The sequence below is a fragment of the Blautia hansenii DSM 20583 genome, from assembly GCF_002222595.2.
Classification (GTDB): Bacteria; Bacillota; Clostridia; order Lachnospirales; family Lachnospiraceae; genus Blautia; species Blautia hansenii.
Genome location: NZ_CP022413.2, coordinates 2,605,858 through 2,663,528 on the forward strand (window position 1 = coordinate 2,605,858; position 57,671 = coordinate 2,663,528).

Annotated in this window: 53 protein-coding genes, 2 tRNA genes, 3 pseudogenes, 1 CRISPR repeat array and 1 riboswitch (2 of these 60 only partly in view); of the genes and pseudogenes, 10 read left to right on the top strand and 48 right to left on the bottom strand. The window is 36.4% G+C overall.

From position 1 onward, the window contains the following. Positions 1–357, top strand: the 3' end of a protein-coding gene (locus CGC63_RS13190; RefSeq protein ID WP_172620996.1) for a type 1 glutamine amidotransferase. It extends 366 nt beyond the left edge of the window; only the last 357 of its 723 coding nucleotides appear in the window; its start codon lies off the left edge, out of view; it ends in the stop codon at positions 355–357. Between the two features lie 81 nt (positions 358–438). Here CGC63_RS13190 and CGC63_RS13195 read toward each other — a convergent pair whose 3' ends face one another. After that, on the bottom strand, positions 439–1,563 hold the full coding sequence (locus CGC63_RS13195) for a glycerate kinase family protein (protein ID WP_172620981.1): 1,125 nt from the start codon (positions 1,561–1,563) through the stop codon (positions 439–441). Between the two features lie 134 nt (positions 1,564–1,697). Between CGC63_RS13195 and CGC63_RS13200 the strand changes: the two genes are divergently transcribed. The 3 genes from CGC63_RS13200 to CGC63_RS13210 all read left to right on the top strand — a co-directional run bounded on the left by CGC63_RS13200 (position 1,698) and on the right by CGC63_RS13210 (position 3,765). Next, on the top strand, positions 1,698–3,488 hold the full coding sequence (locus tag CGC63_RS13200; protein ID WP_003023022.1) for a sigma-54-dependent transcriptional regulator: 1,791 nt from the start codon (positions 1,698–1,700) through the stop codon (positions 3,486–3,488). A 130-nt stretch (positions 3,489–3,618) separates the two neighbouring features. Beyond that, positions 3,619–3,689: transfer RNA gene (locus CGC63_RS13205), tRNA-Gly, on the top strand. A 3-nt stretch (positions 3,690–3,692) separates the two neighbouring features. After that, a tRNA-Gly gene (locus CGC63_RS13210) sits at positions 3,693–3,765 on the top strand. Positions 3,766–3,893: 128 nt separating this feature from the next. On the opposite strand, the gene CGC63_RS13215 is transcribed toward CGC63_RS13210, so the two are convergent. From CGC63_RS13215 to CGC63_RS13250, 8 genes are all read right to left on the bottom strand, one after another. Next, on the bottom strand, positions 3,894–5,147 hold the full coding sequence (locus tag CGC63_RS13215) for a redoxin domain-containing protein (protein ID WP_003023023.1): 1,254 nt from the start codon (positions 5,145–5,147) through the stop codon (positions 3,894–3,896). A 67-nt stretch (positions 5,148–5,214) separates the two neighbouring features. Continuing rightward, positions 5,215–5,802: a thiamine phosphate synthase gene (locus CGC63_RS13220; RefSeq protein WP_003023024.1), complete on the bottom strand. Its 588-nt coding sequence runs from the start codon at positions 5,800–5,802 to the stop codon at positions 5,215–5,217. Then, a complete protein-coding gene (gene thiH, locus CGC63_RS13225) occupies positions 5,795–7,012 on the bottom strand; it encodes a 2-iminoacetate synthase ThiH (protein ID WP_003023025.1) in 1,218 nt (405 codons plus the stop codon). The genes CGC63_RS13220 and thiH overlap by 8 nt, the downstream gene beginning before the upstream one ends. Positions 7,013–7,022: 10 nt before the next feature. Continuing rightward, positions 7,023–7,799, bottom strand: coding sequence for a thiazole synthase (locus tag CGC63_RS13230; RefSeq protein WP_009246568.1), 777 nt, complete (start codon positions 7,797–7,799; stop codon positions 7,023–7,025). 1 nt (position 7,800) lies between these two features. Beyond that, entirely contained in the window at positions 7,801–8,430 is a 630-nt protein-coding gene (gene thiF / locus CGC63_RS13235) for a sulfur carrier protein ThiS adenylyltransferase ThiF (protein WP_009246569.1), read from the bottom strand. A 4-nt stretch (positions 8,431–8,434) separates the two neighbouring features. Beyond that, positions 8,435–8,632, bottom strand: a complete 198-nt coding sequence (gene thiS, locus CGC63_RS13240) for a sulfur carrier protein ThiS (protein ID WP_003023033.1) — start codon at positions 8,630–8,632, stop codon at positions 8,435–8,437. Positions 8,633–8,909: 277 nt separating this feature from the next. Continuing rightward, positions 8,910–9,011: riboswitch (TPP riboswitch) on the bottom strand. A 195-nt stretch (positions 9,012–9,206) separates the two neighbouring features. Continuing rightward, positions 9,207–10,073, bottom strand: a complete 867-nt coding sequence (locus CGC63_RS13245; protein ID WP_003023035.1) for an Rpn family recombination-promoting nuclease/putative transposase — start codon at positions 10,071–10,073, stop codon at positions 9,207–9,209. A 72-nt stretch (positions 10,074–10,145) separates the two neighbouring features. Continuing rightward, entirely contained in the window at positions 10,146–10,970 is an 825-nt protein-coding gene (locus CGC63_RS13250; RefSeq protein ID WP_003023038.1) for a MerR family transcriptional regulator, read from the bottom strand. Between the two features lie 79 nt (positions 10,971–11,049). On the opposite strand from CGC63_RS13250, the gene CGC63_RS13255 reads away from it, so the two are divergent. Next, positions 11,050–12,378 carry an MATE family efflux transporter gene (locus tag CGC63_RS13255; protein WP_009246572.1) on the top strand — a complete coding sequence of 443 codons (1,329 nt, stop codon included), beginning with the start codon at positions 11,050–11,052 and terminating at the stop codon, positions 12,376–12,378. A gap of 51 nt (positions 12,379–12,429) precedes the next feature. Here the strand turns inward: CGC63_RS13255 and CGC63_RS13260 are convergent, their stop codons facing one another. The 16 genes from CGC63_RS13260 to CGC63_RS13330 all read right to left on the bottom strand — a co-directional run bounded on the left by CGC63_RS13260 (position 12,430) and on the right by CGC63_RS13330 (position 28,208). Next, positions 12,430–13,299, bottom strand: coding sequence for an ABC transporter ATP-binding protein (locus tag CGC63_RS13260; protein ID WP_003023046.1), 870 nt, complete (start codon positions 13,297–13,299; stop codon positions 12,430–12,432). Between the two features lie 4 nt (positions 13,300–13,303). Continuing rightward, the gene (locus CGC63_RS13265) at positions 13,304–13,963 is read right to left on the bottom strand and encodes a hypothetical protein (protein ID WP_154965471.1); all 660 of its coding nucleotides are present in this window, start codon (positions 13,961–13,963) and stop codon (positions 13,304–13,306) included. Beyond that, entirely contained in the window at positions 13,960–15,021 is a 1,062-nt protein-coding gene (locus CGC63_RS13270; RefSeq protein ID WP_003023050.1) for an ABC transporter permease subunit, read from the bottom strand. The genes CGC63_RS13265 and CGC63_RS13270 overlap by 4 nt, the downstream gene beginning before the upstream one ends. Positions 15,022–15,088: 67 nt before the next feature. Then, complete coding sequence (locus tag CGC63_RS13275; protein WP_003023052.1) at positions 15,089–16,261, bottom strand: HAMP domain-containing sensor histidine kinase; 1,173 nt, start codon at positions 16,259–16,261, stop codon at positions 15,089–15,091. Further along, the gene (locus CGC63_RS13280; protein WP_003023055.1) at positions 16,249–16,923 is read right to left on the bottom strand and encodes a response regulator transcription factor; all 675 of its coding nucleotides are present in this window, start codon (positions 16,921–16,923) and stop codon (positions 16,249–16,251) included. The genes CGC63_RS13275 and CGC63_RS13280 overlap by 13 nt, the downstream gene beginning before the upstream one ends. Before the next feature lie 100 nt (positions 16,924–17,023). Then, positions 17,024–17,365 (bottom strand): hypothetical protein, encoded by a 342-nt coding sequence (locus CGC63_RS13285; protein ID WP_003023057.1) that lies wholly within the window; start codon positions 17,363–17,365, stop codon positions 17,024–17,026. 131 nt (positions 17,366–17,496) lie between these two features. Beyond that, positions 17,497–18,216, bottom strand: coding sequence for a response regulator (locus CGC63_RS13290; protein ID WP_003023060.1), 720 nt, complete (start codon positions 18,214–18,216; stop codon positions 17,497–17,499). Continuing rightward, complete coding sequence (locus CGC63_RS13295) at positions 18,213–19,682, bottom strand: DUF4118 domain-containing protein (RefSeq protein WP_003023062.1); 1,470 nt, start codon at positions 19,680–19,682, stop codon at positions 18,213–18,215. Before CGC63_RS13295 ends, CGC63_RS13290 begins: the two co-directional genes overlap by 4 nt. Further along, on the bottom strand, positions 19,679–21,706 hold the full coding sequence (locus tag CGC63_RS13300) for a sensor histidine kinase (protein WP_003023064.1): 2,028 nt from the start codon (positions 21,704–21,706) through the stop codon (positions 19,679–19,681). Before CGC63_RS13300 ends, CGC63_RS13295 begins: the two co-directional genes overlap by 4 nt. Before the next feature lie 3 nt (positions 21,707–21,709). Continuing rightward, entirely contained in the window at positions 21,710–22,342 is a 633-nt protein-coding gene (gene kdpC, locus CGC63_RS13305) for a potassium-transporting ATPase subunit KdpC (protein WP_003023065.1), read from the bottom strand. Positions 22,343–22,357: 15 nt separating this feature from the next. Continuing rightward, entirely contained in the window at positions 22,358–24,415 is a 2,058-nt protein-coding gene (gene kdpB, locus CGC63_RS13310; RefSeq protein WP_003023066.1) for a potassium-transporting ATPase subunit KdpB, read from the bottom strand. Between the two features lie 22 nt (positions 24,416–24,437). Continuing rightward, positions 24,438–26,147, bottom strand: a complete 1,710-nt coding sequence (gene kdpA / locus CGC63_RS13315) for a potassium-transporting ATPase subunit KdpA (protein WP_003023067.1) — start codon at positions 26,145–26,147, stop codon at positions 24,438–24,440. 30 nt (positions 26,148–26,177) lie between these two features. Then, a complete protein-coding gene (gene kdpF, locus CGC63_RS16090) occupies positions 26,178–26,255 on the bottom strand; it encodes a K(+)-transporting ATPase subunit F (protein WP_072446403.1) in 78 nt (25 codons plus the stop codon). Further along, complete coding sequence (locus CGC63_RS15830; RefSeq protein WP_003023068.1) at positions 26,252–26,374, bottom strand: hypothetical protein; 123 nt, start codon at positions 26,372–26,374, stop codon at positions 26,252–26,254. Before CGC63_RS15830 ends, kdpF begins: the two co-directional genes overlap by 4 nt. 166 nt (positions 26,375–26,540) lie before the next feature. After that, positions 26,541–27,827 (bottom strand): glycoside hydrolase family 125 protein, encoded by a 1,287-nt coding sequence (locus tag CGC63_RS13325; protein ID WP_003023069.1) that lies wholly within the window; start codon positions 27,825–27,827, stop codon positions 26,541–26,543. Positions 27,828–27,848: 21 nt separating this feature from the next. Continuing rightward, positions 27,849–28,208: a YccF domain-containing protein gene (locus CGC63_RS13330; RefSeq protein ID WP_003023070.1), complete on the bottom strand. Its 360-nt coding sequence runs from the start codon at positions 28,206–28,208 to the stop codon at positions 27,849–27,851. Between the two features lie 145 nt (positions 28,209–28,353). Between CGC63_RS13330 and CGC63_RS13335 the strand changes: the two genes are divergently transcribed. Beyond that, positions 28,354–29,100, top strand: a complete 747-nt coding sequence (locus CGC63_RS13335) for an SDR family NAD(P)-dependent oxidoreductase (protein WP_003023072.1) — start codon at positions 28,354–28,356, stop codon at positions 29,098–29,100. Positions 29,101–29,124: 24 nt separating this feature from the next. Here CGC63_RS13335 and CGC63_RS13340 read toward each other — a convergent pair whose 3' ends face one another. Next, positions 29,125–30,009 (bottom strand): LysR family transcriptional regulator, encoded by an 885-nt coding sequence (locus CGC63_RS13340; RefSeq protein WP_003023074.1) that lies wholly within the window; start codon positions 30,007–30,009, stop codon positions 29,125–29,127. A 129-nt stretch (positions 30,010–30,138) separates the two neighbouring features. Here CGC63_RS13340 and CGC63_RS13345 point away from each other — a divergent pair, with 129 nt between their 5' ends. Then, a complete protein-coding gene (locus tag CGC63_RS13345; RefSeq protein ID WP_003023076.1) occupies positions 30,139–31,569 on the top strand; it encodes a pyridoxal phosphate-dependent decarboxylase family protein in 1,431 nt (476 codons plus the stop codon). 49 nt (positions 31,570–31,618) lie between these two features. On the opposite strand, the gene CGC63_RS13350 is transcribed toward CGC63_RS13345, so the two are convergent. From CGC63_RS13350 to CGC63_RS13360, 3 genes are all read right to left on the bottom strand, one after another. Beyond that, a complete protein-coding gene (locus CGC63_RS13350; RefSeq protein WP_003023078.1) occupies positions 31,619–32,524 on the bottom strand; it encodes a hypothetical protein in 906 nt (301 codons plus the stop codon). Then, the gene (locus CGC63_RS13355) at positions 32,521–33,360 is read right to left on the bottom strand and encodes a toll/interleukin-1 receptor domain-containing protein (RefSeq protein WP_003023079.1); all 840 of its coding nucleotides are present in this window, start codon (positions 33,358–33,360) and stop codon (positions 32,521–32,523) included. The genes CGC63_RS13350 and CGC63_RS13355 overlap by 4 nt, the downstream gene beginning before the upstream one ends. A 154-nt stretch (positions 33,361–33,514) precedes the next feature. After that, positions 33,515–34,939, bottom strand: coding sequence for an SMEK domain-containing protein (locus tag CGC63_RS13360; RefSeq protein WP_003023080.1), 1,425 nt, complete (start codon positions 34,937–34,939; stop codon positions 33,515–33,517). A gap of 447 nt (positions 34,940–35,386) precedes the next feature. Between CGC63_RS13360 and CGC63_RS13365 the strand changes: the two genes are divergently transcribed. The 3 genes and pseudogenes from CGC63_RS13365 to tnpC all read left to right on the top strand — a co-directional run bounded on the left by CGC63_RS13365 (position 35,387) and on the right by tnpC (position 38,016). Continuing rightward, positions 35,387–35,752, top strand: a complete 366-nt coding sequence (locus CGC63_RS13365; RefSeq protein ID WP_096637045.1) for a hypothetical protein — start codon at positions 35,387–35,389, stop codon at positions 35,750–35,752. Next, on the top strand, positions 35,742–36,104 hold the full coding sequence (gene tnpB / locus CGC63_RS13370) for an IS66 family insertion sequence element accessory protein TnpB (RefSeq protein ID WP_003023090.1): 363 nt from the start codon (positions 35,742–35,744) through the stop codon (positions 36,102–36,104). Before CGC63_RS13365 ends, tnpB begins: the two co-directional genes overlap by 11 nt. Before the next feature lie 292 nt (positions 36,105–36,396). Further along, a pseudogene (gene tnpC / locus CGC63_RS15995) lies at positions 36,397–38,016 on the top strand (IS66 family transposase). Positions 38,017–38,220: 204 nt separating this feature from the next. On the opposite strand, the pseudogene CGC63_RS13380 reads toward tnpC, so the two are convergent. The 19 genes and pseudogenes from CGC63_RS13380 to CGC63_RS13460 all read right to left on the bottom strand — a co-directional run. Beyond that, positions 38,221–39,033 (bottom strand): annotated as a pseudogene (locus CGC63_RS13380) (IS256 family transposase); the annotation flags it as partial. 93 nt (positions 39,034–39,126) lie between these two features. After that, a CRISPR array of direct repeats spans positions 39,127–41,402; the repeat unit is 30 nt; unit sequence ATTTACATTCCAATATGTTTCTATTAATAC. Positions 41,403–41,567: 165 nt separating this feature from the next. After that, positions 41,568–41,888 carry a CRISPR-associated endonuclease Cas2 gene (gene cas2 / locus CGC63_RS13385; RefSeq protein ID WP_003019319.1) on the bottom strand — a complete coding sequence of 107 codons (321 nt, stop codon included), beginning with the start codon at positions 41,886–41,888 and terminating at the stop codon, positions 41,568–41,570. Continuing rightward, positions 41,848–42,840 carry a type I-B CRISPR-associated endonuclease Cas1b gene (gene cas1b, locus CGC63_RS13390; protein ID WP_003019321.1) on the bottom strand — a complete coding sequence of 331 codons (993 nt, stop codon included), beginning with the start codon at positions 42,838–42,840 and terminating at the stop codon, positions 41,848–41,850. Before cas1b ends, cas2 begins: the two co-directional genes overlap by 41 nt. Before the next feature lie 12 nt (positions 42,841–42,852). Then, positions 42,853–43,347 carry a CRISPR-associated protein Cas4 gene (cas4, locus tag CGC63_RS13395; RefSeq protein WP_003019322.1) on the bottom strand — a complete coding sequence of 165 codons (495 nt, stop codon included), beginning with the start codon at positions 43,345–43,347 and terminating at the stop codon, positions 42,853–42,855. Between the two features lie 18 nt (positions 43,348–43,365). Next, positions 43,366–45,747 carry a CRISPR-associated helicase/endonuclease Cas3 gene (locus CGC63_RS13400; protein ID WP_003019324.1) on the bottom strand — a complete coding sequence of 794 codons (2,382 nt, stop codon included), beginning with the start codon at positions 45,745–45,747 and terminating at the stop codon, positions 43,366–43,368. A 45-nt stretch (positions 45,748–45,792) separates the two neighbouring features. After that, entirely contained in the window at positions 45,793–46,518 is a 726-nt protein-coding gene (gene cas5 / locus CGC63_RS13405; RefSeq protein ID WP_003019326.1) for a CRISPR-associated protein Cas5, read from the bottom strand. Further along, the gene (gene cas7i, locus CGC63_RS13410) at positions 46,502–47,377 is read right to left on the bottom strand and encodes a type I-B CRISPR-associated protein Cas7/Cst2/DevR (protein ID WP_003019328.1); all 876 of its coding nucleotides are present in this window, start codon (positions 47,375–47,377) and stop codon (positions 46,502–46,504) included. Before cas7i ends, cas5 begins: the two co-directional genes overlap by 17 nt. Positions 47,378–47,379: 2 nt before the next feature. Next, positions 47,380–49,065, bottom strand: a complete 1,686-nt coding sequence (locus tag CGC63_RS13415) for a Cas8a1 family CRISPR/Cas system-associated protein (protein WP_003019330.1) — start codon at positions 49,063–49,065, stop codon at positions 47,380–47,382. Positions 49,066–49,077: 12 nt separating this feature from the next. After that, positions 49,078–49,800 (bottom strand): CRISPR-associated endoribonuclease Cas6, encoded by a 723-nt coding sequence (gene cas6 / locus CGC63_RS13420; protein WP_003019332.1) that lies wholly within the window; start codon positions 49,798–49,800, stop codon positions 49,078–49,080. Positions 49,801–50,633: 833 nt separating this feature from the next. Beyond that, positions 50,634–50,834: pseudogene (locus tag CGC63_RS16000) on the bottom strand (transposase); the annotation flags it as partial. Positions 50,835–50,963: 129 nt separating this feature from the next. Then, positions 50,964–52,613: a sigma-70 family RNA polymerase sigma factor gene (locus CGC63_RS13425; protein WP_003019333.1), complete on the bottom strand. Its 1,650-nt coding sequence runs from the start codon at positions 52,611–52,613 to the stop codon at positions 50,964–50,966. A gap of 371 nt (positions 52,614–52,984) precedes the next feature. Beyond that, the gene (locus CGC63_RS13430) at positions 52,985–53,347 is read right to left on the bottom strand and encodes a helix-turn-helix domain-containing protein (protein ID WP_003019336.1); all 363 of its coding nucleotides are present in this window, start codon (positions 53,345–53,347) and stop codon (positions 52,985–52,987) included. Positions 53,348–53,716: 369 nt separating this feature from the next. Further along, positions 53,717–54,037, bottom strand: coding sequence for a TfoX/Sxy family protein (locus CGC63_RS13435; protein WP_003019339.1), 321 nt, complete (start codon positions 54,035–54,037; stop codon positions 53,717–53,719). Between the two features lie 35 nt (positions 54,038–54,072). After that, complete coding sequence (locus tag CGC63_RS15485) at positions 54,073–54,216, bottom strand: hypothetical protein (RefSeq protein ID WP_003019342.1); 144 nt, start codon at positions 54,214–54,216, stop codon at positions 54,073–54,075. Between the two features lie 26 nt (positions 54,217–54,242). Beyond that, a complete protein-coding gene (locus CGC63_RS13440; protein WP_008976818.1) occupies positions 54,243–54,611 on the bottom strand; it encodes a DUF2500 domain-containing protein in 369 nt (122 codons plus the stop codon). 83 nt (positions 54,612–54,694) lie between these two features. Beyond that, entirely contained in the window at positions 54,695–55,207 is a 513-nt protein-coding gene (locus CGC63_RS13445; RefSeq protein WP_003019346.1) for a hypothetical protein, read from the bottom strand. A 298-nt stretch (positions 55,208–55,505) separates the two neighbouring features. Beyond that, positions 55,506–56,750 carry a plasmid recombination protein gene (locus tag CGC63_RS13450; RefSeq protein WP_096637046.1) on the bottom strand — a complete coding sequence of 415 codons (1,245 nt, stop codon included), beginning with the start codon at positions 56,748–56,750 and terminating at the stop codon, positions 55,506–55,508. 258 nt (positions 56,751–57,008) lie between these two features. Further along, a complete protein-coding gene (locus CGC63_RS13455; RefSeq protein ID WP_003019356.1) occupies positions 57,009–57,242 on the bottom strand; it encodes a hypothetical protein in 234 nt (77 codons plus the stop codon). 72 nt (positions 57,243–57,314) lie between these two features. Further along, positions 57,315–57,671, bottom strand: partial view of an AAA family ATPase gene (locus tag CGC63_RS13460; RefSeq protein WP_004223578.1) — the end only. The gene runs 645 nt beyond the window's last position; the window shows 357 of its 1,002 coding nt (coding positions 646–1,002); its start codon lies off the right edge, out of view — the gene reads right to left on this strand; its stop codon occupies positions 57,315–57,317.

A 57,671-nucleotide genomic window follows, 5' to 3' on the forward strand; every position in this document is an offset into this window, starting at 1 on the left:
GGTGAACCTCGTCTTATTGACAACATTGTACTGGAAAATGAAATATTCCCTCTCCCGATTGTAGGCTTCGAAAACCATGGCGGCAGAACCTATATCGGAGATAACAAACCATTCGGAAAGGTTTTATACGGACACGGAAACAACGGAGAAGACCACACAGAAGGCGTTCTTTATAAAAATGTAATCGGCACTTATCTGCACGGACCACTTCTTCCGAAAAATCCTCATATATGTGACTATCTTCTCTCCAATGCTTTGGAAAGAAAATATGGAAAAGGAGATTTAACTCCCTTAGATGATAATTTAGAAGTGAAAGCAAATCAATATATCTACAACCGTTTTGTAAAACAAGCTTAAACAACAACGAGAGAATATTTATACATTTTCATAAGCTAAAACTGAAATGTATAAATATTCTCAGCTTAATTTCTTACTGTTCTATTTCAGCAATCGCAAAATATTATCCACAGTACAACTTAAATTTTCAACACTGTACTGTCTGCTGACTGAAAAATCCTGCGGAAGCCTGTTAATAGGAAATACTGCTGTGACGCCCATGCAATACGCTTCTTTTATATTCTTATCTTCTGCTCCTCCTACAACGGCAATCACTTTTTTCTCCTGCTCCTGCGCTCTTTTGGCAATCCCCATAACAACCTTGCCTCTCAGACTCTGAGAGTCCAGCTTTCCCTCTCCTGTAAAAATATAGTCCGCATCGGCAATTTTCTCATCAAATTTAACGGTATCCAGCACTGTCTGTATTCCCATCTGAAGCTTCGCATTGAAAAAGGCTACCATACCTGCCCCCATTGCACCCGCTGCACCGGTTCCCGGCATTTCACCGATATCTTTTCCGATAGTTCTTGTGATAACTCTGCTTAAATTTTTCATTCCTTCATCCAACTCCTCTACACATTCTGCATCTGCCCCTTTTTGCGGAGCAAAAACATAAGAAGCGCCAAAAGGTCCATACATAGGATTGTCAATATCACACATGGCTATCAGCTCAATATTTTTAAAGACCTCATTCATTCCCGATAAATCAATACGCTCTATGTCAATAACCGTTCCGCCTGTGGGAATAAATTCCTTTCCTTCTTTGTTATAAAACTTTACGCCTGCTGCTGCGGCTGCTCCGCATCCTCCGTCATTGGTAGCAGAGCCCCCTAAGCCTACAATAATTTTCTCGACTCCTCTTTTTGCAGCTTCCACCATTAACTGTCCTACTCCGTAGGTTGTAGCCAGCTTAGGATTTTTTCGCTTTTCTACCAATGGCAGCCCTGCGCAGGACGCCATTTCCACGACTGCCGTTTTCCCTTCGTCAAGCAATCCAAAATAGCTGTCCATATCTTCAAAATATGGATTTTTCACCTTTACATTTACCTTCTCTCCTCCTAAAGCGAAAAGAAATGCGTCTACCGAGCCTTCTCCTCCGTCTGCCACAGGAATTTCCGTAATTTCACTGTCAGGAAAATGCTCTCTTATTTTTTCAGCGGTAATTTTACAAATCTGAACAGAGCTTAATGTTCCTTTAAAAGAATCCGGAATTAATACAAACTTCATGATTTTTCCTCCTCCACTTTCTCCCAATGTTCCTTTTTGAAACATCTTTTCTCTTATTTTATCGGATTTTCCATTTTATTTTCAACTATTCTCTTTTATAATATGTTTATATTTGAAACAATAGGAGGAGAAATATGAGCAAAAAAATCAGGATTTTAGGAATTGCACCTTATGAAGGTTTAAAACAATTAATGGAAGAATATGCTTGTCAACGAAAAGATTTGGATTTTGTTTCTCTCCTTGGAAGCATGGAAGAAGGCGCTGCTCTTGCCAAAGAATATTATTCCGATTTTGATATTATTATATCTCGGGCAAATACTGCCGACTTAATCAAAAAAAGCGTTCCCATCCCAGTCATCGACCTTGGTATTGGCTACTATGATATTCTGCGTTGCTTAAAAACAGCAGAGGCTACCCACACAAAATTTGCTTTGCTGGGGCATCCCTCTCTTACAAAAGCCGCTCAGACTCTGCGTTCTCTTTTAAAAGCAGAATTTCCTGTTTTTTCAATATCTGACACTGCAACGGCGCTTCATACTCTGCATACGCTTTCTGCTCAGAATTATCAAACCGTCATTTGCGATACGGTTGCTTATGAGGCTGCGCGAAAAGCAGGCTTGACTCCTATACTCCTGACATCCAGTGCAGAAAGTCTGGAAACAGCTGTTAATCACGCTCTTTACCTTTGGGAAATCAGCCAAAAGTCTGTCGTTACTTTATCTATGCTGAAGGAAACTTTAAAAACCGGCTTTGGCGATTATCTTCTTCTGAATGAAAACGGCACACTTTTATATTCTACCTTACAGGGAAATTTTCTCCAAGCAATACAAACACAGCTGCAAAAAGAAGTTCCTTCCTGCCTTTCAAAAGAAAGACGTTCTTTCTTTATTACTGCAGCAAATAAGCTGTATGCTGTGTCTTCCCGTTTTGTTGACACTGCCCCTGAGTCTTATCTGATTTTTTGCCTGACTCCTTCCAAGCTTCCTGTAAACCATTCTAAGTACGGCATTAGCATTCTGAATAGAGAAGATACACAGAACACTCTTACAACAAGTATCTGCAATACCGGAAGTCATGCCAAAAAACTGCGAAAAGACGCAAAATCCATGAAAAAATTTTCTCCCAATCTTATGCTGACCGGAGAATACGGTACAGAAGAGGATTGCCTTGCTTATCTCTATTATATAGACAGCAAGCTCCACAATCATCCTCTTTATAAAATCAACTGTGATTTGCTCAATGAAAAAAACTGGAATTTTCTCATCAACAGCTTTCATTCACCTTTCACAGATAATGACAATACTATTTATATTTCCAATTTGCAAAAATTATCAGCAGAGAAACAAAAGTGGTTACTCTCTGTCATTTTAGATACAAATGCTCATGTACGAAACCGTTTCATTTTTTCCTGCTGTAAGGAATACAAAAAGCCGGCTCCCGCTGTTGCCCTAGAGTATGCCAACGCCCTAGATTGTATTGTCATTCCTGTCGCACCTTTGCGTGAGCAAAAGACAGACCTTCCTTCTATGTGTGCCTTATACATAAATACACTAAATGAAGCTTTCGGAAAACAGCTGATTGCTCTGGATGATGATGCGATATGCGCATTAACAGAATATGATTATCCCGGAAATCATGCCCAGCTTAAACGAATTTTAAAGCAAGCCGTGATAAAGACAAATTCTCTTTATTTGTCAAATTCTGTAATACAAGATATTCTGGTACAGGAAAGACAGCTTTTCCCTGCCCGTATTGATACTGCATCTTCATCCTGTATACAACTGGATTGTAATCTGTCGTTAGATGAAATAAATCGCTGTGTTATCCAACAGGTATTAAAAAATTGCAACGGAAATCAGTCTGTGGCAGCCCGCAAGTTAGGCATCAGCAGAACTACCCTGTGGCGCAGTCTAAATCGTGGTTGATTTCCCGTATGAAATGTATTTATTGTAGCAAAAATTTATTTTTTTAATTTTTTTCAAAAAAGTGTTGACATATCTAATTATCTATTGTATTATAGGTATTGTCCTTGAGGGACACAGATAAACAACACTTGCGGGTGTAGTTCAGTGGTAGAACACCAGCCTTCCAAGCTGGATATGTGGGTTCGATTCCCATCACCCGCTTATGCGCGAGTGGCTCAGTTGGTGGAGCGCGACCTTGCCAAGGTCGAGGCCGCGGGTTCGAGTCCCGTCTCGCGCTTTTATTTTTTTGAAGCTTGAAATTCAAGCTTCTTTTTTATGCTTATACACAAGAAGAATATTTACATATCTTCCTGCTCTTTCAAAGCAATGCAAATATATAAATATTCTTCTTATTATTTATTATGCCTATTCTCTCTTTCCGGACATGGTCTGCTCTACAATGCTTTTCATAGTTGCTTCATTTAACTGTCCGCTGGCATATCCGAATACTTCGCCTTCTCTTGTAATCATAAAAGTAGTCGGAAAGGCATTCACACCATAAGACATAAACACTTCGCCTGTGGTATCCATAAGCACAGGATACGTGTATCCGTTTTCCTCAAGAAACGCTTTAATTTCTTCTTCGGACTTCTCGTTCCCCAGATTAGGCGCTGCAACACCTAAGACAACTAAAGCATCCTCGCCTTCCGTTTCCGCAGACTCATACAGCTTTTGAATATCCGGCATCTCTGCCCTGCAAGGAGAACACCAAGTCGCCCAGAAGTTCAAAAAGACCGTTTTCCCTTTATAATCAGACAGCTTATGTGTATTTCCGTATTGGTCTGTTAAAATAAAATCAATCGCCGGCGTCAATCCGCTTTCCGTTTCCTGCTTTTCTTCTGCGTCAGCTGTTTCTTCATTTTCTTTTTGTTCTTCAACTGTTACAGGTGCACCGCTGGATAAATATCCGGTCACTGCATTCATCTTTCCTGTAAACATCAAAATTCCCATAAAAATCATTAAAACTCCGCCGATTTTCGCCGTATATCTTACAACCTTTACATGAGCTTTAAAGAATTCAAGCAGCTTTGTGGTAAAGAGTCCCACAGCTAAAAAAGGCAGCACAAATCCAATCGTATATACACCGATAAGCAAAAATCCCCATAGCTTTGTGCTGGCTGACGCTGCCATAAGCAGTACACTGGTAAGAGCAGGTCCTACACAAGGCGTCCATGCAAAGCTAAAGGTAAATCCCATAATTAACGCTGTAATCGGTGACATGGCAAGAACATCTAATTTAAAAGGCAAACGTCTTTCCTGCCCCAAAATGCGGCTGGTTCCCAAAACTCCCAGCTGATACAGCCCAAAAAGGACTACCAGTATACCGCCAATTCTGGCAAATAAAAGCTGATTACTTTGAAAGAAGGTTCCAATTGCCGATACGCCCAATCCTAGCAGGAAAAAAGCAAAACTAATTCCGATTACAAAGCAAAGCGTATTCAGCATTACTTTACGTCTTTTAAAATATATTTTTCCATCTTTTCCTACTGTCTGTGTTCCTCCTGACAAATAGCTGATATACAAAGGTATCAGCGGCAGTACACAAGGTGAGAAAAAACTCAATAGTCCCTGCAAAAACACAGTCAACACCGGAACACTTACGTCCAATGAAAATCCCATATTTTCTACTCCTTTATTTTATTTTTCCTCATTGTATACGAAAATAGTCCTGTATGTAAAGAAGAATTTAAGAAATCTTCATAAGCTCCGACATAATACAGGCCCCTCTTGCTCCTGCCTTCTGAATTTCAGCAATCTGCTGTTTCTCCAGCCGTATTCCTCCAATAGCATAAACAGGTATATCCACAACCTGACACACCTCTTTTAAAAAGTTCAGGCCTCTGGGCGGTAAATCCGGCTTACAGCCTGTCTCATAAATATGCCCTGCCGTAAGATAGGTTGCGCCCAGCTTTTCTGCTTTTTTCGCCTCTTCCACCGAATGTATGGATGCTCCGATAAGGTCAAAGTCTCTTTGTCCATCCTCTTCATTCAGCTCTTCTAATTTCCACAAGGGCAAATGAATATTTCTGACTCCTGCCTTTTTAGCTTCCTCATAAAAGGTATGATAAATACAAGTTACCTGATATTTTTTGCAGATTTCTTTTACCTCTTGTCCTAATTTTCCATATTCACTTTCATTTAAATCTTTTTCCCGTAAAATCAATGATTGCGGTCTATGTCTGCATACAATTTCTATCTGCTCCGGAAAAGGGCGAGTACACAGCTTTCGATTTGACACTGCAATTACATTCTGAAATATTTCTTCTCTACACATACACATAATCCGCCATAACCGGCTGCAAATTCAATTTTTCCAAATCCTCATATACCTGCTCCACAGAACGAGTATCGGAAATCTCAAATTGCTCGTCACCCTTATCTGCCATTTCTTCTACATGCTCTCCAATTCCTGTGCTGACGCCGGCAGAAATCTTATTGGCTGCAATCTTCATCAAGTTATCTCTTACACGTTCACATTCCCTTGTAGACACGGTAATACTTGCAAAAGGCATAAACAAACGATATGCACATACCACCTGTAAAAGCTGTTTTTCATGAACGTCCATAGGATTAATTTTATCATTGTTGATAATCGGACGCAGTCTGGGGCAGGAAAAAGCGATTTCTCCATGAGGATATTTTTTCTGCAAAAGCCATCCGTGCATTCCTGTGGCAAAGGCATCTTTTCTAAAGTCGTCCAGCCCTAAAAGCGCCCCAAAGCCCACACCTCTCATGCCGCCCTTCAAAGCTCTTTCCTGAGCGTAAAAACGATAAGGGAATATCCTTTTATGCCCTGCAAGATGAAGTGTTTCGTATTTATCAGAGTTATAGGTCTCCTGAAAAACAGTCACATAATCAGCTCCGCACTTATGCAGATAAGCATACTCATCTGCGTTTACAGGATAGATTTCAAGACCAATCACTCGGAAATATTTTCTGGCAATTTTACATGCTTCTCCTATGTATTCTACGGTGGATTTACTCCTGCTTTCTCCTGTCAGAATTAAAATTTCCTGCAAACCGCTTTTGGCAATCGCAGCCATTTCCTGCTCAATTTCCTCCGTATTTAACTGTGCTCTTTTTATCTTATTATGGCAGTTAAATCCGCAGTATATACAGTAATTTTCACAGTAATTTGCGATATAAAGAGGGGTAAACATAGCCACGGAATTACCAAAATATCTTTCCTTTTCCACCTTCGCACACTGAGCAATTTCTTCCAGCAAAGGCAGTGCCGCCGGTGACAATAGCGCTGCAAAATCCTCCGGTGTTTTTCTTTCGTGAGACAATGCTCTCTTTACATCTGCTTCTGTATAAGTTTCATAATTGTAATTCTCTACATAATTTAAAACCTTATCTAAAATATCAGACTCCAACACCTCCATATCCGGCATATACTTCATGTGGTCAATCCTGTTTTTCTTCTGATGCTCCTTGATTTCATCACTTAAAATGCTTTCATTTATATGATTTTCCGTACTCATTTTCTCTCTCCTAATCTTCTAAATATCCAGTAAGCGGTGAAGATGCACTGCCGCCTTTTTCTTTTACTCTGCCAAGTCCTGACAAGTACGCACTTCGTCCTGCTTCCACTGCATTTTTAAATGCCTCTGCCATAAGAGGAACGTCTCCGGCTGTTGCAATGGCTGTATTTGCCATAATTGCTGTTGCTCCCATTTCCATTGCTTCACATGCCTGAGAAGGTCTTCCGATGCCTGCATCGACAATAATCGGAAGTTCAATTTCGTCAATTAAAATCTGAATAAATTCTTTGGTACACAGCCCTTTATTAGAGCCGATAGGTGCTCCAAGAGGCATAATGCAGGCAGCTCCTGCACTCACCATATCTCTGGCTGCGTTTAAATCAGGATACATATAAGGCATTACAATGAACCCTTCCTTAGCCAGAATTTCTGTTGCTTTTGCTGTTTCATAATTGTCAGGAAGCAGATATTTGCTATCTCTCATAATCTCGATTTTCACAAATTCGCTTTGACAGATTTCTCTGGAAAGACGGGCAATACGAACAGCTTCCTCTGCATTTCGTGCCCCTGATGTATTGGGCAAAAGCGTTACATTCTTTGGAATATAATCTAAAATATTGGCAAGTCCTCCCTCATTTGCACGGCGAAGCGCCATGGTAACAATCTCTGCTTTTGCCTGCTCCACCGCTGCCTGAATTAATTCCAGAGAATACTTCCCTGAGCCCAAAATAAATCGTGATTGAAATTCGTGATTTCCTAATTTCCATGTATCTTTTCTTGTTTCCATTTTATATATCCTCACTTTCAATAATTAACTTTGTAATCAAATTTGCCTGATGTGCTGCACAAAGAGCAACACGAGGCGCCATAAGCCCCCTACCCGGCACGGACTGGGAAACTCCGTCTCCACAAATATAAAAGTTTTTTCCCACCTTGCGTGTCTGTATCTCATTACTTTTTCCATATCCTGCCATGCCGTTGCCTGCCACCAGCACTTTATCGGGAAAATATTCCCGAATTCCGTTTACTAGCATTGCTTTCTGTTCTGCGCGGTCGAAAGCTTCACAAATATATTTATCTTTCTGAAATAGCCGAGGAATATCCTCCCCTTTTACTTTTCTGCAATCTGTCTGAATGTCCAAATACGGATTAATATCCAGCAAAATTTCTTTCAAAGCCTCTGTTTTTTTCATACCAATATGTCTGAGAAAATAATACTGTCGGTTTAAATTCGTCAAATCCACCTCATCAAAATCCAGCAGATGCAGATGTCCAACACCAATTCTGGCAAGAGATACGGCTATATTAGAGCCTAATCCCCCAAGTCCTGCCACCGCAACCTGTGCTCTCCATAATTTTTCCTGCACAGCAGTTGAATGACGGCTGCAAAGAGCTTCCCAGATTTCTCTTTCTTCCACTTTATCAGCCCCCTCCCACAAAGCTCACAATTTCAAGTTTATCTTTACTGCGAAGAATTGTATCCTTATATTGCTGTTTGGGCACAATTTCTCCATTTAATTCTGCCGCAATATAATCCAAACAATATTGGCGTTCCCTTACAAGTTCTGCAAGAGAAATCCCCTCCGGAATATCTTCCGGTTTTCCATTTAAATAAATCATCCTTTTCCTCCTTTTTATAAGAAAGATTGCGCAATAGCGCAATCTCCGCGCGCGAGCGGTTCACAAAATGATAATTTCACTTCCGCGAGCTGCGCATCCTTGCGGAGCATTTTTTATTACATAGGACGCAATTTCCTATGTAATAAAAAAGAGTTCACGAAAAAATACACCCGCGGTGGTGCACCCCTTCATGAACTCTCATTCACTCTCAACTTCTTCGGTAAACAACATTTTCCTATAAAAAATAGAAAAGGAAATCGAAGAACCCGATTTCCTAAATTTACCACTTCTGTATCCCTACGTTGGCATTATCCACATCAGGTTTATGGGTCGAAGTTCGCAACTTCCTCTCAGCCTGTATACAAGCTCCCCTGTTTTCTTATTGATGTAACTATAAAACTTTTCTTTAAAATTGTCAACCGATTTTTCCGTGTTACAAAATTAAAAATAGAATTCCTCTGCTTTTTTGAAATTTTGCCGAAACGGCATTGAAATGTTTTTATTTGCCTGCAAATCTTAATTTATAAGACTTGCAGGTTTATTTGATTTGATTTTGAATTAGTATTTTTAAATATTACATTTTAGAAATGAAATCATCCAGTGATTGAGATTTTAAAGCTATCTGCATCCAATTTCTAATCACTTCTATATCCTGCTGTTGATGTAAAGTTTTCAGAAGATTTTCCGGCAATTCTCCAAATCTGTTTAATGCCATCTGGAGCATTCCTTGCGCTTCCTCTAATTGTCCGGTTTTCCTGCCTTCTTCTCTACCTTCTCTGCGTTCATCTTTTAACAATAATTCCAAAAGCATAAATCTCTCCTCCATTTCCCTACTTTCCCTGATATGGGTGACCGATTTCTGCACTTGTCTTACATAATCATCCTGAAAGTCCTTTTGACTTTCTTTTAAGTCTGCATGCACGAATTTCAGAAAAGAAACCAATTCTTTCGGCACTTCTTCTGCATTTTCTCCACGAGTATTCAAAAACATAATACAGCGCCCATCTTTTAGAGAAGCTTTTTCTGTTTCCTCACAAGCTGTCCAAAAAGTATAACGATACTTTCCTTTCCCGAAAGGGTCGAAGTCACATAGGAAAATCACATAACTGTCGGGCAGTTCTGCATATTCGCAACCCTTTAACAAAAGCTCCATATCCATCTGACTTTGATAATAACGACTTCTGCGTCCCAATGCAGGCTGTTTTAACACCTGCATTTCTATATTATAGCGGGTATTATTTTCATCTTTCGCATAGACGTCTAATCGCACCCCTTTATATTCCGGATGATAGACAATATTTTTCTCTGTACTGATTTCTACATGGTCCACTTTCATGGAAAGAGCACGTTCTAAAAAGCCTTTGCAGTTTTCTTCATCTGACATCACTGCTGCAAACATAAAATTGTTTTTGATTGTAAGATTTTTTAATAAGGTATTCATATTTTTTCCTCCACTTTACAGAGGAATTCTATGAAATATAGTATAGCAGATACAGAAAAAAGTTGCCAGCCTCTATTTCATTTTCTCTACCTGACAGCTTATCCTGCACACATAATCTTTTTCTTCCTGCACAGTCAAGCTGTCCAATACACCGTCCTCGTAAAAATATCCACCTAATATCAATTCATGTTCCTTAGCATATTGCAACATTCTGGAGTATGTCTCCCCAACATTTTTCCAACTTCCTTTATGATAAGCACACAAATAATTCCCGGCTTCTCGAATGCTATACCCTATCTTCTTTGGCTTTGTATCCAGCATTTGATAAAAAACATGGTAATTATCAAAAACGCCCTGCTCGATATCTTCTTTTTCCTGACGATAACCTATGGGATAAGCACTTTTTATCCCATGCTCCATACAATAATCCCATAGCTTACCAATGGCTTTTGCCCATGCTCTGTCATCATTTTCCTTAACACTTCTCTCTACTAAATAACGCTGTGGTTCTTGACGGATGGTAATTTCATCTAAATCTTTCTGTAAATTTTGGTGTATCAGTTTACTCTTTTCTGTAATCCAGTTTTTTACTGATTTTAAATGTTTGATGCGGTCACTGATTATCTGCTCTTCATGCCGGAAAAGCTGTAAAAACTGTTCCGGTGTGCGGTTCTGCATATACTCCTGAATTTCTTCCAGTGTCATATCCAGCTCACGTAATACATAAATCACGTCCAAAACCTCTAACTGCGCTGCTGAATAATAACGATAACCATTTTCTCTATTCTTAATTTCAGGAGAAAACAATCCAATTTCATCGTAATAAAACAGCGTGTGCTTAGATACTCCTGCCAGCTTGGCAAATTCTCCTGTACTGAAATACATTTTCTTATTCATAACAAAACACCTCTTGACTATCGTGTTACTCTATACTTTATTATATCTTTTAGATAAAATTTTACAAGGAGTTATTTGTATGTCAAATTCAATTGCAAAAGATTTTAAATTCTTTTCTCTGCTGCGCTTTGCCTTACCTACTATGGTGATGATGATTTTTATGTCTTTATATTCCATTGTAGACGGCATTTTTATTTCAAGATTGTTAGGAACTAATGCCCTGTCTGCTGCCAATATTGTATATCCCGTTATCAGTATTGTCTTCGCCGTAGGCATCATGCTCTCTACGGGAGGCAGCGCCTTAATTGCAAAAAAATTAGGGGAAGGAAAAGAAAGGGAAGCACGGGAAGACTTTTCTTTCTTAACTCTTGTAAGCTTTCTTTTTGGTATTGCCATCCTGCTTATTGGTAACATTTTTATCGAGCCCATTGTTCGAGCTTTAGGTTCAACAGATGCTCTACTTCCTTATTGTGTAGATTATTTAAGTGTTTCCCTGCTTCTTGCACCTGCTGCCATGCTCCAGATGATGTTTCAGACCTTTTTTGTCACTGCCGGAAAGCCACTTATCGGGCTGATGCTTACCATAAGCGGTGGTGTGGCAAATATGATTTTGGATTATCTCTTTATGGGACCTTTCAATATGGGAATTTCCGGAGCTGCTCTTGCTACGGGAATTGGAGAACTGATACCTGCTGTAATCGGACTTTTTTACTTCCTTTTTACCCGCCATTCGCTCTATCTTACTAAGCCGGTAGTTCGTTTTCAGGTACTAAAAGAAAGCTGTTTTAATGGTTCTTCCGAGATGGTTACAAACCTGTCTACGGCTGTGGTCACTTATCTTTTTAATATCACTATGCTGAAATTTCTGGGCGAGCCAGGGGTTGCGGCAATTACCATTGTGCTGTACGGGCAGTTCCTGTTTAACGCTCTCTACATGGGATTTTCCATGGGAGTTGCACCTGTAATCAGCTATAATCATGGAAGCCAAAATCTGCCTCTTTTAAAACGGATATTTAAAATCTGTATTGGCTTTATCAGTATCTCTTCTATTCTTATTACAATTATGGCGCTTGTGTCCTCACCTGTAATTGTAGAAATTTTTACACCGATTGGTAGTGCCACTTATGATATTGCCAAAACAGGATTTTTCCTTTTCTCTATCAACTACATATTTGCAGGAATAAATATTTACTCATCCTCTATGTTTACTGCATTTTCAGACGGAAAGGTATCTGCGCTGATTTCTTTTGTTCGTACTTTTGTTTTAATTGTACTCAATATTCTGCTTCTCCCATATCTTATTGGAGTAAACGGAGTATGGCTTGCAGTACCGGCAGCAGAATTTATGACTCTGTTTCTTTCTGTTTATTTGTTTTACAAGAAAAGAGATGTTTACCATTATCTCTAAAAAACACCCGCAGGTTTCATTAGATAAAACTTGCGGGTAATCAAAAAATTTCTATTTATTCATCAAATATATATACGCATCTTCCAATGTAACTTCCCCCTGTGTACATTGCACCTCCGGTTTTTCCTCACTGATAACCCTTATCATATATCCGCCGTTTACATACTGTTTGGTTGAAACACGATAATTTTTTTCGATTTCCCGTGCCTGTATATCGCTTTTGGCAAAACAATTCCACACGCATCCATCTGCCGTAGAAAGCATCTCTTTCATGTCTCCACTGTAAAGAATATTTCCCTTTTTCATAACTGCAAGCTTACTGCAAGTTGCTGCCAAATCTTCTACTACATGCGTGGAAAATAAAATTGTGCGGTTCTCTGAAAAATCCACCAATAAGTTTCGAATACGAATACGTTCTTCCGGATCAAGCCCTGTGGTAGGCTCATCTACAATCAAAAAATCAGGTTCATTTAAAAGTGCCTGTACCAGTCCTACTCTCCTTTTCATACCTCCGGATAACTGTCTCATTTTCTTTTTTCTGTGTTCTGTAAGGCTTGTTTTCTCCAGATAATATTTTATTCTTTTCTTGCATTCCTGCTGTGGTATACCGGACAATTCCCCCATATATTCCAGACATTCCTGTACGCTTAAATTGGGATACAAATCGATTTCCTGCGGCAGATAACCGATTTTCTGCTGTATTTTTTCATAATTCCCTTCACTGTATAAAATACCATCTAAGGATACCGTTCCGCCGGTGGGTTTTAATACTGTGGTAAGCACACGCATCAACGTAGTTTTTCCTGCTCCGTTTTCACCTAAAAGTCCGTAAATCCCATTGGATATTTCCAAATTTATATGGTTTACTGCCGTTACTTGGTTTTTAAAAGTAACGGTCAAATCAGCAATTTTAATACTCATATTCCTATCCCCTTTTCTCTAAAATTTTCTTTTGCAAAAGTAATAAAAGCATTGCACATACAGCTGTTATTATTTTTCCTGCTGCCCATTTCCACTCTGTCAGCTCTGAAAATTCGCAAAATTCATAAGAAAACGGATTCCACACTCCCAGCAATTCTCCTCCTGCTTTCGACACCAAAAACAGCCATACAAGAAACAGCATTCCCATTCCGCCCCATATACTTTGCAAAAGATTACATACAGTTACAGACAACACACTCCAAAAAAATATAGTAATAAAAACAACTGTGCAATATAGCAAAAACAGAAAAATTTCCGACCTTTTCTCATCCAAAATCACTGGTCTTTGCCAATAAAACATCCCATAAGTCAAAATAGAAATCGCTGTCAGATATCCTATCTGAGCCATAATTCTTCTAAGAATTGCGTGATATTGGTTCTTTATAGAATAAAGGCGAAACACCTCTCTGCGCCTGCATTGCTTCTCTATGAGATAGGTATCTGCACAAAATACAAGCGTTAAAACTGCCATCTTTCCGTCAATTGCCGGTCCGATTTCATTGACGTAAACAACAGAATGAACACAGCTTAAAATCACAATAAATGCCAAAGAATATCCTATTTTATACACGGGAAGACTGATTTTTAAATCTTGTTTCATCATATTCGCCTCCTCTTCCATAAATATACCGTAATACAAAATAAGAATACTGACGCTATCAGCAAAAATGTCTGATTTAGCAATACCATTGGAGGCGGTGTAGTGTCAAAAAAGTTTCCGGGAAAACGTACCATAATTGCCAGTGGTCTACCTATATAACTGCCGTTTTCTCCTATTCTTAACATATTAGAATAAAGCATATAGAGTATCAACATAGGAACCGCCGGTATTGGATTTCGGAACAGCAAGGACACAAGCCCGTAAACACTGCAAATCATAACCATATTGGGTAAAATATAGAACACCGTGGACTTTAAAAAGTCTAAGGGATGAGCCGAAAATCCTGCTTGATAACCAGCAATTTTGCACAAAACAAAAAATCCTACGTTCAATAAAATCAGCACAAAAAGCATCAACAAAAACCCACTGACCGTCTTTCCAAAAATATATTTCCAACCTTTTATAGGCTTTGTATGCAGAAGCTCATAAGTGTTCTTTCTCATATCCTGCATGAATAAAAATGCCAGAAAAACCGTTGCAAAAAATCCCATATAAAGTCCTACATAATCTGCAAATTTTCTGGAAAAATAATAAGAAAAATCATGTTCATCCAGTCTTTCCCGGATATATTGATTGATTTCCTCCCTGCTGCCTGCATGGTATTGAAAATCCTCGTAAGCATACTCTGCTCCGTAATACTTGTAGTTATCCTCCAAGTATTGACACGCTTTGTCAATCTCCATGTCTTGTATTTCCTGTATCACCAAAGTCGCCTCAGCTTCTGACATTTCAAAATCCTTCATAAGCGAATTGAAAATAGAATTTTCCCAGAGTTTCCGCTGTTTTTCAGGTGTTGACGGAACATATCCATCCATGATATCTCCCTCCCAATCCCAAATTTTTCCCTCTTCTGTGGCAAGTTTCTCATCTTTTTCCACATAATGAATGGTTAAATAGGGAACCAACAACCGATAAACTCCTATAAAAACTACAAGAATTCCCACCCAAAATACCGGGTTTTTTAAATAACTTTTTATTTGTCTTTTGATAATTGCTTTCATGGTTTTCACCTCATTTCTTTTTCTTTAAAGAAATCATAAACCAGAAAACACAACAAAATAACAATAGTTATCCTTCTTTAAAAACTGCCTTTACCTTTGCCCCTTCTCCTCTATTCTGCTCTATATACAATCCCCCTCCATGGCGCTCACAAAAAACTCTGCTGATATACATTCCCATGCCAAAATGTTTCAAATCATCCTTAGGATTAGAGTGATAAAATGCCTGTGTCACTTTATCGGTATCTTCCTGAAATCCGGTTCCGTCATCTTCCACCGTAATCACAAGCCTTGAAAGCTCTGCTGAAATAATTACTTCCACGCTTGTTTTTGCATACCGAAAAGCATTGGATAATAAGTTTTGAACAACTTCTCTTACCATTTCCTCATCTACAAAAGCTGTTTTTATTTCTCCTTTTATCATAATTTTGCACTGCTTTTCTGTTTCTTTTTCGAGAATTTTTATTTCCTTTTCCAGATTTTTTCCTAAGCTTTCAAGCTCTACTTTCTGATATATCGGCTCTCGTTCCTCCAATCTTGTCATTTTTCGCATGGTCTCAATGAATCGGTTCAACCGCTCTATCTGCTTCATTCCTTCGAGAAGGATTTCCTCTGTTTCTTCTTTTTCCATTTCTCCTGTTAGTAAAAATTCCAGCAGCATTTCCTGATACCCCTTTAAGACAGCCAAAGGAGAACGTATGTCATGAGCAATGGCAGCTCTTAATGCCTTTTCGTCTTCAATCATTCGCCAAAGAACTTTATTATTCTCCTCCAACTGACTTCGCATTTTCTCGAACTCCTGACACAGCATCCCCATTTCGTCCTGATTTTCGTATGTAATATGAAATTCTAATTCATCTTTTGCAATCAGCTTGGATGCTTCCTTTAATTCTTCGATAGGCTTTTTCAGTTTGTTTTTATAAAATATTCCTACTGCCACAATGCTTCCCGCAATACTCCAAAGCAAAATACCGTATGTTTGTAAAAAATCACAAGTTTCTGATATGTGCCAGTCCATTTTACTCATTTCTTCTCTGCTTGGTCTTGCTATCAAGGTTTCATAGCTTTCATTTCGCAAACCTTTAAAATATTCTTCTTGGTCTGTATATTTCCACCAGATATTATTTTGTATCTCTGCCGCTATATTCACTGTAAATACAGATAAAAAAAATGTCACGATAAAGCTCATTGTCACATAAAAAACAATCGCTTTTTTCAGAGAAAAATTTCTTATTTTTTCCATTTATATCCCATTCCCCACACTGTTTCTATATACTCTGTATCACTGTAATTTCCTATCTTCTTTCGTATTCTCCGTATCAGCTCCGTAATCACTCTGCTGTCCCCTTCTGCGTCATATCCACAGGTTATTTCATAAATACGCTCTTTGTCAAAAACCTGTCCCGGATGTGTAGACAACAGCTCTATAATCTCATATTCCAACTTCGTAAATTCTATTATTTCTTCATTTATCTGTACGTTTTTCTGACCATAATCAATACATAGTTCCCCATGAAAACGGAACTCTGTGTTTTGTGAATGCCGTTGTTCTCTTTTTAAATGTGCTGTAATTCTGGCATCCAATTCTTTCAGGCTAAAAGGCTTTAAAATATAATCGTCTCCTCCTGACAGCAATCCGTTTACCCTGTCTTCTTCCTCTACTCTGGCAGTCAAAAATAAAATCGGACAGGAAATTTTATCCCGAATTTTTCTGCAAACCTCCAGACCATCCATCTGGGGCATATTAATATCCAGCAAAATAATGTCAGGGGCTGTCTGTAATTTTTCTATGGCTTCCTTCCCGTTTTGTGCTGTAATTACTCTATATTTTTTTCTTTCAAAATATTTTGAAAGCATCTTTACAAGCTCTGTATCGTCATCTACAAGAAGTATTTTATATCCCATTTTTCATCACCTCATAACTATAATATATCGTAAATAACAACAAAAGGACAATAAAAAATCCGGACACTTTCCAATAACGTACTCATGTCCGGAGTATCTTTTAATATATTGCCCATTCATCTCCGTATTGGCATCTTCTACCTGTCACCCGAAGCTGTCCATACTGTTCCAGATTATAATTGGCAGGTCGATAGGAAGGGTTTAAAGCCAATGCCGCCCGAAAATGCCGCATTGCTGCTGTATGCTGTCCTGTTTTTTCCAACAAAACACCGTATAGATTATGAGGCTGGGCTGCGTCGGGATATTGTCCCATAGCGTTCATAACCATTTTTTCACCGGTGATATAGTCATGTTTCCTGCAACATCTTTTCACTTTTATACACAGTTCCCTTAAATTTTTTTCTGTCTCGTCTTCCTCTATTCTATTAATTTCTTCTCTCATTTTCTATCCCTTCTTTAATAAAACATCCTTTTTTGTAACTATATTCTTCTTATTTACAGGTCTTATTCTAGCAATAATTTTATTAAATAGGGTTTAAACTACTGCTTATAGAAATTAACATCACATTAAAATTAAGAAATATCTTCTGCACTGACCATACGATAGCCCACTCCGATATGCGTCTGAATATAGGCGGAATGTTCTTTATCTTTTTCCAGCTTTTTACGCAAAGAAGCCATATATACACGCAAAGAGGAAATGTCGCTGGTAATGCCGTTTTGCCATACCTTTTCCAGAATAAAACGATAAGTCAGCACCTTTCCGATATTCTGTGCCAGCAGACAAAGAAGACTGTATTCCAAAGGCATTAAATGTACTTCCTCTCCTGAAACCTTTACAACTCCTGCGCTGTAATCAATTTCCAAATTACCGTTTTTAAATACGCTTTCATTTGTATTATCTGCGTGCATAATGTACTGTATACGGCGAGTAGTAGCTCTTAATCTGGCAGAAAGCTCTGTAACGCTAAAAGGTTTGGTAAGATAATCATCTGCCCCTACATCTAAAGCAGCTACCTTGTCTTTTTCGTCACTTCTGGCGCTGATTACAATAATGGGCGCTACCGACCATGTTCTGATTTTCCTGATTACTTCTATTCCGTCAATATCCGGCAGCCCCAAATCCATAAGAATAATATCAGGATTGTTCGCTGCTGCCAGCATAATCGCCTGATTTCCATTTTCTGCAGTATCAAATTTATACTTTTCCATCTCCAAAGTCGTAGTAATCAGATTTCGAATTGGCACATCGTCCTCCACCACTAAAACAGATGGTTTATTTCCTTTCATCATAGCAAAATCTCCTCCTTCGAAAGGGCAAATTGAAAAACAGTTCCCTTAGGTGTATTATCACAGACTTCTAATCTGCTTCCATGTGCCTTTACAATCGCCTGACACAGAGGAAGTCCAAGTCCCATTCCCCTCCTTGCATCCCCAATTCCTCTGTTTACCGTATAGTACATATCAAATACTTTTTCTTTTTGTTCCGGGGTAAGCCCTGTTCCGTTATCCCGGACTGACAGGATAACTTTCTCCCCCTCTGCCTCTGCTTTTATCAGAATTTCTGCATTCTTTGGTGTATATTTTACTGCATTATCCACCAGATTGATAATTACCTGAAGCATCAGCTTCAAATCCATTTTTGCCATAAGAATTTCATCACATTCTATTCGCACGCTCTGGTCTTTCCCCCTAAAATTCACATGCTTTAACGCTTCTTCAATGACCTCCTCCACTATTTCGCCCTGCATATCCAGCTTCATATTTCCGTTTTCAATTCTGGTTATGGAAAGAAGATTTTCCACCAGATTAATCAACCATTTCGAGTCATCATAAATATCCCGATAGATTTCTCTGCGCCTTCCTGCCGGAAGCTTTTCCTCATTCGCCAAAAGGTTTTCTGCATTGCCGGAAATACTGGTAAGAGGACTTCTTAAATCATGGGAAATGGACCTTAAAAGATTGGCTCGAAGCTGTTCCTTTTCCAGACGCATTTCAGCTTCTCTCTGCTTATTCAGCAATTCTTCTTTTTCTAAGGCAAAGACACATTCATGAATAATCGTTCCTACAATTCCTCTTTCAAACGTTCCGATAGCTTCTTTTTTCGTATCTACCACAATCACGGCAAAGGTCTTCTGTTTTCCCTTCACTGCCAGAAACATATACGGAGACTCTCTTAAAACATCCGTAGAAAATCCGGCATCTTCTCCATGCTGATAACACCAAAGAGCCGTTGCCCTATCCTCTTTTAACAGTTCTTTCGGCATTTTCCAGTTTTCCGGTTTTCCCATAAGACAGTATATCTTTTTTTCCAGAAGCTTTCCCAGCTGTTTTACTGTTTTTTGTAAGATTTCCTGCGAAGTGGACGCCTCCTGTAAGCTGCGGCTTGCCTGAAGCAGAAGCTCTGAACGATAGGATTTTCTCGCATTTTCCGCCGCATAATTCTTCACTCGTTTCGTTAAGACAGAGCAGGTAATCGAAGTTGCAAACATAACCACAAAGGTAATTAAATAGTCCGGATTATACACAGAAAAAGTAAAAATAGGCTCTGCAAAAAAGAAATTAAAGGTCAATACACCTAAAATACTGGAGATTATTCCCCACACATATCCCCCTGTTAAAAGGGCTACCATCAGCACACCCAGTATATAAATCATAATCAGATTGGCATCGCTAAAGCCAAGCGCCGAAAACACAAATGCCACTGCCGTAGACAGAGCAAGACTGACGATGCACCATAATATATCCCTCTTTTTCATGGTTTTTCCTTCCTTCCGTAAATCAATCTTGCGAAAACCAAAGCTGCTTCATTTAACATTGCCGTTAAAAGTCCATACTCAAAAGGCGGAATTTCTCTTTTTTCTTCCAGTACAATTCCCATAACTCCATAAATTTCGTCACTGGTTTTAATGGGAAGATATATAGCGTTTGCCTCAGGAAGCGTATGCGTACAGCAGCCGGCACGTTTTCTATTTGTCATTACCCAGTCTACAACTGCTTTTTCTTTGGTGTCAACTGTTTTTCCCAATTCTGCCTTAGAAATTCCCGGTTTTGGAAACAGCCATGGTCCTGTAAGCTTCCCTTCCTTTTGCACGTAAAAAACAACAGATAAATTCATCAGCTTTAATACTTTATCGCTTAATTCTGTCAAAAGCTCCTTCACTGACTCTACACGCCTCATTCTCCGACTGTTATCCAGCAAAAGCTCTGTGCGGTACATCATTTTTGCGCTTTCCTTTGCCTGATGCTTTTCTGTGGAAATAATCGCAGAAATAATAATAGAAAATAAAAGCATAATGCCAAAGGTCGCACTGTATTTTCCACTGTAAAAATTAAAACTATAAAAAGGCTCTACAAAAAACCAGTCAAACAAAAGAACACTGAAAACTGCCGAAGATACTGCGATATAACGCCTTGCCGTATACAGCGACAACAGCAAAATTCCCAATAAGTACACCATAATAATATCTGCGTTTAAAAATCCCAGTTTTTGAAACAAAAGCCCAACAGCAGTGGCAATCCCAAGCATAAAGGCTTCTTTTAGAATATCTGCTCCCAATTTTTCTGTTTTTTTCCTTTTTTCCGAATTTGTTGGAGAAAATAAAAAATACTTTTTCTTACCTGTATGTCCCATATCGGGAATAATAAAAATATCCAGATTGGGGCTATACTCGCTGATTTCATCTGTAATATTTCCCTTCTTCTGTCCAAATAAAATTTTGTGATTGGTTCTTCCCAGTACCAGCTTTGTCACACCGCTGACTCTGGCATATTCTGCAATCTGGAAAGCCACATCATCACCAAATACGGTTACAATCTTTGCACCCAGCATTTCTGCCAGATGCAGGTTGTCATCTCTGATTTTCTTTACAGACGCATCTGCGTTTTGAAGCCTTGTAGTCTCCACATACAAAGCCGTAAACCTTGCGTGAAAGGCATAAGCCATTCTGGAAGCGCTTCGTATAACTCTTTCACAGGATGGAGCTGTGGAAATACAGGTAAGTATATGTTCTCCCTGATACCCTTCTCCTTCCTCCTGCTTCTCGCTCAAAAGCCGCTCCTGCTGCGCTATCTGATTGACCTTATCTGCCATTCTGCGAAGGGCAATCTCTCTTAACGCAATCAGCTTTTCTTTTGCAAAAAAGTTTTGCAACGCCCGTTCTGCCTGAACTGTTTTGTAAATTTTTCCTTCTTTTAAACGTGTAATCAATAAATCCGGTTCAATATCAATGAGCTTTACCTGCTCTGCCTCATCGAAAACCCCATCCGGTATTCTTTCTTTTACATGAATTTTTGTAATATTTTCCACAATGTCGTTTAGGCTTTCCAAGTGCTGAATATTCACTGTTGTATAAACATCAATTCCTGCATCTAACAACTCCTCAATGTCCTCATAACGTTTTTTATGTCGCAGACCATTGGCATTCGTATGCGCCAGCTCATCTACAAGGAGTATCTGTGGTTTTCTTTTTAATGCTGCGTCCAGATTAAATTCTCTAAGCTCAATTCCCTTATAAGGCACCATAAGCGGCGGGATTTTTTCAAGCCCTTTTTCACGCATACTGGTTTCCCAGCGTGCGTGAGGCTCAATATATCCCGCCACTACATCAATTCCTTTTTTCTTTAATTCCTGAGCAGTATCCAACATGGCGCAGGTCTTTCCCACACCTGCTGCATACCCGAGAAAAATATATAATTTTCCTCTTTTCTCATTTTCTTTTTGTTTTTCTTCTGCCTGAATACGTTTTAAAATTTCCTCCGGAGTGCTTCTGTCACTGCTCATTTTTTATTCACCCATTGCTTCTGCAATATCAATATTACATTCTAATACATTTACTTCTTCTTCACCGAAGATGCCGAATACCTTTTTTTCTGTATTATTATCTACGATATTCTGAACTTCTTCTTCAGAGAGTCCACTTGCTGCCGCAACAATAGGGAGCTGTACCTTAGCAGCCTCCGGACTAATATGTGGATCCAAGCCGGAGCCTGAAGCAGTCAGCATATCTGCCGGTATCTCTCCTTTAAATTCTTCGCCTGTTACTTCTTTATAACGTTCCTTGAAAGCTTTTACATCTTCCTCTACACGTTTCTCAAGGTCTTTGCTGCTTGGAGCATAATTAAAGCTTCCTGATGAAACTCCTTCATATTCTCCACTTTCTTTTTCTTCTTTTGTATAGGTATTATAATTTACAGAGGAAATTCTTCCGTGAAAATATTGGTCACCTTCAAACTCCTGCCCTACGATTTCTGAACCTGCCGCCTTACCATTTACTTTGACAATACTTCCATTTGCCTGTTTAGGAAAAATAGCCTGTCCCGCTGCTGTTAAAAGCAGGGGATAGACAACTCCGCATAAAACCAGCAGTACAAGAGTAACTGCCAATGCTCTTTTTAAATATCTTCCAAAATTCTTCATATCTTCACCTCAAAATTATAATCCAAGCAAAGCCAGTAAAGGCGTTACCAGAATATCAATTAATTTAATTCCGATAAATGGAACAATTACACCGCCAAGTCCGTAAATGCTCATATTTTTTAACAGCATTTTTTCAGAACGCATTGGTTTATATTTTACACCACGCATAGCAATGGGGATTAAGCATGGAATAATAATTGCATTAAAAATCAATGCTGACAAAATAGCGCTAAACGGTGTAGACAAGCTCATAATATTTAAAATGTTCATCTGCGGAATTACCAGAGTAAACATAGCAGGAATAATTGCAAAATATTTGGCTACATCGTTTGCAATACTGAAGGTTGTTAAAGAGCCTCGTGTAATCAAAAGCTGTTTTCCGATTTCTACAACCTCCAGAACCTTTGTAGGGTCAGAGTCCAAATCTACCATATTTGCAGCTTCTTTGGCTGCTGTTGTACCACTGTTCATTGCCAGTCCAACATCTGCCTGAGCAAGTGCCGGTGCGTCATTTGTACCATCACCTGTCATTGCTACGATTTTTCCCTCTGCCTGCTCTTTTTTAATGGCTTCGATTTTATCTTCCGGTTTACATTCTGCAATAAATCCGTCTACACCTGCTTCCTTAGCAATCGTTGCTGCTGTAAGCGGGTTATCACCGGTACACATAATTGTTTTAATCCCGATTTCACGCAGACGTTCAAATCGTTCTACCAATCCCGGTTTTACCGTATCCTTCAGATAAATAACACCATAAATCACATATCCGGCGCATACAACCAAGGGTGTTCCTCCTAAGCTTGATATTTCTGTTACAATACTGTCTAAATCTTCCGGAATAACACCGTTGTTTTCCTGCACATAAGCTTTAATGGCCTCACTGGCGCCTTTTCTTATCTGTGTACCGTCTTTTAGATTTACTCCGCTCATTTTTGTCTGTGCAGTAAATTCTACAAATTCCATCTGGTCTTTGGCATCTTCTTTAATATTTGTACCCAAAGTTCTTGCCAGCTCCACAACAGATTTTCCTTCCGGTGTGGCATCACACAGAGAAGTCATAACACTGTAATCAATTAAATCCTCTTTCTTTTTACCTTTTACAGGACGAAAATCTGCTGCCAGACGATTACCGAAAGTGATTGTACCTGTTTTGTCTAAAATCATAGTATCTACATCGCCGCATGCTTCTACTGCTTTTCCTGACATTGCAATTACGTTAAATCTTGTTACTCTGTCCATACCGGCAATACCGATTGCAGATAACAAACCACCGATTGTCGTTGGAATGAGACACACCAGCAAAGCAATCATGGTTGCCATTGGAATTTTTGCCCCTGCATAATCAGAAAAGCAATATAATGTAACAACTACAATAAGGAAAATGATTGTCAAACTTACCAACAAAGTATTCAGCGCTATTTCATTTGGTGTTTTCTGTCTGGAAGCACCCTCTACCAAAGAAATCATTTTATCCAGAAATGATTTTCCCGGTTCTGAAGTAATTCTGATTTTCAACCAGTCGCTCACTACTGTTGTACCACCTGTAACAGAGGAGAAGTCGCCGCCTGCCTCTCTTGTAACAGGAGCACTTTCTCCTGTAATGGCAGACTCATCTACGGATGCAACACCTTCGATTACTTCACCGTCATTAGGAATAACTTCGTTCATTCTTACCATAACGATGTCTCCCTTTTTCAGTTCAGAAGCATTTACAACCTTTTCTGTTCCATCTTTCAGTACCAAATTTGCAACAGTATCTTTTTTTGTTTTCTTTAAGGAGTCTGCCTGAGCTTTTCCTCTTCCTTCTGCCACAGACTCTGCAAAGTTTGCAAATAAAATTGTCACAAAAAGAATTACTGATACAATACCATTGTAAACTCTCAGACCACTGTCATCTCCGAAAATGGTTGGGAAGAAGGTCATTACAAGCGTAATGAAAAATCCAACTTCTACTACAAACATAACGGGATTTTTTATCATATATCTGGGACTCAGTTTCTTGAAAGCTCCTATAACAGAGCTTTTCAATATATCCTTTGTAATAAATTTTGTCTTCTTATCTTGTTTTCCCATTTTAATTACAATCCTTTCTGTTTTACGGCATCCATAAAGTCAAATGCTCTGCAATAGGGCCAAGCGCCAATGCAGGGAAGAATGTCAATGCGGCAAAGATATAAACTACTGCTACTAAAATCGCTATAAAAATCACATTGTCCGTTCTTAATGTACCAACTGTTTCATTAACTTTGCGTTTTGCAAGCATACTTCCTGCAATGGCAAGCTGTGCAACGATTGCTATGTAACGTCCAAAGAACATTGCAAGTCCTGTTGTAATATTCCAGAAGTAGCTGTTATCTGCAAGTCCTTCAAATCCGGAACCATTATTTGCAGCAGAAGAAGTGTATTCATAAAGAACCTGTGATAATCCATGAAATCCTTCATTGGTAATACCTGCCTGCCCTGCCCCTGTCATAACTGCCAGAGCAGAAAATCCTAAGATTAAAAGAGGATGAACAATCAATACCAGCGCTACCAGCTTCATTTCTTTTCCTTCGATCTTTTTGCCCAGATATTCAGGCGTACGTCCTATCATCAAGCCGCACAGGAATACGGCAAGTATAACGTACATAATCATATTCATCAAACCAACGCCTTTACCGCCAAACACGCAGTTTAACATCATGTGCAGCATAGGCACCATACCACCAAGAGGGGTTAATGTATCGTGCATATTATTGACAGTACCTGTGGTAAAGGAAGTTGTTGTGGTAGTAAACAGAGTCGATTGTGCAATTCCAAAGCGGACTTCCTTTCCTTCCATACTTCCCATGTCCTGATTTAATCCTGCCTGTTCCAGTGCAGGATTTCCTGCCATTTCAGATGTAAAGCAAATGGTAAGACCTACGATAAACAGAATAGACATTGCGGCAAAAATAGTTCTTCCCTGATTTCCAAAGAGAACTTTTTTATTCTCCTGTTTTTTCCGTTTCATTGTCATTTTTCCAAAGGTAATCACACATGCTCCCGGCAAAATCATCATGGAAAATAATTCTATCAAATTAGAAATAATGGTTGGATTTTCAAATGGTGTTGTAGAGTTTGCACCGAAAAATCCACCGCCGTTTGTTCCCAGATGCTTAATGCTTTCCAAGGAAGCTACCGGTCCCATTGCCAAATCCTGAAACTGTCCTTCAATGGTCTGTACTGTCTGATTTGCTTCCAGTGTCTGCGGAACGCCCTGCCATATAAGTAACAAGCCTGCGATAAAAGATACAGGGATTAAAATACGTGTGGTAATTCTTACCATGTCTTCATAGAAGTTACCCACATCTTTTTGTTTTCCTGCCAGTCCTCTGCAAAACGCCATACATGCTGCATATCCGCTTGCTGCTGATACAAACATCATAAAGATAATAACCAGCATCTGGCTTAAATAGGAAAGTCCTGACTCACCGGAATAATGCTGCAGGTTTGTATTTGTCATAAAACTGATAATGGTATTAAAGGAAAGCGTTGGCTCCATTGCTTCAATCCCATTAGGGTTTGCAAATAAAATTCCTTGCAGTCTTAATACCAGATATCCGATAAATACCATAACCGCATTTGTTGTTAATAAATGCAGCGCATACTGTTTCCAGTTCATTCCCTCTCTGCCGATATGACAAATTTTGTAAATGGTATTGTCTAGCGGATTAAAAATCTTATCGGCGAAGGTCTTTTGTTTTGTAGCAATATGATACATATAAGTTCCCATTGGAATTACCAGTATCATGAATATTGCAAGTGTAAGTACAATCTGTAACATTCCTTTTCTCCTCCAAGCTTCCTTTATGTCTTACAGTTTCTCCGGATAAATCAAAGCATAAAACAAATATCCGGCAAGCAATAAAATAATCATACCTAATAAAATCATTTGCGCTCCTCCTTAGAAACGGTAATTCCTACCTGTTTTTCACACCAGTCAGCCAAAAGCTTCATACTGCCAAAGCATATTGCCAGAATTAAAATCATCAATAAATCCATATTCTTCATCTCTCTTTCTTCCTTTATGGCAGAACCTAGTGTAGCATAGGTAATTTTAAATTCGTGTTATAATACAGAGGCGAGGTATTAAAATGGTATTAAAACAGCATAAAAAGGAGGCTGTATAAAACAGCCTCCCCTTTCAAAAGTTCTTCTCTATTCTAAAAATTTTTCTTTATTTTTCTAAACGATATCCCATGCAGTCTAAGAACAATTCTGCATACATGGCATTTGCCCATGAAAACCATTCTCTTGTAAAGCGAGTATCGTCTTCACAACAAAATCCTTCGTGCATAACACCTTTGCCGCCGGTTGTAGCAGCCATTGTTTTTAAAATTTCCATTTTCTTTTCCTGTTCAGTTTCTGTAAGTCCCTGAATTGCCATAGCAATATGCCAAACATAGTTGGAAGGTGTATGAGGGCTTCCAATTCCTGCTGCCTTTTCTCCCTTGAAATAGAATGGATTAGCTTCGCTAAGGAGCAGTCTTCTTGTATTTCCTGCAATTTCCCTATCAGAAGGATATCCCAAATAATCCATGGAAAGAAGACTTGGTACATTGGCATCGTCCATTAAGTTGTACATACCAAAACCATCTGTTTCATAGGCATATACCATACCGAATTCTTCTGTGAAAGTCTTACCGATTGTTTCAATCGCCTGATAAACCTCATCTTTTAATTCTTTTGCTGCCTTGGCAAGCTCCTGATTATGATAAATCTCTGTTTCAATTTCTTCCAGATATCCTAAAACAACTACTGCAAACATATTGGAAGGAATTAAATATCCATAAGTACAAGCATCATCACTTGGACGGAAACCGGACCAGATTAAACCTGTTCCTGATTTTACTAATGCTCCCTTACCATCTCTGGAAAGTGTATCACGATAATATCCATTGTTTCTGTTAAAACGATAAGAAGATTTTTCTTCATGATACTGCTCTGTGTGGAATACTTCCAGAATTTTTTCTACACCTTTCTGGAAATCTTCATTAAACTGTGTTACACAATCTGCATTTTTCCATAATAAATATGCCAACTGAATTGGGTAGCATAAAGAGTCAATCTCAAATTTTCTTTCCCATACCCATGGGCTCTGATTTGGATCATCCTTTTCCCAGCAGTCACCGCTTGCAGAATGGTTGAAAGCATTTGCATACTCATCAATATTGATATACATAAACTGTCTTCTCACAAGTCCTGCAATTAACTCACGAATTTCCTCATCTTCCTTTGCAAGGAAGATATATGGACGAAGCTGCGCAGCGGAGTCTCTCAGCCACATAGCCGGAATATCACCTGTAATTACATGTGTGGTGTTGTTTTCCATTCTCTTTACTGTGGTATCCAATGTGTTTGTATAGCAGGTTACAAATAAATCCATCAGTTCTGGATAGTCTTTTGCTTTTCCTCTTAATTCTTCTAAAAATTTGTCCATTGTTTTCTGCATTTGTTCACTCATTTTTCATAATCCTTTCTTTTCTTATACAATTTCTGCGCCAAAGGGCATAAGCGCCAGCTTTGCAAGCTTAAACTGCTGCAAACCAAAAGGAATGCCTATCACAGTAATACATAAAGCCACCCCAAAAACCAAATGTTCCAGCGCAAGTGGCAGTCCTGATACCACCAGCCAGATAATATTTAAAATCAAAGAGCCTGCCCCTCCGCCATAAGAAACTTCTTTTCCAAAAGGAAAAAAGCTTAAAGATGCAAACTTAAAGCACTGCAGTCCCACAGGAATTCCGATAATCGTAATACACCACAGACATCCTGCCAGACACCAGCTAAGACCGGAAATGCAGCCTCCAAAAATAAACCATAACAAGTTCCCTAAACAGCCCATCTTCTACCTCCTGTTTATTTCTTCCTATCATACCATTCTCAAATATCCTGTGCAAGTATTTGTTTTTTCCTTTTGTGATTTGGTCACAGATATTCTTCTGTTAAATGCGTATACTAAACATATCAATTTTACGAGGTGAATATTTATGAGATTAAAAGATAAAGTAGCAATTATAACCGGAGGAAGCAGAGGTATTGGATATGCCACTGCCGATGCATTTTTAAGAGAAGGCGCAACTGTAATCTTAACTGCCAGTTCTATGCAGTCTGCCCAAAAAGCAGTTGCACAGTTAAAAGAAAAATACCCTGACTCCACAGTAGTAGGAATTAGCCCTGATTTAAGTGATTTAAAAGCTGTAAGAGCCGAATTTAAAAGCGTCACTTCACAATACGGATGTGTAGACATTCTTGTCAACAATGCCGGAGTTTCGGAAAGCACACTTTTTACTGATTATACAGAAGAAATGTTTGATAAAGTTATGGACTTAAATGTAAAAGGCGTATTCAATGCTACCAAAGCAGCATCTGAATGTATGGTAGCACGCAAGAAAGGTGTTATTTTAAGTACCTCTTCTATGGTAAGTATTTACGGACAGCCAAGCGGTATTGCCTATCCTACTTCCAAATTTGCGGTAAATGGTCTTACGGTATCTCTTGCACGAGAACTGGGGCCAAAAGGGATTCGTGTAAATGCAGTAGCCCCCGGAATTACAGAAACAGACATGATGAAGGCAGTTCCAAAGGAAGTCATCGAACCGATGATTGCTCAAATTCCTTTACGCCGTCTGGGACAACCGGAGGACATTGCTAATGCTTTTGTATTTCTAGCTTCTGATGAGGCTTCTTATATTACAGGCGTAGTGCTGAGTGTGGATGGGCTTGCCCGCACATAATCCCAAAAGGAGAGCGCTCAATATTTAATGAGTCTGCTCTCCTTTTACCATGTCTATAAACACTTGCATCTGAGGTGTAATCCACTTATTTTTATAGTGCAATAATTGGCTGTACATTTTTACACCGGGTAAATCTGTATCAAGCTGCCTGAGTTTTCCTCTTTTTAATTCCTTTCTCACCGTAAATTCCGGCAAAAAAGAAACACCCATTCCCCTTTTCAATAAATTGATAATTGTCTCTGTATTCCCAATCTCCAACACAGGTGAAATTCTTAAATCACGTTCTGATAAAAGTCGCTCTAATTCATAATGATAGGCTGCTCCCCTCTCTGTAAGAAGAAAAGGTTCCTGTACCAATTCCTGTATCTGTATTTTTCTCTTTTCCTGTCTTTCTTTTCCCAATGTAACAAAAATAATTTCTTCTGTTCTTTGCATTGCACAAGGCCACTCCGGATTACAAATTTTCTGGTCCAAAGTAAAAATCAAATCCAAATCATTTCCCTTGGCCATATCAAGTAAATCTGCGGTTTTTCCGGATTTAATTACAATTTCAATCTCAGGACAAAGCTTATGAAGCTTTAATATTAAATCAGGCAGCAATGCCGTACAAATCGACTCTACACCCCCTATTCTCAACGTCCCCTTCGGTACACTGTTTTTCTTCGAAAAATCAAGGGCACGATTCGTCACCCTCATAATTTCGTTTGCATAAAAAACAAATTCCTGCCCTTTCTCTGTTAAATAAACTCTTTTCCCTATTCTTTCAAAAAGCTGTGTATCTAATTCTTTTTCTAACTGTTGTATCTGTACCGTAACTGCTGATTGTGAATAGCCCAACTGCTCTGCTGCTTTCGAAAAGTTTTGTGTCCCTGCTACCTTTAAAAAAGTAGCGATATTTCTAATTTCCATATCTTCCTCTTATTATTTTTTTTCATATATATTATAAAATTTATCAATTTAACAAATAAATAGTTTTAGTGTAAACTACTATATTAAAGGCGTCAAGATAACAATGAAACTTTAGGAGTTGATAATATTATGATAAACAGTGAAAATATTTTAAACAGCGCTCAGTTAGAAAAAGAAATCAAAAATTTTGTTCATGATTTTTGTTTGGAAAAGCATGATATTCATACACAGCAGGTCATCTGGAATGCACCGGATGGACAAGCTGAAAAAATAAAACAGTTGGGAATTCCCAAAGACGGGCGTCCTGCCAATGAGGTAGTTCAGAAAATGATGAACGAAGTATACCAGTATCGAGGAGACTCCAATCATCCACGTTTCTTTGGCTTTGTACCTGGTCCTGCTTCTTCTATTTCTTGGCTTGGTGATATTATGACATCTGCCTATAATATCCATGCAGGTGGGAGCAAACTGGCTCCCATGGTAAACTGTATTGAGCAGGAAGTGTTAAAATGGCTCTGCACTCAGGCAGGATTTGGTGAAAAATCCGGAGGTGTTTTTGTAAGCGGAGGTTCCATGGCAAATATCACAGCACTTACAGCTGCTCGAGACAACAAGCTTACAGATGAAACCTTACATCTGGGTGTTGCATATATTTCCGACCAAACACACAGCTCTGTTGCAAAAGGTCTTCGCATTATCGGTATTCCCAACAAAAGAATTCGTAAAATTCCTACTACACCGGATTTTAAAATAAATACTGAAATTTTGGAAAAAACGATTTTAGATGACAAAAAAGCCGGACTTATCCCATTTGTAGTTATCGGAACTGCCGGAACTACAAATACCGGAAGTATTGATCCATTCAAAGCTATCGCAGCTATCTGCCAGAAACACAACCTTTGGTTTCATATTGATGGCGCTTACGGCGCTTCTGTCCTGTTAAGTCCTAAATATCGCCACCTTTTAGACGGAACAGAATTGGCTGACAGTTTAAGTTGGGATGCCCATAAATGGCTATTTCAAACTTATGGATGTGCTATGGTTTTGGTAAAAGATATTCAACATTTGTTCCACAGTTTTCACGTAAATCCAGAATATTTAAAAGATGTGCAGGGAGACAGAGAACATATTAATACATGGGATATCGGTATGGAACTCACCAGACCTGCCAGAGGATTAAAACTGTGGCTCACCTTACAGATTTTAGGAACAGATTTAATCGGCAGTGCTATTGAACACGGTTTTCAGCTTGCATATTGGGCAGAAGATATTTTAAAAGAGCTTCCTGATTGGGAAATTATATCTCCAGCACAGCTTGCCATGATAAATTTCCGCTATGCCCCAAAAGGATTATCCAACGAGCAAACCGATCTTTTAAATGAACAAATTTCCGAAAAAATATTGGAAAGCGGATATGCTGCTGTGTTTACTACTGTCCTTCATGGAAAAACAGTCCTTCGCATCTGCGCCCTTCATCCTGAAACAGAAAAAGAAGACATGGAAAAAACAATCCATTTATTAGATACTTATGGGAAGGAACTTTATAAAGATATGAAATAAATTTTAAGCCCGCAAATCTCCATTTCTGAGACTTGCGGGCGGTTTGTTACTATGCTATTCTTGTTTCAAAAAAACTCCTTACATAATCTTTCCCGAAATACCTGTATGCTTTCTCTTTCATATTTTCCAGTGATTGAAGTAAACGTTCTTTAAAATAATATCCTATGCTAATATTATTCTCTAAATCTATGTTCCTTGTTCTCCAATTTAAAATTAGTTTTTCAAATGAAGTTAGTTGGCTTTTAAATTCTTCTACAACTATATTTTCATCAACTGCATCTGTCGAACCAAAAAATTCTTGATATTCACAACGTGTATTCCTACTCACAAATGTATTTAATGAAAGTTGGGATTCTACTTTTTTTATTTTCCTTTGTGTACTTAAGGTTTCTCTCATCAATCCTAGTAAACATGCAATTAAATAGTTCCATCCATCTTTGTTTTCATGAGGATATACCATTTGTGTTATCCTGCAAGCCACGCTATATAAAAATTCTACTTCTTCATATTCTATTATAGACCAATATCGACGTTTCATAATTGTTACAATCAGTTTCTTCTCTTCATAAAACTGTTCATATTCATTACTTTCTTGAGATTGATTTTTCAACTCATTCCATAAATATGATTCTTCAAAATTAGGAATTAACACACCTCTCCATATCTCTTCCTTTAAATCATACAAAAATACAAACTGCAAATTTCCTGTTTTATTCACTGCATTCGAAAGTTCTTCTACGATCTCTTTTGAATAATAATTAGTTTTACACCTCCCCTCTCCTGTTTCTTTAATAATCATTTCTTTCTTGTTTTTCCTATTAATTGATATTTCTATATTGCTTCCCAATTGTTCTCTAAAATGTTTTTTCAAATATATTTGATTTCTTTCTGAATAGACGGTAACTTCACACATTGTTTTTAACATCTTCTTGATTTCACATATATCTAATTTCATACCATACCCTCACGTTTATTTATTCTACTGGTAACATATTGCTTCATAACCGGTAAAATTTCTTTTGCTAACTCCTCGTAATTTTTTTCTTTTCTATATAAAGCTTTTACGTCCTGCATAAACAATGGTAAATCCGATATTGCAATATCTTCATCCAAAATACTAATAATAAGTATCTCATCTTCAATTAATTTTCTAACAAAGCTTCTCATTTCATACTTGCACCATTTAGACAATAAAAAGTTTCTTGTAATCCAAAAAATCACACTTTCTGCACTTTCTATCCCATTTTGTACACCTTCTACAATCGACTCGCCTATATGAATACTATATTTATCAAACCATACCGGTAACCCCGAGCCGTTCAAATAAGGAAGTAGTTTTTCTACCTCATTTTTATCTTTAGAACTGTGACTAATAAAAACCGGGCTTTGTTTTCCCAATGGCTTCATAATATAACCTTTCTTTTCTAAATCCCCGATTTCTGCGAAAGCAAATGCACCATCAAATATTACATCAACAGATGCTTCATCTAAAACTGTATAGCTATCAAATCGTCTATTTCCCATTTCTTTTAAAAGTTCTATCATTGTTAAATCCTGTCGATACAACAGCCCTCCCCCTTCAAACAATTCCTGCATTTCTTCTATATCTTCTTTTTGAGGTCTATCATAACTAACTACTATATACAGTTCTAAATTATACGGTATATTATTTACACATAATGCTACCATCTGTAATGCTTCTGCTTGTTGCTTTCTTACAAGTTCTTTTAATATTTCCCGTAAATGATTTCTTCTTCCATACTCTGCTTCCCATATATAATCTTTATCCATCCCATTTTACCTCTTTTGTTTTTTCATCAGTATATTCTTTTGGAAAAGAAAAAACTATTCGCATTTTTTATGATATTTATCCTTTTATTTCAGGAAATAGTTCTATAGATTTCTAATATACAGAAATGATATTCTGAAATTTTAAGGCTTCACACTATGCTTTGCCTATATGCAATCTGTTCCATATTCTCTGCCAAAAAGACTGCTTGGTATTACATTTTTCATAATATGTATGTGCTCTTTCCAAAAGTTTATTTCTAATCCATTCTGCTGTGTAATCAGCTTTCCACTTAACAATATTATCAAAACAATCCATACTTCTTGTACCAGTCTTAAATCCCGGTTCCCAATATAAATCCAATTTATCATTCCATAATTCATTTGGGCTAACTGATATTTTAGCCAATATATCTCCTCGAATTGTTCCATTTACATTTGGGGATAAAGTGAGACTACTTCTACTACAATTATTATTAAAAATATTCCACTCCATTTCATTGTCTTTTTGAAGCCAATCATGATTTCTTGCAAAAAATAATATTTCTTCCCATTCCATTATATCAATTGTCATAAGACGGTATTTATTTTCCTCTCTACTCAGACCTTCAACTCCAAGAATATTATTGATTTTCTTTCTTGTCACAAAATACTCCTCTTTAAGTTCTTCAAACAACTTATATATATGATATGCAGTATGCGCATTTAAATTAATACGCATATTTTGAATTTGCATACAAATTTCTTCTTCGTCCTCATATCTACCAACATGATGTTTTTTCTCAAATTCTATTTCTGATATAAAATAGTCCTCTAATAACATTTCTTGATTAAATGTAATATATACACCTGACAAATTATGTTGGCGTATCTGAAGCATGCAACTCAACTCGCCTTCATAAGATAATGGTATAAATGCTGATAAATGTATGTCTCCATAACCTTTTGTCCATGATTTTGTTTCGTCTAAATCATAAATTGAAGTCCGCATCAACAATTCGGTTTCATTCACAATGCTAAAATATTTTAATCGTCCCGAATCATATACCATACTAATGCACTCATATACATCTACAATAAAACCAGTTTTTATTTCGTTTTTTCGTTCTATTTCACTTATAAGTTTATTGAAATTCATTACATTTTTTGTATAAGAAAACTTTTTTCCATTCTTTAAACATATAGTATCTGTGCCTTTATATGTATGTTCATGTGAACTCAATATGAGAAAATAAAGTTCATCAATATTCCTATATAACCCTGAGTCATTAAACTTTTTAAGAGTTGTGTCAATTTTTTTTCGACTATTTTGCGAAGTTATTTGATATGCAACTCTTTTTCCATAATCAACTAAATCAACAGCTATAAAAGTTCCCGAAACTTCTGCTGATAGTGAAACTAGATTTATATCATACAACTTATTTAATATCTGTCCAAAAATTTCTTCACATATAACATTTATATCTGTTAAGTTATTTTTATTGTTAATGTGAATTGCATCTGCCATTTCTAACAAACGTTTCTTAACTCTTTTTAAATCAATATCTGAATCTTTTATACTCTTTCGTGTAACTTTACGCATTTTAACCTCTTTCTTTTGCTAATCATATTTGTTCAAAAGATCTAATGTAAATTTGAAGCACTCTTTCTCATTCATAATCGTATCTCCAAATAACACCTCTATAAAGAGGACACTTCTTACTGTTAGACTGTCAGCTCAACAGCCATGATAAACAAATGTGATATTTGCAGTACACTCTTCTTTTAAGTTTTTCCATTGTTCATTCATCTTTGTTATCTTATTTTTTCTGTATCCTTCTGGATATTGTATTGATATAAGAATTTTGCTTTGCATTCAAAGCCACCACTATCTGGCTATATGCTTCCATTCCAATATGTTTCTATTAATGTAAACGCAAAATAGCGAGTACCTGTTCAAAATCATCCGATGTGAGATAATAGACTCATCACTACAAAGTCCAAATAGTTTAGTACTCAACTTTTTTGACTTTGCTACAGGAGGTGAGTTATGAAATCTCATACAAGTTTAGTTGCACAGCAAACCCGTCTGAGTGAATGGGCTGACATGGTCAGGGAATGCCAAAACCGTCCGCAAGGAATGAAAATCGATGAATGGTGTCAACTACACGACATTACAAAAGCAAGTTATTACTGGAGACTCCGGAAAGTTCGTGAGGCTTATCTGAAAACAGCGGATCATACACAAACATTTGTAGAAGTTCCCTCTTCTGCAATCCAGCCGGTAAATATGGCAGCGGAGTATAAAATCATTGCCTTGATTAGAGGCAGAAACAACCTCACTCTGGAAATTACCGAACAGGCATCTGATTCATTTCTAAAAACACTTTTGGGAGTGCTCGGCAATGCTCAATGATGGCTCCGGGTTCAAAAAAGTATATCTGGCGACTGGATTTACGGATCTGCGCAGAGGGATCGATGGCTTGGCCAGAATCATACGTTTTCAGTTCCAGCTTGATCCTTACGATAAGAATACATTATTCTTATTTTGCGGCAAACGTACAGATCGGATAAAAGGGCTTATCTGGGAGGGCGATGGATTTCTACTTCTGTACAAGCGGATTGAAAACGGAAACTTCTGCTGGCCCCGTACACAAGAAGAAGCACTGGAAATTAGTGCAGACCAGTATCAAATGTTAATGCAAGGTCTGGAAATCGTTGCCAGACATCCCATAGAAGAAATCTCCTGTCCAGAATTCTCCTTGTGATTTGTGCAAAACGCAGAAAATAAAATTGCTTTCATCCATGATAAATCACCCTGTGCAATATAAAATTTAAAGTTATTCACATCCTGAAAGTTTTCTGTGAGTTTCTATATACTCCTGATTCCAAAACTTTTCAGATTGTGGATAACAGTCATAAATATCTGAAATTCAGGCTTTTATTTTCAGGTATTCATGACTGTTATCCACTGTCAAAATGACGAAGGTGACAGAATTCAAAAATAGCCAAAAACCGTTGGTTCCGCTATAATAGCACTCAGGAAAGTGAGGTTTGGTTATGGCAGTTAAGTATACGGAGGAACAATTAAATAGTGTTGATAAGTCGTTTCTTATCCAGCTTCTTTTACAACAGCAGGAACAATTGGAAGCCATAACAAAGGAGCTTCACGCATCGAATGAAAAAATGCAGCTTCTGATGGAACAGGTAATCCTTGGTAAGCAGAACCGTTTTGGAAGGTCATCTGAAAAAATGGAAGATACCAGCCAGATCTGTTTTCAAGAAGTAGACGGCACTATTGTTTTTTTCAATGAAGCGGAAGCTGTCTACGATCTCAATGAAAAAGAACCTGATGATCTGGAACTCAAATCTCCAAAACAGCCAAAGCGTAAGGGAAAGAAAGAATCAGATCTTTCCGGACTTACGGTCAGACGGATTGACCATTATCTGTCAGAGGAGGAATTGGAAATAGAATTTGGTGTCAATGGGTGGAAACAGTTACCGGATGCCATTTCCAAAAAATATCATTTTGCACCTGCGAGGGTAGAGGTAGAAGAACATCACATCGGTGTGTATGCCAGCAAAACAGATGAGCACATGGTCAAAGCAGACCATCCAAAAGCATTACTGCATGGAAGTTTGGTATCACCATCTCTTGGAGCTGCGATCATCAATGGAAAGTATGTGAATGCAGTTCCTCTCTATCGGTTAGAGCAGGAATTCCAGCGTTATGGCCTGTAGATCACAAGGCAGAACATGGCAAACTGGTGCATACGTTTGGCAGAGGAATATCTATCGATCCTTTATGATCATCTTCATGAAGAATTGTATTTCTATCATGTGATCCAGGCAGACGAAACACCGGTGCTTGTAAACCATGACGGACGCAAAGCCGGAAGCAAAAGCTGGATGTGGGTATACCGTTCTGGCCATCTGTATCAAGACCGGCAGATTGTCCTGTATGAATACCAGCAGACAAGAAATGCATCCCATCCACGGGAATTCCTGAAAGGATACGATGGCATCTGTGTAACAGATGGTTATCAGGTCTACCATACTTTAGAAAAAGAATTGGAAGAACTGACCATTGCTGGATGCTGGGTGCACTGTCGCCGCAGATTTGATGAAGCTTTGAAGCTGATTCCCAAACCATCCCAAAAGGAATCCAATGCATTTCTGCTGATGAAACAGATTCAGGCAATCTATCGGGAAGAAGGGAAATTGAATGACCTTTCTTCTGATGAACGACTGAAACAGCGACAGGTGGTTATCAAACCTCTTGTGGATGCTTTTTTTGCGTACCTGAAAACCATAAATGTGTCCAAAAAGGACAAATTTGGTGATGCCGTTAGATATGCACGAAATCAGGAAAAATATCTCCGGGTATTTCTTACAGACGGAGATGTTCCGATTGATAATAATGCATCCGAAAGGGCAATCCGAGGTTTTTGTATTAGAAAGAAGATTTGGCAGATGATCGATACGATTCATGGAGCCAAATCTTCCGCAATTATTTACAGTATTGTAGAAACTGCAAAAGCCAATAATCTGAAACCTTTTGATTATGTGCAGCATCTCTTGGAAGAGATTCCGAGACACATGAATGATAAGGACTGTTCTTTTCTGGAAGATCTTCTGCCCTGGTCAGAAAAACTTCCGGCAGGGATTCGCAAAGGTTAAATATCGGTGGCTGCAAAGCAGCCGCCTAAAAAGAGTGTGTGAAAAATTTTCTGTAATTTCAGATCTTCTATGATAATTGATAGGGCTTGGCGGCAGATTTTGCTGTCAAGCCCTTGGTTAATACATATCAAAAATAAGCTGGCATGTCAAGAGCACCCGGAAAAACCGGGTGTTTATTCACTCTTGATATTCCAGCGTTTTTTGTTATTCCGGCATACGATCCGGATACATGATAGCAAGCTCGCCACGTACTTTTCCCCAATTTCGGATTGGCATAGTCCATTTCTTGGCTATTTCAAAAGTTGCCAGATAAAGAGCTTTCAATAATGCCTGTGAACTAGGAAATACGCTTCTCTGTCGATTCAAACGGCGATATGACGAATTCAACGACTCTATTGCATTTGTTGTGTAAAAGGCGGTTCTAGTTTCTTTAGAAAACTTAAAAATCGGTGTTATTGCATCCCAGTTATCATACCAACGTTTCATGGCATTGGGGTATTGCCCCTCCCATTTTTGTTTTACGTTCTCCAACTGGGTATAGGCACTATTTTCATCAGCCGCTGTGTAGATGGTCTTCAAATCTTTGGCAAACGCCTTCATGTCTTTATTGGCAACGTATTTTAAAGTATTTCTTACCATGTGAACGATACATCTTTGTTGCTCTGTTGCTGGGAAGGCTGCTGTGATGGCTTCTTTGATGCCTGTAAGACCATCTGAACATAAAATCAGAATATCCTTGACCCCACGATTTTTAAGGCTGTTTAAAACACTCAACCAATATTTACTGCTTTCGTTTTCTCCAATAACAATTGTAAGAACTTCTTTTTTTCCATCTTCATTTATCCCAAGAACAACATATGCTGCTAACTTTCGAATAATCCCATCGTCCCTGACAGAAAAATGCACCGCATCTATAAATACAATTGGATAAACGGAGGATAATGGTCTGTTTTGCCATTCCTCAATCTTGGGAAGCAGTTTATCTGTTATGTCTGAAACCATTCCTTCGCTGACTTTTTCATAGTCTCCCTAAAAATGTCAAGGTACTCGCTATTTTGCGTTTACCTATTAATACTATCCTAACACGATTATATCTAACAATGCAGATGCATTTACATTCCAATATGTTTCTATTAATACAAACTCTTTCTCTACCAAGTTTTATAAGCTTGTCATCATTTACATTCCAATATGTTTCTATTAATACGAAAAACCGTTCGACATTTTAAGACAGGAGAATATAATTTACATTCCAATATGTTTCTATTAATACCCAATAGTCCAAATAATCTGCAACGGATATTTCTTTATTTACATTCCAATATGTTTCTATTAATACTGGATTAAATTCGTCAAAGATTATTACCTCAACGTCATTTACATTCCAATATGTTTCTATTAATACTTCCTTACACAAATTTTCACGAAATGAATTTAGATATTTACATTCCAATATGTTTCTATTAATACGCATAGTACATAGCATTGTCTTCGGCACGCTCCGGAATTTACATTCCAATATGTTTCTATTAATACGGGCTGGCATGGGCTACCATTTCCTTGTCCGTAAAGAATTTACATTCCAATATGTTTCTATTAATACACTCCGGCAGACGTGATCCGCATGGAGATGGTTCTACATTTACATTCCAATATGTTTCTATTAATACTGTATGACGAGAAATTGCTTTGCCTGTGATGTTTGTAATTTACATTCCAATATGTTTCTATTAATACTGGACTTTACCACTTTAAAGAGCCATATTATTCTTGTATTTACATTCCAATATGTTTCTATTAATACATTGACACACCGCTCTCTGTTGTTAATGATTTCTTATTTACATTCCAATATGTTTCTATTAATACAGATAGTGTCTAAAATTTCAAAAGTCTTATCAAAGCATTTACATTCCAATATGTTTCTATTAATACTAAATTTCCCTCATAGGCTGCAATACATTTCGTTCTAATTTACATTCCAATATGTTTCTATTAATACCAGCGATTGATGTTTCAGAAGAAAATCTTCAAATGCATTTACATTCCAATATGTTTCTATTAATACTTACAAAGAGTGTTTCAATTACGAATAGGAGACAGATTTACATTCCAATATGTTTCTATTAATACTTCAGAGAGGGGGTCGTACAGAGTGAAGATAACCTTGATTTACATTCCAATATGTTTCTATTAATACTAAAATGCTTTCGATTGCCTCATTCTTTGTCATTGATTTACATTCCAATATGTTTCTATTAATACTATTCTGTCCCTGGAAGGTATCAAGATAATATTTCATTTACATTCCAATATGTTTCTATTAATACACAGATATTTCGTTTTCTGATGTCAGCACGGTTGTATTTACATTCCAATATGTTTCTATTAATACCAGACCTTAAAAAAGCGTAAACCTATTATAATTTGATTTACATTCCAATATGTTTCTATTAATACCCAGAGAATGAATGTTGGTGCACCGATTGACACTGATTTACATTCCAATATGTTTCTATTAATACTACGAAATCGTATGAGATATTTATATAATGCTTATGTATTTACATTCCAATATGTTTCTATTAATACCAGAAGAAGAAATTACAGAAGTAAACAATTATGTAAAATTTACATTCCAATATGTTTCTATTAATACTAAAAAATCGATTATGGATGAGTTTAATACTCTCGTATTTACATTCCAATATGTTTCTATTAATACTAAAAAATCGATTATGGATGAGTTTAATACTCTCGTATTTACATTCCAATATGTTTCTATTAATACTAAGTCGTCCGGCGTTTACAACGTCTTGCGGATATTCATTTACATTCCAATATGTTTCTATTAATACCTGTATCCGCCTCACGGTTCTTGATATTTTCCTCATTTACATTCCAATATGTTTCTATTAATACAGGTGTACGGCGATGCTGAGGTGTACGGCGATGCTATTTACATTCCAATATGTTTCTATTAATACCGGCGGCACAGGAAACAGAAGCAGACAAGGTATCCGATTTACATTCCAATATGTTTCTATTAATACAATTAGTAATTTTTGTCAAAACCCACCAATAAAACGGATTTACATTCCAATATGTTTCTATTAATACTCCGTGTTCTTCACATTTCTCCTTTCTCGTACACTCATTTACATTCCAATATGTTTCTATTAATACAGCAGACGTACTGTTTTCTACTTTTTCAGCATTTTCATTTACATTCCAATATGTTTCTATTAATACCAAAACGGCTGAATTTCCATACTAAAATCACATCAAAATTTACATTCCAATATGTTTCTATTAATACGGATGGTAGCAGTAAAATTTTCTGTATTAAGATACCAATTTACATTCCAATATGTTTCTATTAATACCCGTTTCTCATACATGCTTATATTTCAATACCTTACAATATCATTTTTGTCTACCTAAACAACTTTCCACATATTCTTTTACTATTTCCCTGAGAACTGCTGTCTCAGCCCTCATATTTCGTACTGTCGACCTCTACTATTTTTTACATTATTACAAGTCGACAATTACAACATAAACCCCGTCTTATCCTCCTCTTTTCCCCAAAATTCCTTATCAAGCCACTTCTCCTGCCTGCTTTTAAACACAAGTACCGAATCTAGTTCTTCATTAATATACGGCTTCAATTCCTTCTGCAATTTCATTAATTGTACTTTAGAAATCTCACCTTCAAATACAGAATTTTGTACATGTGATAAATATTTTTTACACGTTTTAAAAACATGAGACCAACGCTTTTGTCCATTATCTGTTTTACTAATATCATACACCAAAACTACATACATTTTACCACCAAATTTTAAAACTTTCGTATTCTTTTTCTTCAATTAAATGTTTTATTAATTTATATGCCTCTAAACGAATCAAATATTGATAAGATACCTGTTTCCCCAATTCTTTATGCATAATCGTAGTTTTTAACTTATTTTCAAGTTCAGTTACAATTAGCTTGGATGCTTCTTTCTTCAAATGCAAGAAATTCAATTCTTTTGTAAAACTTTCCTCTGTTATTTGCCTACGATTTAGCAAGGAAAAAATTAGTCTATCCCCTATTAACGGTTTAAATACTTCTGCCAAATCTAAGCATAATGAATATCTCCGAAATCCAGGCTCATGCAAATAACTAATTGTCGGATTTAACTGTGTGTGATAAATCTCACTTAAGGTTTTAGAATAAATCAATGAATTGACAAATGAAATCAAAGAATTAATCATATTATTCGGTGGATGCATAACTCTTTTTTCAAAATTAATTTCCTGATTTACAATAGTATTCCATGCTGAATAATATTTCCGACGAATATTCCCTTCTATGCCCATTAATTCTTCTATTGTTTCTGCTTTCAATATTCTAGGACGTAAAGAATTTATTTCTTGCATCTGTTCCACAACATCTTTACCTCTCCCATTATAATACCGTAAATTCCGATAAATATTATCTGCCGCAGCTTCTATAAATTTTTTAGCAATTACTAAGCGTTTCTCATAATTATTATAATGTTCCACCTGCTTTACTAACAATTGTCCTGCTAATAAACTTTCTTTAGGATAAAAGCTTCCTGTGTAAAAATTATAGTAATTAAAAAAATGTATTGGAATTCCATATTGGGAAATGTAATTCAAAAAAACTGTATTAAAAGACATTTCTGACATTACATAAATATCTGATATTCTTTCAATTGGAATATCTCTTTTTTCACCTTCATAAGAAGTAAACTGAAGGGTATTATCTTTTCTTTTCAAATCTCCACTATTATATACATAAAAACTCTGCTTCATCCCATATCCCCTTTAAATAAAACATAAATCATGATACGCACATTTTTTACAAACCTTCGTTTCCAGAAATTCCGGTGGTACATTTTGCTTTCTAATTTTACAGATTTCCGAAATAATTCCTTCCAGTTTTTTTATATCTTCATCCGCTAATTCTACAATAACATTTTTCTTAAGAAGAGGATAGTCAATTTTCCCTCTAATATTTTCAACACCTCTTTGTTTTAAATAATACAAGTAATATTTAACTTGCCAAATTCCCGCCTCTTCTATAGATTTACTCTTTTTTATTTCGTGAAGTTCATGATGTTCCTTAATAAAATCAATATTAATCACATTATCAATGTTAATATGCTTTTCGTCTCTCTGATAACTATGTTCGTCCAGCAATTTTCCCAGCATCACATTTTCATTCTCTGCCTCCATATTAATTTCATGACAGAAATACCATAATTTTCTTTTACATACAAAATAGTAGTAAATCATTACTCCCGTAATTCGTTCTTCCATATAAAAGTTCCTCTTAAATTATATAAAAAATTGCTCGTCCTCAATCTGTTTCAATAGTAAACCGCATCCTTTTCCAGTTTCTCTGTCAAATTCATACTTTAAATTTATTCTATGTATATCTAAAATTTTACAATTCCCCTTTTCACCTACAGTTGCAACATCGACTCCCTTCATATTCCCATATCGATTCAAATTTAAAGTCAAATCATTTAATTTCGCAGTAAACACACTTTTTACATTTCTTCCAATATGTGGACATTCAAGTACTTCTATACTTTTTTCAAATATTATTTGATTTTCATCATAAATACTGTCCGGTACTACCGTTATGCTCTGTATATTCCGAAACTTTTCATCTGTTTCCTGTTTGCTATACTCCAAAGGTGTAAGTTCCTCAAAATGTTTCAAATATTTTTCAATTTCTTTGTAATAAGAAGTATCCATAATTTCTTCTGCACAGTAAACCTGATTAATATAATCTATTTTCTCTTTTTCAGACAATGTTTTGCCTACATATTGATGTAACTTATCCAAAGAGCGAGAATATAACTCTTTTCCATATACAGACTTATCGCCAACTCCATTCTCATTTGCATACACAATAATATTCGCTTCCTCTGGCTGATATCGTGCTTTTCTATTACACCTTCCCATTCTTTGTAGCAAACTATCTGCGGTACACATTTCTGTATATAATATATCAAAATCAATATCTAAACTTGCCTCTACGAGCTGCGTTGTAACCCAAATTCCCGCTACATCTCTATCTTCTGAAAATTGCATAATCATCTTTTCCAGTTGATTTCTGTCACGTCTAATATATCTGGAATGAAGGAGATGGACTTCCTCTGTCCATTCCTCTAACTCCTTATAAATTTCTTGTGCTTTTGAAACAGTATTACATATAATCAACACTTTTTTCTCTAAGCCCTGCTCCGCTATTTCATCAATGTCCATTTCTCCATCACGAATATCCACTTTATGCCTTAGCCACTCAGAGGAATTTGAAAAATCTTGAAACTGATAATTCTCTTCCTTCAATAGTCCGTGTTGTTTCATAAAATGCTCTAAAACAGGAGGAAATGTTGCTGTAATAATTGCAAATTTCCCACCCATTGATACAATTTGTTTCAGACCATATATAATAGCCGCAATCACTTGAGGTGAGTACGCTTGTATCTCATCCAATACTATTTTTGAATATTTTAAAGTTGCCGGAAATATCTCTGTTCCTAAAGCCTTATATACAAACTTAAACAATTGGTCAACTGTACATATAGTCAGTGGATTTGCCAATAATTTTGCTCTTTCATACTTTTTATATGTATCCGTATCATCACTTTCTTTCAAATACACTTGCATACTATCTGAATGCAAAAGTGCAACATCTTCATATCTATAACGTACCTTTATTCGCTCATAAATTGCATTAGAAGATACTCTTAATGGCAATGTATAAAACCCCTTCTCTCCGTTTAACCATAGAAGTGCGGCTTCCGTTTTTCCAGAACCAGTAGGTGCAATAACAACCAAATTCTGTTCTACATTCTCTTTCATATATGTCTGCACAGGACGGAGATTATAATTTTTCAATGCTTCTTCCACGTTCTTTATCAATTCTCTTTTTTCTAAATCCGGATTAATTTCTGCATTTTCGTAGCCTGCACTAACCGTATAATCAAACTTATTCAACATACCTTTAATAGTTGAATATAGTACCCATTTCTCCCATTTTATCGGCAGATTTTTACAATTGTTATTATTTCTAAATAACAACTTATTGCGATAGCTGCTACGAATCAATACCTTTCCCCTTCCTAGATATTTTTCTAAATGCTCTCTGTAATATTGCTCTGCATATTCTTTTATCTCCGCGCTATCCCATTCATCATTTCGTGTGTGATGATAATAAACCGCCGTCAAAAACATATCAAAATCCTCTCTCTTAAAGCAATCTGATATCTGTAGAAATTCATCAACAGAAATGGACAGTGCACTCAAAAATCCATGAGGAATTTGTTTTTTATTTTTATTATAGCTAGATAGTTCTTCTTTTACCTCTTCATTTACAACTGCTTGAAATAATAAATTAGCTTTTCCCCAATCATGTATTCTACATGCTTCTATAATCAGCCTCTTTTCCTTTTCTGTAAAATACTGATCATATCTTACAAAAAATCTTTCTGCACATGCTACAATATCCTTTTCATGCTCTTTTAGAGTTTTTTGCATTTCTATATTTTCTACATAAATCTTCTCAATTTCATCCTCAAGAATTTTTATTTCCCATTCCTCCAATTCGCAACTTGAATCTTGTAATATTTTTTGCAATAAGTTTTCAATTTTTTTCTTTTCTCTTTCTGTCTTTCCTTTCTCTTTTGATTTTGCATAATACTCCATAATATTACTCCTCCATTTTCCAAAATGTATCTATTAAATCTTTCTCTAAGCAAATATAATTGCTGCTTCATCTCCAGAGTCATCTATAAATGCTTTTTCTAGTGTTTCTCCAGCTCCTATATAATACGCTCTTATTCTTCCACCTTCACGTTTCCATCTACGCATTCCTTGTTTTGTAATTTCATATTCCTTTGTTAAAGTATATATTGTAGAACTTTGATTTTCGAGAAGCTTTTCCCCCTCCTCCGTCTCATAGTCTACTGGAATATAAATATCACGTTTCACTGTTACTTCTTCCTCTTGAAAAATATTTACAATATCCACACTTTCTATATCCAAAATATCTTCATATCTCCCAAGCGAAAGATATTTAGGCGGATTTTTCAGCGATTCATATACTTTTTGAAAATCTTCTTCCCCCGGCACAATATGAATAACCATTCGATTATTACAAACCAACTCTACATTGGCAATCCCCTTAAAAATACCATAGTTTTCTTTATCTTTTATGCAAATCTGATGACGTCCTTCCTCATATTTGGAACCAGAAGAAAAAGAATATCTCGTATACAACTCAGAAATTGTTCCCGCATTAGTTCCTTGAATACTTAATTTCATCGGATGAAACTCTGTAAATTCACACGCTGCATGAATCATTCCTAAAACTGTGGAATAGGGTGGTAATGGAAACGTTTCTTTTATAATAAAACTACTTGGTTTCCGATAATTTGCCAAATTTTGAAAACACTGTAATCTAATTGCCTTCTCCATAATACGCATCCACTTCCTCTTTCAAACACTTAAACACTGAACCTACTGTTTCTGCTGATAATGCCTGCTTAATCTCAGCATCATTATCAAAAATTCCTGTTGTTACTCCCGCATAAGTAAATTGTTTAATTCCACTGTCCTCAATAATTTCTTTTAAAGTGTCTACATTTATTTTATTTTTCTTAATCATCATTCTATTTTCAAAAAATGGATTTTTCCGTTCGTATCTTCCTCCTATAACAAATAATGGACTTAAATTTTCTCTTCTCCCTTTAATATCACGATATAAATAGCAAAGAGCTTCCAAAAGAGCCTTTACCCTTTCAGCTTTTTCTTCTTGTGAAATCTCAACTTCCCCATCCACTCCTACTCTGTCAAGATCAATTGACATCGTATAAGTATAATAAGAACGATGAATTTCACTTTGTGCAATTCCATTTTCCAAATTCTGTCTTTTTGCCATTCCCATATTTGTTAAAAATTCCAAGTCACTCTGATATGGTTCCAATGCAATAGCATTGCTCAGCCTTGCAACTGCACTCCTCGTTGTTGCTCCTCCCTTTTGTTCATCGGCTTTGGATGTTGTCTTCATATATCCAAACAAATCTATTTCCGGATAATCTTCAATAGTTGCCGATGGTGCAAACTGTACAACACCACTTTTCCCATCAACAGGCGTCTTATCCCACTCTAATTGCTGGATAATATTATATCTCATTGCCTGTCTGGAAATATAAGAATACTGCTCATAGGTACCTCTTGACATTTTTTTGAGTGTTGTAATATTCCCTATTCCCTCACCATAGTTTGCACTCTCCGCAAGAAAAATCATTGTTACTGTTAAACCTTTTCTTTCCATAACTATTTTTCCTCCTTCTTATCTTCTAATTTATTATTCCAACAACTTCCCTTTAGTCCAAGCACAAATGCATACCCCAACTCTTGAAATACTTCTTTTCCATATAACATATCCACAAATCCATCCGGCATCAATAGTTTCGTAGAACTATACAATCTTATTACAATATCTATAAATTTACCCGTATCTTTTACAGACAACGCATTCAAAAGCTGATAAATCGTTCCTCTTAAACAGTCGTCTTTTGTTACTCCTTTAGCTTCCATAATAGCTTTTCGTAAATTATAGCCATTATTTCTCATAGTTTTTTGACCCATAGTAATGTTCCTTTCCTTATCTTTTCCACATCTGACAAGTCTCGCCCATACTTGAACAACATATACCCAATATGCAGCAAACAATATTCCCTCATTTTCAATCGCTTCTTTCATCAATCGATTTAATAAAGTATATTGATTTTGATAGTTTAAAACATTCATAACTACAACCTCATGAACATTAAAAAAATCACCATTTAATTTAATAAACGGATGTTTTCCAAGGTAATTTAATGCATCACTCACTTTTTCTTTCTCCAGTATAGACAATACTTCCTTTCCAATATTGTTGCAAATGTATTTGTCTTCTGCCTGTATTCCTCTTAATATTACTTGGATATTAGATATCTCCCTTTTCTTTTCCGAAAGAACTATGTTTAAATTTCGTGAAAACCAAACGGAATATTTTTCTTCCTCTTTCTTTTCAGATAAGAATTTACTCTTACCACTCTTTTGATTTGCTGATATTAAACTATGGATACTTTCATTCATATTCAAAAAAACAAATTTATTTGCATATAATTGAAATCCTAATGGGCTTAGAGCATACAAATATGCACATACCGGACACAAATATGCATCTACCTTACAGTTCCAGAAAGCTGATTTCTTTCTTGACAAATCATCTGCCATCTCTTTCATAAATGCGATAGATACTTTTTCCTTAGAATCCATAGGCATACCACAATCAATACAAAGGTCTTTTGCCTTTTTATGATCGTTCCCCCAATACTTACGAAGTGGTTCAGAAAATTCTTTCTCAAATAATCCTCGCATATCCTTTTTTGCATTTGCTCGAAGCAAAAAACATTTACCATCCCAAAACCTGTTAATATATGTATATATAATACTTTTCATTGTAAATGTTTCTTTGCATAATGGCTGCACTAAAAATCGTTGAAGCTTCTGTAGCCGCATTTTTAATTCCTGTTGTTCCAACTTATCACTCAACTTATTCTTCTTTAAATTTAAATATATCTCCACATCCTCAATCTGATCTTTTATATTTTCAAATCCCGCCTGGTAACTATTAGACAACAACTTATCATTGATAAATTTAAGATCTTCTTTTATTTCTTTTCCCGGCTTCCATTCTTCTGTTTCTATCTTCTGTAGACAACTGTAGATTTTCTCCAACACTCTCTCATAAACAGTAAACGGTCCCAAACCTGCAACAAATGCTTTAAAATACATATCTGTCCAGTCTGCTTCTATTGCAAAATCCTTTGCAATCCACAACTCCTGTTCATTTTCCGAAATTCCATAATCTATATTATCTCTAGCCGCTGAAATTTCCAGCATATACCACATACCTACAATTCCTGCATTTTTTAAAAAATCACCGGTTGTAATAACAAAGCGTTCCAACATTTTCCCTCCTTTCTACCATATAATTTCAAACTTCCCGTGTCCTTCAGATCTGCGCGTCCCCATTCCTGCTTGGTATAACAAATTCAAAAGTTCCGGACTTCCACACAATTTATAAACACCAATGCTAGCATCTACTTTTCTTCCAAAAACATTTACCACAATCTTTTTTCCCTTAATAGGTAAAATTCCAAATCCATCTGTTGATATCGGGATAGATAACTTCTGCAAAAAGAAATTAATGTTTTCCTTTAATACATTTTCGAATTCTGAGTCATCACATGTATAGTAATAATCTTTATTTGTCTCTACCTCATGCCTTCTTACAATCAAAGAACTTTGTAGCTTAATAATAACTTCTGTTTCTTTGATTTCTCGAAGTTTTCGCGTCCGAACACTCGTTAATGTCATCGAATTGTTCTTTATCGGATAGTGCTGAAATTTCATCATTTTAAACGAATTAAAAAATAATATCATCTGTGCCAAATCCGCATTAGAAAAAAACATACTAAACCGAGTCTCTTGAAGCAATATTTTATCATCTTTAAATCTTCCCCCTGGAAGATAATAAGAAAAAGCAAAAGGTTTAATTACTGACTTTGTCTTATCGTATAATGACTCATATAATTCTGTAGAATAATTACTTGTAGATGCTTTTATAAAGCTAACCAACAAACGATCTAGCTCCAGCGGAAGTTCCGGTTTTTCTAAAGTGAAGTCTAATTTCAACTGAAACATAATTTCTCTCCTCCTTTCTTTTTTATTTTGTTATGACCAGTGTAGCATATTTTTTACTCATTCGCAACATTTTATTTAAAATCAATTTTAATGGTTATATATTGATTTTTTACATTTTTCATAGTATACTTTTGATGGAATATATAACATTTTGGAATGTAAATTTAAAGTTGATATTAAATATTCTAAATAATAGACACATTTTGGAACCACTACATATATTAAGTATTAGGAAGATTTTCATAAAAACAAAAAACTAATCATCGACAAGCAGATTACTAATACGCCATCTTAAAGTATTATTTTTAGTCACCCCCACTGACAATAATCACTACGTTTTGAAAACAGTTATTATTACTTTAAGCTAAAATCTTATACTCAATCATTCAAACTACAGCTTGTCCGAAACAAAGAGAAGTATATAAATCTTAATTTTGCATATCTAAAAAATATATATGAACTTGAATAAAGTTAGCTTTTTACCTTTGTCTTATATATAGCAGTTACAAAATTGTATATCAAAAAAAGGAGAGAAATTGATATGCTCCGTTTTCTGACCTTTTCATTATTCTGATATCCTCCACTCATGCATAATACTCTATTCCAAAGTGTAGTATCTATCCTACTTTTGTAATCTCAAAAATAGTTAAATATGAAACTTTTAATAGAGTTGTATCTCTTAAAAATATACTTTTCTAACAATTTAGTTTGCAACAGAAGAAATTTAGTGTTTCATGAAATTCGTATATTTCAGAGTCTATTTTTCGGTTATTCGCTCCAAAACTACCAATATATCTTTAATATTCTGTCTTAGGAAATACTACAGCAATCTAAAGAATTAGATAAACTTCATTTAGGATGCGATTTTTCCAGTCTTCAATCGTAGGAAGAAACTTATCCGTAACGTCTGAAATAAAACCTTACTCTATTTCAAAACCATAGATATATTCACTCATTTCTAAATTCTGTCTGGTCGTCATTCCTTTTACATACATAAAAATAATCCTTTAATCAATATCTAAAATATTCTTCTGTCATTTGTACTCTGTATCCAGATTTCTTTCCTCTTACCATAACAAAAGGTCTCCTTATGATAAAATATTTTATCATAGAAGACCCTTCATAATATCATGTATCAAAAAATCAACTACCAAATAAAATTGCTATTCACAAAGCCTTAAATAATCCTTTCCAAAAAATTCAAGATATCCTTCTTCCAATCCTTCTTCCGCAACAATAAATGTAAAATACACTTCTTTTTCTGAATGTGGTTCTAATCTTACATAATACTTTCCATTATACTTGCTGTCAGAAACTCCTCCTTTAATATCGTATGGCGGTTCATTTTCCATAAGTGGGCTGTAAAACACCGGATATACCGGAAGTTCTTCCCACAACTTATCTGTGGTGTTTTGTAATTTCACTGTAACTTCCATCTTCTTCACCGGACCATCTATCTTATGTACCTCATCTTCCACCTCAGAAAATGTAATATCCGTCACCTGTAGGCTGCATCCTTTTGCATAATCCGGATACTCTATTTTTTCTCCCAGAGTAACTTTTTTATTTATAGATTTCTCTTTTTCTCTTTCATAAAAATCATCTTTTTCATAAATTTTTATTTGCTTTCCTATTTCCAATACTTCTTCTTTGGGAATAAAGGAAGCTACAAACATCTGCACTACATACCCTTCTTTTTCATAAAACTGAAGCAGACCCCATCGATATCCTGATTCTTCTCCTCTATCAATCAGCAGTTTTTTTACATTTCCAGTCTGCCAGATTTCACAGGTTTTATATGGAAATTGTTCTTTTTCCATCCATTCATCTACCAAAATTGTAATACCATTTGCTCCCCAAACTCCTCCAAAAGAATATTTTCCAAGAGAATATTTTTCTTTTTCCTCATCCCAGACTTCATAACCTTCCGGTAAATACTCAGGAACAGCAATTACATCAGCACATTCCTTCTTTCTCTCTACTTCCACAAAAATTGTTTGTGCTCCCTCTTCGATTTCTACCTGAATTGCCTCTCCATTTTTCGTCATTGCATAAACGGTAAAAGAAATTCCTACTACAATTATTACTGCCGCTGCTGCTTGAAGAATTCTTCTAATCACACAGTTATGAAACATTACTTTTTTCTCTCTATTTGTTTCTGCCAAGGACAATAATCTTTGTTTTTTATTTTGATAATCTTTTGAAAAATCATGTATTTGTTCTTCTTTCCAAAACTGCTCTTCTTCTATTTCTTGTCCCAGTTTTCCATTATCGGATCTAACTTTTTTTCCTGTTTCATTGTCAAATTCCTCCTCCCATTCTAATCGGTCAGCAATCAGTTTTCGTGCCCTCTCCAATCTTTTGTTTACATTTCCTTCACTAATTCCTAAAATATTACCTGTCTCTTTTGCTGAAAATCCATAATAGCATCGCAATTTAATGATTTCCCTATACTCAGTTGGAACCGCTTGCAATAATCGCTGAAGGAACTCTCTGTCCTCTACGGATTTTATAAATGTACTTGTCTCTTCTCCACATTTCCCCTGTTCAGACAGCCATTCATTCTGTTTATTGTTCCTGCGATACTGATCAATTGCTGTGTTTCGAACTATTTTTAAAACAAGTTTTTGTGTTTTTGGACTATCGGGAGCATCAATCTCCGGTAAATATTTCAAAAGTTTCTCAAAACTATCCTGCACCGCATCCTCTGCCTGTTCCTTGTTATGAAGAACCCCATAGGCAACCCGATACATTCCCTGCTCATACAATTCATACATGGTTTCCAGCAGGATTTTAAATCCATTCTTTTCCAAGGTTTCTCACCTCCCTGTTTTTGTCTTTCATAAAATATAACGAATGTTTGAAGGAAAATCTGACAACAATATCCTACCATTTTCTTGTCACCAGACATAAAAAGAGCCAAGAAAGCCCGTAAAATAGGCATTTCTTGGCTCTAATATATTATTCAAACTCGCAAAGTTCTATCTGCTTTGCAGTGTTTCTCTGGTGTTTCAGTCTCAAAACAGTTCATTTATGAACTGTTTTGTATGGTTTCTCTATGTTTTCATCTAATTGTATTGTCATTTTATTGTCAGTAATATGCTATATATTTCAATAACTAATAGTCTTAAATACTATAATACCTATAAAGCACTTCAATCCCCCTACAAACTGGAATTTCATACTATCCCCAAAATATACCTGCTAAAATAGCAAGTGTAAGTCCTACTACTCCAATAACACAAAATATGTTTATAACTGTTTTTATTGTTGATTTTGCAGAACTTATATCCTCATAAATAGAAGATAGTTGTTTTTCACTTAAATTTTTACTTCTAACGTCTTGTACATCAATATCCTTTACAAGTGCGTCAAGTGATAATCCAAAATAATCACTCAACAAAACAAGTCTTTGAAAATCGGGATAACTTTGAGCCAGCTCCCACTTAGATATTGTTTGTCTTGATACACCTAATGCATTACCAAGTTCATCTTGTGATAAACCTTTTGACTTACGAAGCTCTATGAGTTTTTCATTAAAATTCATACTTTATTCCTCCTACTGATTTCTATTTTTGTAATTCAATTATAGAAAACAATATACTTTATAGCAACCAACTACCGTTGGCAATTCGTCAACCTTAGATAACATCACGAAAAACTTCTAATTTGTCGCTTTCACCATACCCATATTATAACAGTTCCATATATCCGCTACAATGAAAATCTATTCAGCAATACTATTTCTTCTGCTGTCCCTGCGGAGCGTAGTTCTTGTCGCTGGCTCTGATACGGTGTCCTTTATCCCAAACCATGCACATAAATCAATCACTCCTTTCTGGGTATGAAAAAACAGTCAATCCTAAGACTAACTGCTTTGTGTGTATGGATATGAAGTTTTCAAACTGGGCGTTTATTATTTCTTCTTTTTCGGTTTTGAATTTGGTAACTCATCATACATAGCATTAAATAATCCTGCTAAAAATTCCTTATTATCAACTTCATCTACCAACAACATTTCTTTTGCTCCCTCATAGGGTAATTCATACGGAGCTGTCGGCATATAACTAATTGCCGATTTCACTGGTTTAACAAGCAATCTATCATCATAGATACCACCTACAATCTTGCCACGATAATAGATAATAAATTCTCCCATCATAGCTCGATAAGTAATTTCTTCTAACTCAGATAACTGCCCTAAAATAAACTCTAAATATTCCTTGCTTGATGCCATATTTCCACCTCAAATTCCAGTTTATATCGCTTCTCTCAGTCTAAATGTCCCATTAGCTTGCAAACCATTCTTTTAATTCTTACAATAATTCCTCCAACACCTCCCAGTCTTGATAATAAGATGCCGAGCACAAAAAATATCACTATAACAGTAGCCATATCCAAATAATTTTCACCCATATTTTTTCTCCTTTACAACTTCAAATTTATCGTTCAAACGACAAATATCTCGTTCCTTGAAAAGTCAGTCTGCCAGTATCACCTTCTACAAGCATTCCATATTCTGTTCCAGAAACGCAAAGCTCTATTCTGTCTCCACTTTCCACCTGAAATGTCACATAATATGAAGTGCTTGTTGTAGTATGGAATCCGTGTGCACCGCTCGAATCACCTGCATTTGCATGTTGATGATGTGTAATGTTTTCTCGCTTTGCAACAACGACAACTGGCACTGTTAATCTAGGTGACTGATTATTCTTATTCCATGTGATAATTCCCTGCACCAAAGAGAAAATAATAATACCAACCACAATAATAAACATGACTGGAAACATAACGTTTATCAACTCAAACATCTCAAACACCCTCCTCGTATCACCAGATTTTTTTGTTTTGACAATTTCATATTTATCACTTGTCATATAAACTGAGAGTTATCTTACATATCTTTCATAATCAAAATAGTTCCTAAAATATATCCGCAATCCCATTCATTAAATATTTCATTATCATAGTGAAAACAAGGGTGTTTAAATACAATACCAGCACCAATTCCATTGTCAAATGTCTTTAGGTAATCTTCATCATTAGAAGATAGAACTTTTATAGACTCTGGGAATTTTTTCCCAAAGACCTCTTCATCACTATAAATATCCTTTTGATACTTAGGCAATGCTAATATTTTACCTCTTATAAAAAAATTAACTGTCATTCTGTATATTTTAGAAGCAGGTGTTTCTTCATCTTTTGGAATATCATAAATAGTTTTATCAACATCTATCTTAGTTAAATCAACTCCCAAGGAATTAAAAAATTGTTGTTGTTCTAATGATAGATTTTCTATAAACTCCATATTAGCTGTTTTATCAGTAGAATAATCAACTTCTTTATATAATTGTTTTGTTAAGTCAATATCAACATTTAATTGCCAAGGATTAAAATCAAAAATCATGCTAATGTCACCTCCACAACTTCTAATTAGTTGCTTACATTATACTTCATCAACAAAAGGAATGGAAGATTTTTTGTACCAAGTTTTCTGCTTACACCCTACAACGTACATTTCCGCAAAATCTTTTTTACCTTTCCTTGTATCACATTACTTATAGAGCTTTCGCCTAATTCTCGAAGATCTACCAACGCTATTTTCCCTCTTTGCCTATATAAATCTATTCTCTCTGATTTACAATTCAAAAAAGCAATGTCTAGACTTTACCTTTTTAGCATAGATTTGATTTCTTCGACTTCCTTTATCTACCGCCCCTCTCTGTTCGTCTCTTCTTGATTTTTTGTTTTGCATTTGCCTGTTCCAAATGTTTTGCCACTTCTATTGCTTCCTTGATCTTATTTTCTCCCAAAACAGCTACAACCCGATCCATATCATATGTTACATTTAACAAAGCTACATTTTCTTTCTTTATAACAGATATTTCCTCTCTCAACCGATCCACACGATTTTCAAGATCCAGGGTTCGATCTGATAGCTTTTGATTTTTGCTTTTCAGTTCTAAATGTTTGCTATACAATGCCTGTATCATGTTCGCAACTTTTTTCACCAAAGGAAATATTCTCTTCCTGTAAGATTTTGCAGACTCTAAAGTTCCGGCTTCTGGCAGCCATTCTTCCGGATAATATCCATACTCACGTGCATGTGAGTCAACAAGTCCAGCTTTTGAATTTAGTGCAGAAAATCGTTTTTCTAACACTTCTGTCTTTTTAATTACCGCATCTCTCTCTTTTTCTGCCTGTTCTTTTTCCTTTTGGATCTCATCCACACATTCACTGATATCATGCAAATCATGTTCCAATAAATTCTTATGTTCCGTTAATTCTTCTACTTCCTGTTCTCGAACCTTTTTCTTGTAATCCAATACAGAAAGATGTGGTTCATGAGTTCCTTTCTGATCCCATTCTATCTCATTTTCTCTCATGACCATGGCTAGTTTTTCCTTTTCCGATTGCACCCATTGATTTAACTCCGTCTCACTTCTTGATCCACCTTTAAATCCTAATGACGATAAGGCTTGTTTTAAAGATACTCTTGTATCAAGTCCTCGCTTACTTCCTGTAACATAGGGAATAAAATCAATATGCAGATGTGGGGTTGCTTCGTCTAAATGCAGATGAGCAGCAAATACTCGCAACGTAGGATTCCGTTCTTGAAATTCTTTCATGTATTCATCTAATATTTTTGCAGCAAGTTGTCCTTCCATCGTTTCTGATCCCATATTGTCTTTATCACCGATCTGAAGGATAACCTCATGAAATAATTTTTCTTGTTTCCCGGAACGTATCTTTTCGTAGTAATCATCTATCTTACGATCTTTTCGAGTCTGTTTATCATTGTAACGCTTCAAGGCGTCGTCAAATAATTCATGATATACGTCTTTGATATCTTCATTACAATATTCAACGTTCCAATGGGTTCTGTTCGGATCCGTATTCTTTGCATGAAATTTTCTACTATTATGGTTCAGGGAGCCTTTTCCTGTCATAAAACTAATCGTCCTCTTCAATAAATCTCCTTTCATTCATTTTAAAACGCCAGATATGGCGATTATGTTTTGTTACTTTTGTCAAAAGTAACGCAAAAGCACTTTCGACAGCCTAACGTCCATCAAAAGTACCCTTGCGCCCTGCCGGGAGCTTTCAAATCAGCCAGTACTGTATCGGCTACACCCTACAGCAATTCTCCTTGTTTGGTATGATACAGGTGCGTGCCACGCTCCTGTTCTATATTCCCAAAACAAACATCACCATCGATAACTGGCTGACACTCCACGCTTATCTAAATATTCCTGTCGTGCTTTCTCCTGCTCTTCCTCAGAAGGAGCAGTCTTATACTTCGTATAGAGTTCATGTCTGACTAATGCATCCAATTTTTCTTCCAAGCCATTTCGAATATCTTCTTCATACTGATCATCTGAACCCAAATGATAAAAGATCAATTTTCGAAACAGTTCATAATCAATCTGTACTTTTTTCATCACTTCACTCCTTTTTAATCAAGGTGGCAAGATTCCCTATTCTTTAAGATATGGTAATCTTGCCATCTTCCTTTACTCTTCTTGTAACATCCAGAACCATTTATTTCCTATCTTCACAGAATCAATCTGTAATTCCTTCTTCGCATTCCAAAGTGTTTTCTTTTTAATTCCTCGTTCTTCTGCTTCTTCCGCTATTTTTGCCTGTTCCATTGATCCATTTGCTAAGATCTCTTTTAAAAATTCTTTCGCACTTCGGATCTTTTGCCCTCGTCCATCACCAGACAATAAATCCTCTGCACTGATGTCATATTTTCCAATCCAATGAAATCCTTTTTCTTTGTCTAATCGAAAGGCGATAGCATCTCCTTCCGGAGCAAGAGAACTCTTTACATGACAGATCACTCGGATTTCCGGTTCATCTTTCACTCT

What these genes read in the sequence shown, in the direction of transcription:
- CGC63_RS13195 (WP_172620981.1), bottom strand. Translation starts at nt 1,563, where the DNA reads ATGAAGTTTGTATTAATTCCGGATTCTTTTAAAGGAACATTAAGCTCT.
- CGC63_RS13200 (WP_003023022.1), top strand. Translation starts at nt 1,698, where the DNA reads ATGAGCAAAAAAATCAGGATTTTAGGAATTGCACCTTATGAAGGTTTA.
- CGC63_RS13215 (WP_003023023.1), bottom strand. Translation starts at nt 5,147, where the DNA reads ATGGGATTTTCATTGGACGTAAGTGTTCCGGTGTTGACTGTGTTTTTG.
- CGC63_RS13220 (WP_003023024.1), bottom strand. Translation starts at nt 5,802, where the DNA reads ATGTGTAGAGAAGAAATATTTCAGAATGTAATTGCAGTGTCAAATCGA.
- thiH (WP_003023025.1), bottom strand. Translation starts at nt 7,012, where the DNA reads ATGAGTACGGAAAATCATATAAATGAAAGCATTTTAAGTGATGAAATC.
- CGC63_RS13230 (WP_009246568.1), bottom strand. Translation starts at nt 7,799, where the DNA reads ATGGAAACAAGAAAAGATACATGGAAATTAGGAAATCACGAATTTCAA.
- thiS (WP_003023033.1), bottom strand. Translation starts at nt 8,632, where the DNA reads ATGATTTATTTAAATGGAAAACCGGAAGATATTCCGGAGGGGATTTCT.
- CGC63_RS13245 (WP_003023035.1), bottom strand. Translation starts at nt 10,073, where the DNA reads ATGAATACCTTATTAAAAAATCTTACAATCAAAAACAATTTTATGTTT.
- CGC63_RS13250 (WP_003023038.1), bottom strand. Translation starts at nt 10,970, where the DNA reads ATGAATAAGAAAATGTATTTCAGTACAGGAGAATTTGCCAAGCTGGCA.
- CGC63_RS13255 (WP_009246572.1), top strand. Translation starts at nt 11,050, where the DNA reads ATGTCAAATTCAATTGCAAAAGATTTTAAATTCTTTTCTCTGCTGCGC.
- CGC63_RS13260 (WP_003023046.1), bottom strand. Translation starts at nt 13,299, where the DNA reads ATGAGTATTAAAATTGCTGATTTGACCGTTACTTTTAAAAACCAAGTA.
- CGC63_RS13265 (WP_154965471.1), bottom strand. Translation starts at nt 13,963, where the DNA reads ATGATGAAACAAGATTTAAAAATCAGTCTTCCCGTGTATAAAATAGGA.
- CGC63_RS13270 (WP_003023050.1), bottom strand. Translation starts at nt 15,021, where the DNA reads ATGAAAGCAATTATCAAAAGACAAATAAAAAGTTATTTAAAAAACCCG.
- CGC63_RS13275 (WP_003023052.1), bottom strand. Translation starts at nt 16,261, where the DNA reads ATGGAAAAAATAAGAAATTTTTCTCTGAAAAAAGCGATTGTTTTTTAT.
- CGC63_RS13280 (WP_003023055.1), bottom strand. Translation starts at nt 16,923, where the DNA reads ATGGGATATAAAATACTTCTTGTAGATGACGATACAGAGCTTGTAAAG.
- CGC63_RS13285 (WP_003023057.1), bottom strand. Translation starts at nt 17,365, where the DNA reads ATGAGAGAAGAAATTAATAGAATAGAGGAAGACGAGACAGAAAAAAAT.
- CGC63_RS13290 (WP_003023060.1), bottom strand. Translation starts at nt 18,216, where the DNA reads ATGATGAAAGGAAATAAACCATCTGTTTTAGTGGTGGAGGACGATGTG.
- CGC63_RS13295 (WP_003023062.1), bottom strand. Translation starts at nt 19,682, where the DNA reads ATGAAAAAGAGGGATATATTATGGTGCATCGTCAGTCTTGCTCTGTCT.
- CGC63_RS13300 (WP_003023064.1), bottom strand. Translation starts at nt 21,706, where the DNA reads ATGAGCAGTGACAGAAGCACTCCGGAGGAAATTTTAAAACGTATTCAG.
- kdpC (WP_003023065.1), bottom strand. Translation starts at nt 22,342, where the DNA reads ATGAAGAATTTTGGAAGATATTTAAAAAGAGCATTGGCAGTTACTCTT.
- kdpB (WP_003023066.1), bottom strand. Translation starts at nt 24,415, where the DNA reads ATGGGAAAACAAGATAAGAAGACAAAATTTATTACAAAGGATATATTG.
- kdpA (WP_003023067.1), bottom strand. Translation starts at nt 26,147, where the DNA reads ATGTTACAGATTGTACTTACACTTGCAATATTCATGATACTGGTAATT.
- kdpF (WP_072446403.1), bottom strand. Translation starts at nt 26,255, where the DNA reads ATGATTTTATTAGGTATGATTATTTTATTGCTTGCCGGATATTTGTTT.
- CGC63_RS15830 (WP_003023068.1), bottom strand. Translation starts at nt 26,374, where the DNA reads ATGAAGAATATGGATTTATTGATGATTTTAATTCTGGCAATATGCTTT.
- CGC63_RS13325 (WP_003023069.1), bottom strand. Translation starts at nt 27,827, where the DNA reads ATGAGTGAACAAATGCAGAAAACAATGGACAAATTTTTAGAAGAATTA.
- CGC63_RS13330 (WP_003023070.1), bottom strand. Translation starts at nt 28,208, where the DNA reads ATGGGCTGTTTAGGGAACTTGTTATGGTTTATTTTTGGAGGCTGCATT.
- CGC63_RS13335 (WP_003023072.1), top strand. Translation starts at nt 28,354, where the DNA reads ATGAGATTAAAAGATAAAGTAGCAATTATAACCGGAGGAAGCAGAGGT.
- CGC63_RS13340 (WP_003023074.1), bottom strand. Translation starts at nt 30,009, where the DNA reads ATGGAAATTAGAAATATCGCTACTTTTTTAAAGGTAGCAGGGACACAA.
- CGC63_RS13345 (WP_003023076.1), top strand. Translation starts at nt 30,139, where the DNA reads ATGATAAACAGTGAAAATATTTTAAACAGCGCTCAGTTAGAAAAAGAA.
- CGC63_RS13350 (WP_003023078.1), bottom strand. Translation starts at nt 32,524, where the DNA reads ATGAAATTAGATATATGTGAAATCAAGAAGATGTTAAAAACAATGTGT.
- CGC63_RS13355 (WP_003023079.1), bottom strand. Translation starts at nt 33,360, where the DNA reads ATGGATAAAGATTATATATGGGAAGCAGAGTATGGAAGAAGAAATCAT.
- CGC63_RS13360 (WP_003023080.1), bottom strand. Translation starts at nt 34,939, where the DNA reads ATGCGTAAAGTTACACGAAAGAGTATAAAAGATTCAGATATTGATTTA.
- CGC63_RS13365 (WP_096637045.1), top strand. Translation starts at nt 35,387, where the DNA reads ATGAAATCTCATACAAGTTTAGTTGCACAGCAAACCCGTCTGAGTGAA.
- tnpB (WP_003023090.1), top strand. Translation starts at nt 35,742, where the DNA reads ATGCTCAATGATGGCTCCGGGTTCAAAAAAGTATATCTGGCGACTGGA.
- cas1b (WP_003019321.1), bottom strand. Translation starts at nt 42,840, where the DNA reads ATGAAGCAGAGTTTTTATGTATATAATAGTGGAGATTTGAAAAGAAAA.
- cas4 (WP_003019322.1), bottom strand. Translation starts at nt 43,347, where the DNA reads ATGGAAGAACGAATTACGGGAGTAATGATTTACTACTATTTTGTATGT.
- CGC63_RS13400 (WP_003019324.1), bottom strand. Translation starts at nt 45,747, where the DNA reads ATGGAGTATTATGCAAAATCAAAAGAGAAAGGAAAGACAGAAAGAGAA.
- cas5 (WP_003019326.1), bottom strand. Translation starts at nt 46,518, where the DNA reads ATGGAGAAGGCAATTAGATTACAGTGTTTTCAAAATTTGGCAAATTAT.
- cas7i (WP_003019328.1), bottom strand. Translation starts at nt 47,377, where the DNA reads ATGGAAAGAAAAGGTTTAACAGTAACAATGATTTTTCTTGCGGAGAGT.
- CGC63_RS13415 (WP_003019330.1), bottom strand. Translation starts at nt 49,065, where the DNA reads ATGTTGGAACGCTTTGTTATTACAACCGGTGATTTTTTAAAAAATGCA.
- cas6 (WP_003019332.1), bottom strand. Translation starts at nt 49,800, where the DNA reads ATGTTTCAGTTGAAATTAGACTTCACTTTAGAAAAACCGGAACTTCCG.
- CGC63_RS13430 (WP_003019336.1), bottom strand. Translation starts at nt 53,347, where the DNA reads ATGAATTTTAATGAAAAACTCATAGAGCTTCGTAAGTCAAAAGGTTTA.
- CGC63_RS13435 (WP_003019339.1), bottom strand. Translation starts at nt 54,037, where the DNA reads ATGGCATCAAGCAAGGAATATTTAGAGTTTATTTTAGGGCAGTTATCT.
- CGC63_RS15485 (WP_003019342.1), bottom strand. Translation starts at nt 54,216, where the DNA reads ATGGGTGAAAATTATTTGGATATGGCTACTGTTATAGTGATATTTTTT.
- CGC63_RS13440 (WP_008976818.1), bottom strand. Translation starts at nt 54,611, where the DNA reads ATGTTTGAGTTGATAAACGTTATGTTTCCAGTCATGTTTATTATTGTG.
- CGC63_RS13445 (WP_003019346.1), bottom strand. Translation starts at nt 55,207, where the DNA reads ATGATTTTTGATTTTAATCCTTGGCAATTAAATGTTGATATTGACTTA.
- CGC63_RS13450 (WP_096637046.1), bottom strand. Translation starts at nt 56,750, where the DNA reads ATGACAGGAAAAGGCTCCCTGAACCATAATAGTAGAAAATTTCATGCA.
- CGC63_RS13455 (WP_003019356.1), bottom strand. Translation starts at nt 57,242, where the DNA reads ATGAAAAAAGTACAGATTGATTATGAACTGTTTCGAAAATTGATCTTT.